The sequence below is a fragment of the Acinetobacter ursingii DSM 16037 = CIP 107286 genome (assembly GCF_000368825.1).
In the GTDB taxonomy this organism is placed as follows: Bacteria; Pseudomonadota; Gammaproteobacteria; order Pseudomonadales; family Moraxellaceae; genus Acinetobacter; species Acinetobacter ursingii.
The window spans coordinates 115,344-173,014 of the sequence record NZ_KB849715.1 but is presented as its reverse complement, the minus strand read 5'-3'; the positions used below and the strand labels follow the sequence as shown (position 1 = coordinate 173,014).

Here is a 57,671-nt window from a genome sequence, read left to right as displayed (position 1 = left end):
AAGCAGCAGATTCACGGATTTGAGAAACACCACCGGGGGCAGATTGTAAAGTTTCTGTATATAAGGTTTGAATGGAATCTAATATGGCAACGGCAGGGCGTTCCTGAGCCAAAATTTCACATATCCGTTCTACACAAGTTTCAGCCATGACTTTGAGTTTATCGGTCGGTAAGTCGAGCCTTTGGGCGCGTAATGCAACCTGAGATAAGGATTCTTCACCTGTTACATAGAGTGCAGAGCTATTACTACTCGCCATATAAGTTGCGGTTTGCAGCAAAATGGTCGATTTACCAATGCCGGGATCGCCCCCAATCAGCACCACTGAGCCAGTCACCAATCCACCACCGAGTACCCGATCAAACTCACCAATCCCTGTGGCAACTCTTGTTTCGTGCGACACAGAGATCTGATTTAAGATGGTGACTGCGGAAGTTTGACCTGCATAACCGCCTAATTTAGGTTTAGCACGATGTGAGGAAGCGGGTTCAACACGCACTTCAAGCAAACTATTCCATTCACCGCATTCTGAGCACTGACCTGACCACTTGGGATGATCTGTACCACATTGTTCACAGCGATAAACCGTTTTAACTTTGCTCATATTCAGTGCATCTTGGAATTAATAAATCAGTGAAATGTAACAATTGGGAACTTTAAACACAAATTTTGCAGGAAAATATCGCCAAAAAATACTTTGGCACGTAAACTGCAATCTCAGGGATAAGTTCAATTACAGCTTAAAAATGGAGTAAGTATGTCTAAAAAAACATCTTATAGGCGTTATTTATCAAAAAAATAAAACAATAAGTTAAAAAAACTTTTTTGTTTTAATGGTTTTAGGCTAATTTTAAAGTACAAAATTTGAGAGTTAAAAAAAACAATGTCAAATGAAAATTTTGGTTCACATTCTGGAGAAGGTGAACTCTCACGCAGCTTATCCAACCGTCATCTCCAATTAATTGCAATTGGTGGGGCGATTGGTACAGGGTTATTCATGGGGTCAGGTAAAACCATTAGTTTGGCTGGTCCTTCTATTCTCTTTATTTATGGCCTGATTGGTATCATGGTGTTTTTCGTCATGCGCGCGCTGGGCGAATTACTGTTATCCAATCTTAAATATAAGTCTTTTATTGATTTATCGACTGATTTGATCGGCCCATGGGCGGGTTATTTTGTCGGTTGGACGTATTGGCTGTGTTGGGTCACGATTGGGATCGCAGATTTATCCGCCATTATTTATTATCTGGAATTCTTCAATGGCGGTGAATCTTTCACGGCATTGGGTGGGTTGCTGATTAGTACCGTTGCCATTTTATTTGTACTTGGATTAAATCTGGTTACGGTAAAATTGTTCGGTGAAATGGAGTTCTGGTTTGCGATGGTAAAAATCACAGCAATTATTGTATTAATTGCTGTTGGTTTGTGGATGATTTTTACAGGCTTTACCAACTCTTCGGGTACGACCGCAAGTGTGAGTAATCTTTGGACTCATGGTGGCTTTTTTCCAAAAGGACTAGATGGCTTTTTAGCAGGTTTCCAGATTGCCATTTTTGCCTTTGTTGGGGTAGAGCTGGTCGGAACGACGGCTGCGGAGACACAGGATCCAAAACGTAACTTACCAAAAGCGATTAATTCGATTCCAATTCGTATTATTATTTTCTACGTATTGGCATTGTTTGTGGTGATGTGTGTGACTCCGTGGGATCAAATCAATCCTAAAGTCAGTCCATTTGTGAATATCTTCTCACAAGCAGGTATCGCCTCTGCTGCGATTATCATGAATCTGGTCGTACTGTCTTCTGTAATGTCATCCATGAATAGTGGCGTGTTTTCGACTAGCCGTATGTTGTTTGGTCTCTCAACAGATCAAAAAGCACCAAAACTCTTTGCCATGTTGTCTAAGTCAGCAGTTCCAGCAAAAGCGTTGATTTTCTCTTCTATTTGTATCTTCATTGGTGCGTTTGTCCAGTACATTTATAAAGTACAAACAGGCACAAATGATGAAGTCACCGCGTTTACATTAGCGACGACATTGTCGACCATTTTGTTTATCTGTGTGTGGATTATTATTATGTGGAGTTATATTAACTACCGTAAAAATAGACCTGAATTACATGAGCAATCGATCTTTAAATTACCTGGTGGTGTGTTTACTTGTTGGGTGGTGATCTTATTCTTCCTTGCAACCATCTATTTCCTTGCTTTGGATGAAACCACACTTGAATCATTAAAAGTTAGTCCAATCTGGTTTATTATTTTGGCTATAGGTTATTTCTTTGCTAAAAAGAAATAGGTCTGAATAAATCCATAGAACGCCAGTATAAACTGGCGTTTTTTTATGTTTAGACTTTAGCTGCTGAGATGATCACGCTATACTGCTCCGAATTGTAAAAGTTCGGTGTTCAGATGCTTAAAGTCATTTGCTCTATCAGTATATTACTGAGCGGTGCTGCGCTCACGGCATGCGGTCAATCAGGTGCATTACATTTACCTTCTGATCCAAATTATGACAAACGTGCCAAATATTTACTGTATTCATCTAAAGATGCTGAGCAACAAGCTCAGAAAAATGCAACTGAGGAAAAAGAAAAATCCTCAGCTTCAGAACCTACACCATCCCCTTAACGTCTCAAAGATAAGGATACATTCATGAGTTTCTCCCGCATTCAAGGGATATTGCATGCTGAGCAATGTTCACTGCTTCAGCTTGCTGAACGGTTTGGTACACCGTTATATGTTTATTCAAAAGCAGCTTTTGAAAAACATTATCTGGATATGGATCGTGCTTTTGATTTTATCGACCATCAAATCTGCTTTGCGGTGAAGTCAAACTCAAACCTTGCGGTGTTGAATGTATTAGCCAAGCTTGGGGCTGGTTTTGATATTGTGACTGGGGGTGAGCTTGCGCGCGTGTTGGCAGCAGGTGGTGATCCAGCCAAAATCGTATTTTCTGGTTTAGGCAAGTCAGAAGCAGATATTGAAAAAGCGCTGCAAGTCGGAATTGCCTGTTTCAATGTTGAGTCGTATGCAGAATTGGATCGCATTCAAAAAGTTGCAGAAAAACAGGGTAAAAAAGCCCCGATTTCCTTGCGTGTTAATCCAGATGTCGATGCCAAAACTCATCCTTATATTTCAACGGGATTAAAAGAAAATAAGTTTGGTATTCCTAGTGATACGGTTTATGAAACTTATCAATACGCGGCATCTTTATCCAATTTAGATGTTGTGGGAATTGATTGCCATATCGGTTCACAACTGACTGAGACCAAGCCTTTTGTGGATGCTTTGGATCGTGTCATGGTGATGATTGCTGAATTGAAAAAGCGTGGAATTGACCTCAAACATATTGATATTGGTGGTGGTCTAGGTGTTTGTTATAAAGATGAAACACCGCCAAGCGTTGAAGAGTATGCCAATGCGTTGAAACCCGCACTGCAAAAATTAGGCTTGAAAGTGTACATGGAGCCAGGGCGTAGTATTAGTGCCAATGCAGGCGTATTACTGACCAAAGTAGATCTGCTGAAACCGACCAATCATCGTAATTTTGCGATTATTGATGCTGCGATGAATGATTTGATTCGTCCATCTTTATATGAAGCGTGGATGGATATCCAATCGGTGGATGCCAATACAGACGTTAATGAAAAAGCTTGGGATGTTGTTGGTGCGATCTGTGAAACTGGCGACTTTCTAGGCAAAGATCGTAAGTTGGCACTAAAAGAAAATGATGTCTTGGCTGTACTGGGTGCAGGCGCTTATGGTTTTGTCATGAGTTCAAACTATAATAGTCGTGGTCGTGCTGCTGAAGTGATGGTGAATGCAGATCAAGCTCATTTGATTCGTGAGCGTGAAACGATTGAATCATTATGGGATAAAGAACGTTTATTACCTGAGGAGTAAAAAACATGTTGCTTGAATTTACAAAAATGCATGGCTTGGGTAATGATTTTGTTGTGGTTGATTTAATCAGCCAACGCGCGTATCTGGATACTACTACCATTCAGCGTATGGCTGATCGTCACTTTGGGATTGGTTTTGATCAACTTCTAATAGTTGAACCGCCCGATTTTCCAAGTGCAGATTTTAAATATCGTATTTTCAACGCAGATGGCTCTGAAGTTGAGCAATGTGGCAATGGCGTTCGTTGTTTTGCGCGTTTTGTACATGATCGCCAACTGACCAATAAAACCAAAATCAAGGTGCAAACCAAAGCGGGAATCGTTGAACCTGAATTGGGACCAAATGGTTTAGTTCGAGTCAATATGGGCTTTCCAAAATTTTCTCCAAATGAAATTCCATTTGTCACGGAAGAGTTTGAAGCACTTTATCATCTTGAGCTTGCCAATGATCAAAGCTTAAAAATTGATGTGGTCAATATGGGCAATCCCCATGCAGTTACGATTGTGCCAGATGTATTAACTGCGGATGTTGCAACCATTGGACCACAAGTTGAATCGCATGTACGTTTCCCGCAACGGGTCAATGCTGGGTTTATGCAAATTCTGGATGAAAAACATGTACGTTTGCGTGTTTTTGAGCGTGGCGTCGGCGAAACTTTAGCATGTGGAACAGGGGCATGTGCCGCAGCAGTCAGTGGAATGCGCCGTGGTTTACTCGCCAATGAGGTTGAAGTTGAACTGGCAGGCGGTAAGTTACAAATTGCTTGGCGTGAAGGTGACGTGGTTTGGATGACTGGACCAACGTCTACCGTCTATGAAGGCCGTTTGGATTTACGTTATTTTCAGAGTTAAATACAAGCGAACTGGTTCAAGGGAGTCAGTTCGTTTTAATTTTTAAATAAGACATATAATTTTAGCGTGATGATGTGTTCATTATTTTGAATAAATAACAAAACTTTAAAAGATTAGTTCATTTTGATGAGAGATTAGGTAAATATAAATGGATAAACAAGAAAAGTATTTAGAGGAACTTCTTCAAAAAGCAGCTAATGAGCCAGCGTATCGCCCTGTGTTTCTTGAAAAATTATTAAATGGTCATGTGTATTGTTTGGGAACTACTGATACTCAACAGCACAATCGTCATGGTTTAGTTGAGCTGCAACAAGGTGATCATATCTATTTAAGCAAATGGCAAAATCACGAGGGCAGATCAATTGTTCCTTTTTTCTTATCTGTAGATAGTTTAAGTAAAGCAATCGAGCAGCAAGAAAGCTACTTGCGTTTGAGCACTCGCGAGTTATTTGATATCACCCTCGGGGATCATTTGATGCTGAATCCAAATCTTCCTTATGGCAAAGAATTTATTCCAGAAGAAATAAAAAGTCTTTTACAGAAAGGTAGTGTTGGAGCCACAGAGCAATTTGTTGCTGAAGAAGATATACAAGTGTTACTAGGGCAACCGTCCCAATATCCTGATCAGATGGTCGAACAACTGAATAAATTTTTTCAACAGCATTCTGAGATTGAAAAAGCATATTTGGCTTTAATGCACAATCCTGCCCGAGATGAAAAACCGGTTCTAGTGGTGGGCGTATTGTTCAATGTAGCAGAGAGAAACCAAACTTTAATGAATCAAATTGGACAGGTGGCTTATGATAGCCTTGGAGAAATTGTTGATATCTTTATGATTGATCCTCAAGAATCTTCAGGTTTATCAGGCTACATGTTTGAAACTGAGCCTTTTTATCATCGTCAAATGAAAAAAAGAGGATTCTTTGCACAGTTTTTTTCTAAAAAATAATGCAAGATAATAGTTTGTAAAAATACTTAAAAATACATGGTTAGAATTTAAAAAATGAACATGCTAAAACATTTTATTTTTCTACCCGGCGCATCGGGCAGTACCGAATTTTGGTGTCCTCTCATTAAAAATTTACCCGAAGAAATGACGACACAAATCATTGCTTATCCTGCTTTTGCCAATGAACCTGCCCATCCAGACATTCATGGTTTTGAACAGTTACAGCAATATGTGCTCAATAAAATTGATCGCCCATGTATATTGGTCGCTCAATCTATGGGTGGCATTTTTGCAGTCGCAGCAGCTTTACAAAAGCCTGAATTGATACAGGGTTTGGTCTTGATTGCGACTTCAGGAGGGATTGACCTGAGCCAGTTTAACGTTGCGGATTGGCGACAAAGTTATGCCAAAGATTTTTTAAATTATCCTGACTGGTTCATGACCACTAAAATAAATTATGAAGCTCAATTGGCACAGATTCAGCAGAAAATTTTACTGATCTGGGGTGATCAAGATGAGGTAAGTCCAATTGCTGTCGGGCAATATCTGAAAGATCTTTTTCAGTATGCCGAGCTCAAGATCATTCAAGGTGGAGGACATGATCTCGCGAATCGCTATGCCGAACTAGTGGCGAAAGAAATTATGTTATATTTAAATCAAATTGATACCAACACTGAATATTAAACTAGGAGCAATGATGTGAATATTAATAATCATCAACTCCTCGACATGTGGCTCAAAGAGCGTACCATTCAAAATCAGTCTGAACACACCATTCATGCTTATCAACGCGATTTAACTGATTTTTTTATGTTTTGTGAAGTTAAAAAGCTAGATTTGATCGAGATAGAAGCATCAGATTTACGCGAATATCTGGCTTATAAAGTTGAACAATCCAACTTGAGTAGTAGTAGTATTCAGCGAATGTTGTCGGCGATTCGCCAATTTATGAAATGGGCGCAGCAAAGTAATTATCTCAATATGAATCCTACTGAGGATTTTAAACTTAAACGTAAAGCGCGTCCCTTACCGGGAATGATTGATATCGAAACGGTCAATCAAATACTGGATCAACCTGTACCTGAAAAAATCAAGGATCAACAGCTCTGGATACGCGATAAAGCCATGCTTGAATTGTTGTATTCCAGTGGTTTACGTTTGGCTGAATTGCAAAGTTTGAAAATGAATGATCTTGATTTTAAACGACAGCTTTTACGTGTAACTGGTAAAGGTAATAAAACGCGGGTGATTCCATTTGGCAGCAAAGCTAAACACAGCTTAATCGAGTGGTTAAAAATCTATACGATTTGGAAGGGTAAAGTATTACCAGTGAGTCCTGTTTTTGTTTCACAACATGGCGGCGCACTTACACCAAGGCAAATTGAATCCAGAGTTAAAATTCAGGCACATCGCGCAGGGGTAAATGTCGATTTGCATCCGCATCTACTACGCCATTGTTTTGCCAGTCATATGCTCAGTGCTAGTGGTGATTTAAGATCAGTACAGGAAATGTTAGGGCATACTAATTTGAGTACGACTCAAATTTATACGCATATTGATTTTGATCATTTAGCGCAAACTTACGATAAAGCGCATCCGAGAGCGTAATAATTTTGCGATAACCCGACCTATTATGTTTTATTGTTACATTTCGACATGTTTAAGTTTTTTTATAATTGTGGACTGACATTTTTGATCTGACGAGTCAGTATTGAATAAATTTGTACTTTTGTATAAAAGCTATGCAAAAAAAGTCGCCTATCAGTCAGACTGATGAAATAAATCAAAATAAAACATATTATAAATCAAATATTAATAAATCATAAAAACTGCTGCAATTTCATGGGGAAACAATCAATGAAAAAAACAATGAACTGACCATTTCAGCCTTTTTAGTGTTTTTTCGCATGGTTGGTGTAATTGTGACTTGACCGAAATGCCAAACACATTGCAAGATAAAGCACCTAAAAAATTCAATATGAAGCGTTAATATAACTCTTCTCAACATTTACTTGCTGAAACAGCCGAGGATTACATGAAGGCTCTTGTTGCTGTAAAACGTGTGGTTGATGCCAACGTTAAAGTTCGCGTTAAGCCGGACAATAGTGGGGTTGACCTTACTAACGTTAAAATGTCAATTAACCCATTCTGTGAAATCGCAGTGGAAGAAGCGGTTCGCCTAAAAGAAAAAGGAACAGTATCTGAAATCGTAGTGGTTTCTGTTGGACCTAAAGAAGCGCAAGAACAAATTCGTTCTGCAATGGCGCTCGGTGCGGATCGTGGTATCTTGGTTGAAACAACTGATGAAATTGGCGCTTTAGAAGTTGCTAAAATTCTTAAAGGTGTTGTAGATCAAGAGAAACCAGAACTTATTCTTCTAGGTAAACAAGCAATTGATGACGACTCAAACCAAGTCGGTCAAATGTTGGCTGCTTTGCTTGGCGCAGGTCAAGGTACTTTTGCTTCAGAAGTAAAAGTGGACGGCGGAAAAGTTCAAGTGACTCGTGAAATTGACGGTGGTTTACAAACTGTTGAGCTTACACTTCCTGCGATTATTACCACTGACTTACGTTTGAACGAGCCACGTTATGCGGCACTTCCAAACATTATGAAAGCGCGTAAAAAGCCGCTTGATACCAAATCACCTGCTGATTATGGTGTTGCTACAGGGACTAAACTTAAAACTGTTAAAGTTGAGCCACCTGCTGAGCGTAAAGCTGGCGTACAAGTGAAGTCTGTAGACGAACTTGTTGAAAAATTAAAAAATGAAGCGAAAGTGATCTAATACAGAAGGATAAAATCATGAGTATTTTAGTAATCGCTGAACACAATAACCAAGCACTTAACGGTGCGACGTTAAACGTTGTTGCAGCAGCTCAAAAAATCGGTGGTGATATTGCTGTATTGGTTGCTGGTTCAGGCGCTCAAGCCGTAGCGGATGCTGCTGCTAAAGTGGCTGGTGTCAGCAAAGTATTACTTGCAGACAATGCACTTTATGCCAACCAATTGGCTGAAAATGTAGCAAAACTGATTGCTGATGTTGTGAAAGAAGGTGGCTATAAATACGTTTTAGCAGCTTCAACTACAACAGGTAAAAACATTTTACCACGCGTTGCGGCATTGCTTGATGTCAGCATGATCACAGATATTATTTCTGTTGAATCTGCAAACACATTTAAGCGTCCAATCTACGCAGGTAATGCGATTGCAACGGTTCAATCTGATGAAGCTGTGATCATTGGTACTGTACGTGGTACAGCATTTGATCCAGTTGCTGCTGAAGGTGGTTCTGCTGCGGTTGAAACTGTGGGTGAAGCGGCTGACGCTGGTGTTTCTTCTTTCGTAAATGAAGAAATTGTAAAACTTGATCGTCCAGAATTAACTGCTGCGCGTATCGTTGTTTCTGGTGGTCGTGGTGTTGGTTCTGGTGAGAACTACCATAAAGTCCTAGACCCATTAGCGGACAAGCTTGGTGCTGCGCAAGGTGCGTCACGTGCTGCGGTTGATGCTGGTTTCGTACCAAACGACTTCCAAGTAGGTCAAACAGGTAAAATCGTTGCGCCAGATCTTTACATGGCAATCGGTATCTCTGGTGCGATTCAGCACTTGGCAGGTATGAAAGACTCTAAAGTGATCGTTGCGATCAACAAAGACGAAGAAGCACCAATCAACAGCGTTGCTGACTACTGGTTAGTGGGTGATTTGAACACTGTTGTACCAGAATTGGTATCTAAACTTTAATTCGTTATTGAGTTAAGTTGATAAAACGCTCTTGCGCGATTTATTGCGCAAGAGCGTTTTTTATTGAGAATGATAAAAAAATAATGTGGTTTTTCTGGTCTTTGACTGCTAAATATTTCACAAATTTTCTAAAACAATGTGCGCTAAGTATTTGATTTATTCTATTCCTAATGACAGTTTGGAACTGTCTGTTTTTTCAGCATAAATTTACTCAAATATTAAAGGCTAAGCTGTATTAATCCATCACAATCTCCACATGATTTATGCTATACTTTTTAGCTATGTTTTTTACTTTTAGTTCAGTTTTTTGAACTAAGTTTTGCGAGATTAATACATAAATTGTGGCTGGCTTTTGCTTTGCTGCATAGAAAGGAGTATGCATGAGCGTATCGGAAATCCGACCGATTGCCATTGAAGATGAGTTAAAAAACTCATATCTCGATTATGCAATGAGTGTAATTGTTTCACGTGCATTACCTGATGTGAGAGACGGCCTGAAACCAGTTCATCGTCGTGTACTTTATGCAATGCATGAGTTAGGCAACGATTATAATAAAGCTTATAAGAAGTCTGCTCGTGTGGTGGGTGATGTGATCGGTAAATATCACCCGCATGGTGATACGGCTGTTTACGACACCATTGTTCGTATGGCGCAGGATTTTAGTCTACGTTACCTGTTGGTCGACGGCCAAGGTAACTTTGGTTCGGTCGATGGCGATAGCGCTGCGGCGATGCGTTATACCGAAGTTCGTATGACCAAACTCACCCATGAGTTATTGGCCGATCTTGAAAAAGATACGGTAGACTGGGTGGATAACTATGATGGCTCAGAACGAATTCCTGATGTTTTACCAACACGTGTGCCTAATTTATTAGTCAACGGCGCAGCGGGCATTGCAGTGGGTATGGCGACCAACATGGCGCCACACAATTTGACTGAAGTGATTCACGCCTGTCTGGCCTATGCAGACAATCCGAATATTTCGATTGAAGGATTGATGGAACATATCTCAGGACCAGATTTTCCGACAGGCGGCATTATTTACGGTAAATCAGGCATTGTCGATGCTTACCGTACCGGTAAAGGCCGTTTGCATATTCGTGGTAAATATCACTTTGAAGAAGACGAGAAAACGAATCGTACCACCATCGTTTTCACTGAAATTCCATATCAGGTCAACAAAGCACGTGTGATTGAACGTATTGCTGAATTGGTCAAAGAGAAGAAACTCGAAGGGATTTCTGAGTTACGTGACGAATCTGACAAAGACGGTATGCGTATTGCGATTGACTTAAAGCGTGGCGAAAACGCTGAAGTCATTGTCAATAACCTGTTCCTCAATACTCAGCTTGAAAATTCTTTTAGTATCAATATGGTATGTCTAGATAACGGACAACCAAAATTGATGAATCTAAAAGACATCATTGCGGCATTTATCCGACATCGTCAGGAAGTGGTGACGCGCCGTACCATGTTCGAATTGCGTAAAGCACGTGAACGTGGTCATATTTTGGAAGGTCTCACCGTTGCCCTTGCCAATATTGATGAAATTATCGAAACCATCAAGACTTCTGCAAATCCAGCAGAAGCGCGTGAACGCTTACAGGCGGGCGAATGGGCGGGTGGTGGTGTTACTGCTTTGCTTGAAAAAGCAGGTGCAATTTCAGTACGTCCTGATGAAATCGAAGGCGAAGATCCAAATCGCCCATTTGGTTTGTCTGGTGATATTTATCGTTTATCCCCAACTCAAGTCGCTGCGATTTTAGAGCTTCGTTTACATCGTTTAACCGGCCTTGAGCAAGACAAGTTACATGCTGAATATACCGAGATTCTAGGTCAGATTGCTGAACTGACTGCCATTTTGAATGATTTCAATCTTCTGATGGGTGTGATTCGTGAAGAATTGGCACAAATCCTTCAACAATATGGCGATGCACGTCGTACAGATATTATTGAGTCACGTATCGATTTCTGTCGTGAAGATTTGATCCCAGAAGAGCAAGTGGTGTTGACCGTTTCTCAAACAGGTTATGCCAAAACACAACCATTGTCCGATTACCAAGCTCAGCGTCGTGGTGGTCGTGGTAAATCTGCAACCTCGATGAAAGATGACGATATTATTCAGCATCTTGTCGTGGCTTCCAACCATGCAACGGTCTTGTGCTTTACCAATGTGGGTAAAGTATATCGTTTGAAAGTGTTTGAAGTTCCTCAGGCTTCGCGTGGTGCAAAAGGTCGTCCAATGGTCAATTTATTGCCACTGGATGCCAATGAAACCATCACTGCGATTTTACCTTTGACTGAATTCCTTGAAAATCACTACGTCTTTATGGCAACAGCTTCGGGTACAGTCAAACGTGTTGAACTTGAGCAATTTGCCAATATTCGTGCGAATGGTTTACGTGCGATTGAACTGAACGAAGAAGATACCTTGATTGGTGTCGCGATTACTGATGGCAAGCAACAAATTATGTTGTTCTCCAACGAAGGCAAGGCGATTCGTTTTGCTGAAACCGATGTCCGTGCCATGGGGCGTACCGCCAAAGGTGTGCGTGGTATGCGTGTGGCGTTAGCTGCAACACTGGATAGCGAAGACGCAGACGTTGAGAATGATGACTCTGATGAGAGTGATGATTCAGATTCAAATGTGGTGAGCCGTATTGTCTCGTTGGTGGTTGTTCCAGAAACGGGTGAAGTGTTGTGTGCCAGTGCCAATGGTTATGGTAAGCGTACGCCAGTGAATGACTTCCCGACCAAGAAACGTGGCGGTAAGGGGGTGATTGCGATCAAGACTTCCGAACGTAATGGTGAGTTAGTTGGTGCAGTCTCAATTGATGAAAGCAAAGAACTGATGCTGATTTCAGATGGCGGTACTTTGGTACGTACTCGTGCGGCTGAAGTGGCAATGACAGGTCGTAATGCACAAGGTGTTCGCCTGATTCGTTTAAGCGATGATGAAACACTGGTGGGTGTGGTTTCGATTGAAGCGGTGGAAGAAGATGATGAAACTCTTGAAGTGATTGAAGGGGAAGCATCTGAATCTCAAGCTGAAGATATTGCTTCTCAAAATGATGAGATGAGTGAAGAATAATTCACCGAGCATCGTAAGATAAAAAAACCTGAGTTTTCGGACTCAGGTTTTTTTTATTTCTCAGCTTTTTTGAAAATGAATCATGGCAGGTCTGTTTACAGATTGCTCCTCTGTTTTAAATCTAGCAAAATAGGACAACAATCGGCTTGTGCCGATTTACACTCATCGATCCAACTGCTGAGACGCTGCTTTAAGCCTTCTAATTCCTGAATACGAAGATCAATTTTCTCAAGACGCTGTTCAATCACATGGCGAACTTGTTCGCGATCATTCAGTTGTAATTGGAGAAGTTCTTTAATCTCACTGAGCTGTAATCCTGCATCTTTGGCTTTTTGTATAAAACTTAAAGTTTCTATATCTTGATCATTATAATAACGATAGTGGCTGATGGTGTCTGGGGTACGCATGAGACCAATACGTTGATAATAACGAATCGTTTCAACATTTAAATTGGCCTGTTTAGCCAGTTTGCCAATGGTTAGCATGGCTAATTCCTCTTATTTGCCTCAATAAAAAGCTTGACTCCGTACCTAGGTACAGCATTTATCTTAGCACAATCATATAAGAATACGAGAACACCACCATGACTGAGCCAAAGCAAACTTCATGTTGTTCCAAAGCTACGGTTTCACCGAAAAAAATCGTGTCTATTGATCCTGTTTGTGGAATGACCGTAGCCGAAGACAGTCAATATCATATTGATCTGGATGGAACTCGTTATTTATTTTGTTCCGCCAGTTGTAAGCAAAAATTTGAACAACATCCTGAAAAATATCTAGTTAAAGAAACTGAATCTGCGTTATCCAGTCATTGCTCTAATCCAGCCGTAAAAATGCAACAGTCAGAGAAAAAATCAGAGAAAAGTTGTTGTGGAAATGAAAAAACCACAAGTCATGAGACAGGATCGGGGGGTGGATGTTCCCATCCAGCACCGCCTAAAGCCGTTTCAAGTGGTTGTGGTCACGATTCAAAACCGTTGGATCAAAAAAATGACGTGATCCAAGCGACTGCTATGTCGTCATGTTGTGGAGCAAAGTCTATTGAAGCGGCTGTATCTACTGAAAAGACTCAACCTCAAGCCAAAAGTTGTTGCAGCGGAGGTGAGCATCAGCATGCTGAGCATGAAAATTCTCAAACTGAAATAGACCCAGTGTGTGGCATGAAAGTCAGTAGCAGCAGTCCTTTGCATACACATTATCAGGGTAAAGAATATTATTTCTGTAATCCTTCCTGCTTAGATAGATTTAAAAATGATCCTGAAACGTATTTGATTCCATTGGATGAGCGTGCTGTACCTGAAGGTGCAATGGATATTGATTATACCTGTCCGATGGATCCTGAAATTGTACAAAAAGGCCCTGGAACCTGTCCGATTTGCGGGATGGCTTTGGAACCGATGCAACCGACGTTGGATGAAGGACCAAATCCAGAATTGGTGGATTTTAGTAAACGTTTCTGGACGACTTTACCTCTCACTTTATTGGTGGTGGTTTTGGCCATGGGTTCACATATCCATGCTTTTATTTCACCGCAGATCCAACCGTGGATTGAGTTGGTTTTGAGTATTCCTGTGGTGTTATGGGCGGGTTATCCATTTTTGCAAAGATGTTGGGTTTCTTATAAAACCCGTCACTTGAATATGTGGAGCCTGATTGGAGTTGGTGTACTTGCGGCGTTTATTTATAGCGTGATTGCGACCATTTTCCCATCACTGATTCCAATGGAAGCAAAAACAGGGCATGGCGTTGCGGTATATTATGAAGCGGCTTGTATGATTGTGTCTTTGAGCTTGCTTGGACAAATCATGGAGCTGAAAGCCCGAGCGCAAACAGCCGATTCCTTAAGAGCCTTATTACGTTTACAGCCACATACAGCCAAACGGGTTCGGGATGATGTGGTTGAGGAAGTCGACATCAGTCAGATTAAAGAAAATGATATTTTACAGATTTCTTCTGGTGAACAGATTCCTCTGGATGGCATCGTGATTGACGGGAAAACCTATGTCGATGAATCCATGATGACGGGTGAACCTGTACCTGTAAAAAAACAGTTGGAAGATAAAGTGATCGGGGGAACAGTCAATCAGCAAGGCAGTATTCGTATCCAAACCACGGCGGTGGGAACCAATACCACCTTATCAAAAATGATTCAGGCTGTCGCAGAAGCACAGCGTTCAAAAGCGCCCTTGCAACGGATTGCCGATATTGCAGCCAAATACTTTGTGATGGCAGTCCTCTCGATTAGTGTCATTACATTTATAGCGTGGATGCTGTTTGGGCATGCACAGTTTGATTTAGCTTTAATGTGTGCTGTCGCTGTTTTAATTATTGCTTGTCCATGTGCATTGGGTTTAGCAACGCCAATGTCGGTGATGGCAACCACTGGTCGTGCTGCCCAAAAAGGGGTACTGTTTAAAGATGCCGAAGCAATCGAGGCTTTAAGCAAAGTCAATGTTTTGATTATTGATAAAACAGGCACGTTGACAGAAGGAAAACCGAGCCTAAAACAAATCCAGTTATTGGATGATTCTCTAGAGCAAAAAACCGTAGAGCGTTATATTGCTTCAATTGAACAATATTCAACGCATCCGATTGCGCAAACATTAACAAAACTTGTGAAAACAGATGAGTTGTTAAAAGTTGATGATTTTGAAGATGTCACTGGTTTTGGGGTAAAAGGTCAATTTGAAGGGCAAACCTATTATGTGGGTAGCCAGAAATTGGTTGATCAACTTGGATTAAAACTGGATGCTACGCTTAGTGCCAAATTGGATCAACTGCGTGAACAGGGCGATGTGATTAGTTTTCTGCTGAATGACAAAGCCGTCATTGCTTATATTGTGATTCATGATGCGATTAAAGAAAATGCGAAAGCCGTCATTGACCAACTCCATCAAGATGGGATTGAAGTGATTATGGCAACAGGTGATCACCATAAATATGCCCAAATGGTTGCGCAGCAATTAGGGATTGAACATGCTTATGGCGATTTAGATCCTAAACAAAAATTGGAGATCGTGAAACGCTATCAATCACAAGGCAAAGTCGTGGCGATGGCTGGAGATGGCATCAATGATGCACCTGCTTTGGCACAAGCCGACGTGGGGATTGCCATGGGCACAGGCACTGATATTGCCAAACAAACTGCGCAGATTACTTTGGTCAAAGGCGACATACAAGGTGTTGCCCAAGCAGTACATCTGGCTAAACAAGGCGTGAAAAATATGAAACAGAATTTGGCGTTTTCGTTTCTCTATAATGGTTTGGGTGTACCTATTGCAGCAGGAATTTTTTATCCACTGACAGGTTGGCTACTCACTCCGATGTTTGCAGCGATTGCCATGTCCTTGAGTTCACTTTCCGTGGTATTAAATGCTTTAAGATTACGCAAACTTTAACAATATAAATCTATAAAAAACAGGAGCCTAAATTTGGCTCCTGTTTGATTTACGGAGTTTAATTTCTACTTGTGTTTATTTAAAAAGATCAGATACTGCTGCGCCAAAATTTGATCAGCCTCCATAATGGGCATATGTCCTACATCTTTTAAAATCAAAGGGGGTTCAGCATTTTTTAATAACTCTTTGAGTTCTTGAGCGGCTTCAACATTGATAATTTTATCTTTGTCTCCCCAGACAATATAAGTTGGTACATCGATAGATTTTGCCGCGATTGCAAAAGTCTCAGGCGTATATACTTTGGACATGGCAACGAGCTGATCGACCATGCGTTGAGTACTTTTAGACTGAGAAATCATGAGTTTTTCTTGTTCAGTCTTTAACTCAGTGGGAATAAAGGGCGGTGTTGCCGTGGCAAGCTGAAACAGTTTGTCAAAATCGCCAGACTTTTTTACGACTAGTTCGCTGAGTAAAGCAGGATTTTTTAAATAAGGCGTATTCGCCGTTTTAAATACACCTGCGCTATCGACCAAGAGTAAAGATTTTGTTTCAGTTGGATATTGTGCTGTATAGAGCAGGGCAATCGCGCCACCCATGCTGTGTCCTGCGATATTAGCCTCTTTTTCAAAATGTCCAGCTTCAGCAAAACGTCTTAACTTTTCAGTTAAATTAGGGATAGACAGATCAAAATCATCGGCGACTTTCGTATCGCCATGTGCAGGCAAATCAGGAATGATGACATGATAGTTAGGCGTTAAATAACGTGCTACACGATTCCAGTTATCCCGACTACCTGCTAACCCATGAATTAAAATAATAGTCGGTTTGGAGGACTGACCTCCTTCGCTATATACCCATTCAATATCACCTACTTTTAATTTTTTAGTTTGTAAACCTGCCCAAGCGCGTTCTTGTTGTAATACGTTCTGAATATTGATATTTGAGGCAGCTATCGCGGTGTTGGAATGAGTGATGATTGCGGTAGTTCCTAAGCTTAAACTGAGGGCCAAACATAGATTTGAGAATGTCCGTTTCATTTTAATTTACTCTAATTTTATTCATCCTTTATTTGAGTCTATCTAAAAGCTCCAAACAAAACATTTGCAGTAAATACGGCAACCAATAAATAAAAGCCAATTCAGACCAAAATTGATAAAGATGTAGAAAAAAATTAAATTGATGAAACTGCCCATCGGAAATGTCAGATGAGTCAATTTTATTTTTGGAGCACTCACCTAATGTTTAAATGATGAATAGGGAGTTTGATGATGGATCATTTAAAACAAAAACAGTATTTGATAAGCGTTGAGTTTAATCATGCAATTGATCATTTATGGATGAAATTATCTATATTGATCATATGTTTATTTCTATTAATTCCACATGGTCATGCTGAAAAACTAGACTTGTCTCTTTCTGAGCATTCCACTCAAAAAGTTAAAAAATTACTTAATGATCCAAAGACGTGGCAACAAATTCCCAAACAAGTCATCTTATGTGTTTACTCACCAAATGGCGAAAACAGCGAAGCTTTTCAGCAGGCAACCAGCTATATCAGCGAATTACCACGTATTACTCGGGTTGCCAAAGACTTTGGTGTGAATATGAATGTTACGCGACCTTCCAATTTACAAATCAAAATTGATATTGATTATCCTAAGTTAAAGAAAAAAGCTTCAACCATGGTTAAACTCAATGTTTATACCGATGAGCGTATTTTGACAGAGGATTTTAGAAGTAAAAAATGTGATGGTGCAGGAATTAGTAATTTAAGAGCCAAGCAGTTTAATCCGTTTGTCGGAAGTATTGATGCTTTGGGAGCAGTACAGACTTATAAACAACTTGCTTCAGTGATTCAGATTTTAGCAAAACCCGAATTCGATTCAAAAATGGTAAATAAAGATTATGAGGTGGTCGGTATTGTTCCAGTAGGTGCTGCTTATATTATGGTCAATGATCGAAATATTAATACCCTAGCAAAAGCCGCAGGACGTAAAGTCGCGGTATTTCAATTTGATCCCACCCAAAAGAAATTGGTTCAAAATGTAGGTGCACAACCTGTTTCAGTCGATCTTACGAGTGTTGGGGGGAAGTTTAATAATCGTGAGGTTGAAATCATTGCTGGACCAGCATTGTTATTTAAGCCGATGGAATTGAATAAAGGCATGATGGATAAAAATGGAAAAGTTGTTGGAGCAATCATTCGTTTCCCTTTGATTCAGGTTACAGGTACATTGATTATGCATCGTAATAAATTTCCAGCAGGCATGGGATCAATTGCGAGAGAAGTCATTGCCAAACAGCTTACGCCTGCATTTGAATTTGTAGATAAGATTGAAAACGAAATCCCTACAAAATATTGGATGGATGTGCCAGAGGGCGATAAAGCAGGCTATGTCAAAATTATGCGCGAAGCACGAATCCAGATGACCAAAGAAGGGTATTATGATAAAAGCATGATGCACTTGTTGAAACAGGTGCGTTGTGGGCAAAATCCAAGTAATTATGAATGTGCGTTAAATGATGAATAAACATGATTCAAATACTTGTTGGTTTTCTATTATACCGAAGGTAAATACATGCTTTAAATCAAATAAAGTATCTATTTACCTCGGTTTTCTCGTGATGTTGTACAGTAGATACTTAGAAATGGTAAGCCAAACTGAATGAAGTCACCAATGGATCAACATCAATATCGGCACGCATAAGGGCATCTCCCATAGCAAGTAAAGAACCTTTCGCTTGGGTATCAAACCAGACTTTTTTGACATCAATCACAGCACTCCATCGTGGATTGATCGGAATATCAAGGCCTATTTGAGCCACTGGTCCAATGGCATTTTTAATTTTTAAGTCTTTGACAAAGGCATCTTTGCTGTTAAACACAATCATCCAAGATGCACCAATTCCAATATAAGGACGAATGCTTGCATCTGCAAGTGGGCTAAGACGCACTGTAGCAACAGCTGTACCATAGGTCGCTTTACCTAAAACACCAGCACTCTCTAAAGTTCCTTTTCCTCTAATCGTAGTGGCGGGTAAAATATTATAGGGATCTGTAAAAAACCTGTAATTTTGATAAATATTTTAACTGGTTAAAATCTTACACATTCAAATAGTTAATTTATCCAAAATAAATCTAAACAATGCCCATTATAAAAGGGCATTGTAGGTCGAATTTTTAGAGCTTTTAAATAAAAATCATTTTTAAATAGCAGTATATCCACCGTCAATATTGTAATAACTTCCATTAATAAAAGTGGCTTCATCTGAACTTAAAAACAAAACTAATTTAGCCACTTCTTCGGCATTGCCTAATCTTCCAATCGGATGTAAAGAAACTAGGCCCTGTTTTTGTTCGGCAGGAAGCTCGTCTAATAATGGAGTATCGATGTAGCCTGGACCAACAGCATTGACCCGAATATTCTGGGAGGCGTATTCAACACCAAAATTACGTGTCAGACCTAGAACGCCATGTTTTGACGCTGCATATCCCACATGGCCTGCTACCGCTGTAATACTGTGAATCGAAGCAATATTGACAATTGCACCGCCGCCATTTTTCAACATTTGTTGGGTGGCATACTTACTGATCCTAGCCAAAATAATGGACAATGATTCCCTCTAAAGATAACGTAACATTAACTTTGGAGATGTAAAAATGGCTAAACGCTTTAGTCCAGAATTTAAACAACAAGCAATTGATTATGCACTTTCAAACTCGCACGAATCTGTGGCTGCTATCGCCCAGAAATTAGGTGTGGGTTATTCAACATTAGATAAATGGATTCGTGAGACCAACCCCACTGGTTCCAGCAAAAGACAGCTCTCGCCAGAACAACAGCGTATTCTCGATTTAGAAAAAGAAGTCAAACAACTCAGGGAAGCTAATGATATTTTAAAAAAGGCGCATGTGTACTTCCTGACAGATCATGCCAAGAAAAGTACACGGTAATCCAAGGCCTAGCTGTGACTGAAATTACGGTTTCTTCTGCCTGTAAATGCCTAGGTGTCAGCACTTCGGGCTACTATGCTTGGCGAAAGAGACAGATTTACGTCAATCAGAAGTACACTGATTTAAAAGCTGTATATTGGCAACACCATGCTCGCTTAGGAGCACCTTCATTGGTGCACGACATGCATGATTTAGGTTACTGCATGAGTGAACGTACAGTTGGAAGGATGCTGAAAAAGCTCAGTTTACGCAGCAAGATTGGACGTAAATATAAGCATACGACTGATTCAAATCATCATTTGCCGACGGCACCGAATTTATTAGATCGCCAGTTTACAGTCACTCTGCCAAATAAAGTTTGGACAACAGACATCACCTATATCCGAACCAAAGAAGGTTGGCTGTATTTATGTGTGATGCTAGATTTATTTAGTCGTCGTATTATAGGTTGGCAAACCAGCCATCGGATAGATCGTCAATTGGTATGTGATGCATTTAATTATGCAATGGCACGTCAGGGGTATCCAACAGGTGTCATGGTGCATTCGGACCAAGGCTCACAGTACTGTAGTCGTGATTTTAGAGCACTATTATTGGCGAATAACTGTATTCAAAGCATGTCACGTAGGGGGAATTGTTGGGATAATGCGGTGACTGAAAGCTTCTTTCATACATTGAAAGGTCATGTGATACATGGCAGTGTATTTGCCACTCGAAAAGAAGCCAATGCTGTCTTGTTTGAATATATTGAAGTTTACTACAATCGAATCAGACGACATTCTGCAAACGGCTGGTTAAGTCCTGAAACCTTTGAACATAAATATTTTAAGAATTTAGAGGGATATGTTGTCCACGATACTGTCTAGGATCAAAACCTTGCCAATCTGCTTTTAGATATTCAATCACCTCTGTTTTGTATAAACCGTTTACCGTTTACCGTTTACCGTTTACCGTTTCAGCTAAAGCATTATAGTATGAGTCCCTGTCCACTCATAATGTTCTCTCCTATGCAAAAAGATGGACTGCTCCCAGTATCCTAGACATGAGACAGCTTCATTTTGAAGCTGCCTCAAATGCTTCTGGGCTCATCCCATCGAGATGCGAATGACGCCTGATTCGATTGTAAAACATCTCGATATAATCAAACACATCTGCACGAGCCATTTCTCGTGTTTTATAGATTCGCTTTTTAATTCTTTCCTTCTTTAAGCTGCTAAAAAAGGATTCAGCAACAGCATTATCCCAACAGTTTCCCCTCCGGCTCATACTTGGAACCAAATTATGCTTCTGACAGAATTTCTGCCAGTCTCCGCTGCTGTATTGTGAGCCTTGGTCTGAGTGTATGATCACAGGTTCATTGGGTCTGCGTCGCCATACTGCCATAAGAATTGCATCTAAAACGATATCCTTGGCAAGCGTAGGTTTCATTGACCAACCGATGACTTTCCTTGAATATAAATCGAGAACCACAGCCAAATATAACCAGCCTTGCCAAGTGCGGATGTAGGTAATATCAGTCACCCACGAGGTATCAGGTGTGTTTACAACAAACTCTCGATTTAAATGGTTAGGTGGCACAATCTGCGGACGACCACGACCATAGCTTTTATGCTTCTTATATCCTCGAACAGCGGCAATGGCATTGTTCTTCATGATCTTCAGCACACGATTAGGCCCACAGTTTTCACCTAGCTCTTTAAGATCCAGTGTGATGCGACGATAACCGTAGATACCATAACTGGCATCATAAGAAGAACGGATGAGCTGTAATAAGCGCTTATCTTCAATAGTCCTGCCTGATTCAGGTTCATGCAACCAGGCGTAATAGCCAGCACGAGCAATCTTCAGAACCCGACACATCGTTTTAATCTTAAATTGATGGCTGTATTCAAGGATAAATTGATACTTTACTCGGGCAGGCTTGCAAAGTACCTTGCGGCCTTTTTTAAGATATCCCGTTCCTCTTCAGTTTGTTTGAGCTGACTTTTAAGGCGTAGAATTTCTTTCTTTGCTTCGAGCAGTTCATGTTCATCAGAGTTATTATGTAAAGGCTGTACTGCCTTTAGCCATTTATAAATGCTGTGCTGTGATACACCTAAACGTTCTGCAACATCGGTGACAGAATATCCACGTTCAGTAATCAATTTGACAGCTTCATCTTTAAATTCTGGGGTGTATCGTTGTCCACTCATAAGGTTCTCTCCTATGCAAAAAGAATAGACGATATTTGTCTAGGAGAATGGTGGCAGTCCAAGAATAGACGATATTTGTCTAGGAGAATGGTGGCAGTCCAAGAATAGACGATATTTGTCTAGGAGAGTGGTGGCAGTCCAATAATAGATTGAGTCGTTTGATAAAGGTCTTCTATCCTTGTAAAGTATATAAGCTTCAGCAACTGTTGGAATTAACCTAGATAGTTCCTGATTAGAAAGATAATCAACGCGAACCTGCTTTTTTTGTTGAACTGGATCTACTCCTTCATCCATTAAAATAAGTAGACGCTTAGCTTCAGCTCTGGCTTGCTCAAGTGTATAAACGCCGTGCTTTCCTATCACTTTGCGCTTTGATTTGGCATCTTCTTTTCTGCAAAATAGCTTTTTGTCTTACCGACGCACAAACCAAATCCTATTGTCGCAGTATCTCGATAGAAAACTTGTTTATCCTGACAAAGTGGGATTGAATCTATTGCTGATTTTTTAAATTTAATATGATTGGCCATTTCAGTTATAGCAGTGATAAGCAATTTCTAACGATACAACACAATAATTATGAAGTCTATTAAGGGTCTATTTTTGAAGAGAATATGGGTGGTTTTGAGATGAGGTCTTTATCTAAATTATTGTTATATAAAATTAAAAATGCCTCCGAAGATGCCGCTGCAATGTCTTTACCCTTGAACCCTTAAGTTCAAGGTGGAAGCGACGCGTACTTGCTGGGTTTCCTGCACAGGACAGGCATACGCTCTAAATACGCAGAACGCTATCCTAAAAAGATAGTATCGGCTCAGGGGAATCAGACGCGCTGGCGAACATCCCAGAGACAGTTTAAGTATAACCGATCTTTGGTCGATGACAATCCATTGCAGCAATCGTTATGTAAAGTTAGTTTTCAAATGGTGAAGCTTTGCTCGATACCACTGTATTGTTTATACAATTTGTTCGACATCGTTTAATATTGTTTCAAGTAAACGCTCACAGTGCGCATATTCCTGAAGTGATTTGTTCATACTCAGCACATCCTGCATCAGTTGTAATGCCACCATAATCACTAATTTATTGTGTTCAACACGCGGTGCATTGCGACGCATTTCATTAAATTTCTCATTGAGCATTTGCCCTGCGCGTTCAAGTTCTTCTTTTTCAGAGGCCGTTGTAGCTAAACGAAAAGTTTGTTCAATTAGACGCAATTCAACCATTACCTGTTCACTCATGATTGAATCTCCTCTTGGTTATCTACACTATTTTCAACACTAGGATCAGCCAATTGTTGAATTTCCTGCGCATGTTGATCTTGTTCTGTACCTAAAATAGCCAAACGCTGAATAATCGCCTCGACCTTAGATTTGGCGAGTTCATTTTTTTGAAGTAGACGTTCGCGATCTTGTTGGATGTCGTGTAATTCTTGCTGAGAGTGCTTTTGTTGTAACTGCAATTTTTCTTTAGTCACACGTAAATCATTACGTTCTGCCAAAATTTCCTGAAAACGATTTTTAAGATCAGTACAACTTTTTTCCAAACGACTATAACGATCAGCAAGGGCTGTGGCATCGATATTGAGTTGCTGAAATTGATTTTGTAACTGGGAAAGTTGTTCAGTCAGGTGTTCAACTTCTTCCTGTTTGGAGGTGATGATCCCATTTTTTTGCACAATTTGAGCATGATGCTGCTCTTCATCTTGTTGCTTTTTTTGAGTCAGTGACTCATTTTCACTTTCAAGGTGATGTAAACGCGTTTTCAAAACGCCAATATGCGCCTGTAGACGCTGTAATTGTTCTAACATAACGTAGTCGCACAGAATTGCAATCAAAGGTAATATATACGAAGTATAGAGATTGGATAAGCGAATGCAAGACGATATTTCAGGTTGGAATGAATGGTTCACAAATTTTAACGGAATTGAGGAGATTTCAAGCCCAAGTGAGCTTCATGGCTTACTAACGGGCATCGTTTGTGTCACCGAAGCACCAAGTCGTGATGAATGGTTACAAATTTTAAATACACTTAATGTCCCTCAATTAAGTGATGAAGCACTTGCACTGCTTAGTGATGAAGCAGAAGATGTTGCACATGCCTTATCCGAAGATGAACTGGATTATTTACCCATGCTTCCAGATGATGAGCATTCTTTGCAAGAACGTGTTCAAGCCTTAGCAGACTGGAGCGCGGGTGTGGTACTTGGCTTTGGATTGGCATCAGGTCATATTCGCAGTGATGAAATGGAATTGATTGAGCATTTACAGGATGTTGCTGCCGTTGAGTTTGAAGACTCAGATGATGACGAAGAAGGTGAAAATAGTTACGAAGAACTGTATGAATTTGTTCGTTTAATTCCTGTAAGCCTTTCAATGGGACGTAAAAAAATTCCAGTAGAAGAAAGTTCATTACTCAAAAACTTTCATGCCAAGAGCCAAAACGATCCTGCACGAAAAGATAACCAAAGCATTGTTGAAATGTTTACACCGCATCGTCCAAGCTAATTGGGCGATGTGAGCGTTTAAATTTTTTACCACTTGATAATTAAAGACTTATAGCCTCATGAAATTGACTCAAGCAGATTTTGAACTTCGTCGAGACCGCCTCGCTCAACACATGGGGCCAAACAGTATTGCCATTATTGAAACCAGTCCTGTTGCCTATCGTAACCGTGATGCAGACTACAAATTCCGTGCCGATAGCAGTTTTTTCTATCTAACAGGCTTCGCTGAACCTGAAGCTGTGGCGGTCATTGAAACTTTCGATACGGTGGATGATTACACCTATAGTTTGTTTTGTCGTGAACGTAACCGTGAAATGGAAATCTGGAATGGTTATCGGGCGGGGATTGATGGCGCAATTGAAGACTATGATGCAGATGAAGCCTATGCGATTGATCTGCTTGATGAAGAGATTGCGGAAAAACTATTAAATAAAGAGCGACTTTATTATCGCATTGGTCATCGTGCTGAGTTTGATGCACGTGTGAGTCAGTGGATTAAACACGCCGATGCTCAGCAACGTCGTGGCAATGGTGCGCCATCGCAAATTCTGCAATTGGATCGTATCATCGACGAAATGCGTTTGATTAAATCCAAGCAAGAAATTGAACTGATGCAAATTGCATCGGATATCAGTGCTGCTGCGCATACTCGTGCCATGCAAAAAGTTCGACCTGAAATGATGGAATATGCGTTAGAAGCTGAACTAAATTATATCTTTGGACAGCATGGTTGTGTGCCATCGTACAATAGTATTGTTGGGGGTGGAGCAAATGGTTGTATCTTGCATTATGTCGAAAATGACAAAGCACTGAAAGATGGTGATTTGGTTCTGATCGATGCTGCTTGTGAATATCAATGTTATGCATCCGATATTACTCGAACTTTTCCTGTGAATGGTCAATTTAGTCCTGAACAAAAAGCACTTTATGAGGTGGTGTTAAAAGCTCAGTATGCTGCCATTGATACGGTTCGTGTGGGCAATTCTTATCGTGAACCGCATGAAGTAGCGGTGCGTATTTTAACGCAAGGACTACTTGATTTAGGCTTGCTCAAAGGTGAGCTGGATGAGTTAATTGAAAATGAAGCATTTCGCCAGTTTTATATGCATGGCACAGGGCATTGGCTGGGGATGGACGTGCATGATGTGGGCAATTATAAAAAAGAAAATGAATGGCGCCCATACGAAGAAGGTATGGTGGTGACCGTTGAGCCAGGACTTTATATCGCACCTGATGATGAAACAGTCGATGAAAAATGGCGTGGTATTGGGATTCGTATTGAAGATGATGTGGTCGCTACTGCGCAAGGCCCGCTGGTTTTAACGGGCGCTGTAGTTAAAGAAATTGAAGAAATTGAGCAACTCATGGCACAAGCCAAACTATAACGATAAACGTATTGAGGAGTTTTACCGTGCAAAAAGTCATTATTGTCGGTGGGGGAATGGTCGGTTTAAGTCTAGCGCTAATGCTGGCCAAACAAAATATTGCGGTTCAATTGTTGGAAGCAATTCGTTATCCAAATTATGAAGATGATCAACTTGCACCGTATCATTCAAGTTTCGATGCTCGAAATACCGCATTGTCACGACGTAGTGTCATGATTTACCAGCAGCTTGGTTTGTGGGACGCTTTACAGCAGCATGCGACCCCAATTTTACAAGTGCATATCACAGAGCAAGGCAGTTTTGGTAAAGCTCGTTTAGTGGCAGAGCAGGAAAAAGTCGAAAGCTTTGGTCAGGTGATTGAAAATGCATGGCTAGGTCGAGTGTTGTTGACTCAAGTGCGTCAGCAAGCATTGATTGAACTGATTGATGGTGTGGAAGTCACTTCACTTGAACAAGATCAGCAACAAGTTACGATCCATGCTCTACGCGATCAAGAAAATTTAGAGCTTCAAACCCAATTATTGATTGCTGCTGATGGTCGTGATTCTTTCTGTCGTCAGGCGATTGGTGTTGGCGTTGATGTGCATGATTATGACCAAGTGGCGATTGTCACCGCTGTACAAACATCAAAACCGCATCAACATGTCGGATTTGAGCGTTTTAGTGCACTGGGTCCATTAGCCTTGCTACCTTTGCCGGGCGAATATCGTCGCTCTGTGGTTTGGCCTGTTAAAAAAGGCACAGAAGCTGAATGGTTAGGTGAAGAAAACGATCAGCATTTCCTCGATGCTTTGCAACAAACCTATGGGGATCGTGCTGGAAAGTTTGAAAAGACGGGTAAACGTTTTAGTTATCCTTTGTCACAAGTGCTGGCGCATAAACAAGCTGTGGGTCGTGTGGTATTGATGGGAAATGCTGCACACACCATTCATCCCGTTGCTGGGCAAGGTTTTAATTTGTGTCTACGTGATGCGGATGTATTAGTGCGTTTTCTCACTCAACATTTAACGCAATCTGAAGATATCGGTGATCCTGAAAATTTACTGGCTTATGAACAGTCGCGTTTAAAAGACCAACAACGAGTGATTAAATTTTGCGATTCAGTTGTTCGTGGTTTTAGTAATCAAAATCCCGTTTTAAAATTACTGCGTAATACAGGTTTGGTTGCGTTTGACGTTGTTCCAGGGATTAAACCACTCGTTGCCAACTATGCGATGGGGTTAAAAGCATGAGTGAAATTCTTGATGTAGTGATCGTGGGTGGTGGTCTGGTCGGTGGTTTGACCGCCTTACTATTGGCCAAAGGTGGTGTGCAAGCGACCGTATTAGATGCTGCACCTGTGCTCGATCCTGAACAGGTTAAAAATATTCTAAATCCACGGGTATTGGCACTGAGTCAGGCAACGATTCATTTATTAAAAACCGTAGATGTTTGGAATGATTTACCCAGACAGATGCCTTATACGGGCATGCATGTCTGGAATAAAAATGGCTATGGTGAAATTGAATTTGGTCAGGCATCAGCCGCTTTTCCGACACCTGATCAGGCTTTGGGTTCTATGGTTGAACCCAGTTTACTTAATTTGGTCATTCAACAAAAAATGCTACAACAGATTCAGGACTATCGTACTCAGGTAAAAGTCGTTCGTGTTGAACAGCAGGTGCAAGGTTGGATTGTTGAACTGGCAGATGGTCAAGTGTTAAAAACAAAATTAGTCATTGGGGCGGATGGTGCAAACTCTTTTGTACGTGATCAGGCTTATATTGAATTAGATGTTTTAGACTATCGTCAAGCTGCGATTAGCTGTGCCATTAAAACCACAAAACCACACCAATATGTGGCACGACAAATCTTTTTACCCACAGGGCCGTTAGCCTTTTTACCAATGGCGAGTCTGGATGAGCAGGAAAATGGATATTGGCAATCGATTGTCTGGACATTGCCTGATGATTACGCCGAGGAATATTCAGATTTAAACGATGCTGAATTTTTACAACTTTTAACTCGCGAAAGTCAGCATATGTTAGGTGAAGTTATCGAGGTTCGCTCCCGTGCGAAATTCCCGCTTAAAGCGCGTTCAGCACAGCATTATGTGAAGGCTGGTCTGGCGTTAATTGGGGATGCTGCTCATGTGATTCATCCTTTAGCAGGACAGGGCGTGAATATTGGCTGCTTAGATGCCGCAGTGCTATGTGATGTCTTGCTGCATGATCTGCAACGTGGTGTGTGGGCGCATGAACAGACTTTAGCGCGTTATGAACATGAGCGTAAGGGACAAAATCTAGCCATGATGCATAGTATGTCTACCATCGGATGGCTAGAAACGACAGAATTAAGACCACTGATTTTTGCACGAAATTTGGGCTTAAATCAGGTCAATCATTCTCCTTTATTGAAAGATGCCTTTATGCAACAAGCCAGTGGTTTACCGAGTTTAAAGAACACGCGTTATGCAATTTGACAAGAGAGTAGATATTTTTTAAACAATCATTTATATATTATTACCAATATGGTTAAAAAAGATACGAATATGGAGTAAAAGCCTCTTTGCGAATGCCAAAGAGATTGCTACATTTCTTCGTAATTTATGATGAGTCTCATAAACCATTTACTGATCATGATGGGGAGCAAAAATGACAGATACAAATGATTATGATGAAGCTGAAGATTCAGCTGTCGATGAAGATGAAGCCAAAGCGGCTGAACGCGGTGCCAGTGATAGCGAAGAAGGCGGAAATTTAAGTGACGCTGATCTTGCTGAGGCTGAAAGCCTCACCGTAACTGCAAAGCAAAAGCAACGTCAGGCACTTGAAGATGAGATTGCAGCCTTTCTCGCAAAAGGTGGAAAAATTACTGAAGTACCTGCTGACGAAGAAGCAAGACATTAACCCTAAGCATCACTTCGGTGATGCTTTGTTTTTGAAGTGATTTAATCCGTCTGATCTTGATTCAGCTCTAGTGCGCGTTGATACGCCACTTTCTTTTTTACGCCTGTTAAATCGGCTGCCAGTTGAGATGCCGCTTTAACTGATAAATCTTGCAATAACCGTGTGAGCAATTGATCCATTTTTTCCTGATCGAGATCTTTGTGTTCGGGATTACCACCGACCACCAACACAATTTCACCCTTTTGTTGATGATGATCCTTTTCAATAAATGTCACTAACTCTTTTAAGGTCATTTTTTTAATGGTTTCAAAGGTCTTGGTAATCTCACGGGCGAAACCTACTGGACGATCTTCACCAAAAATTGCGACCATATCTTTGACGCAATCTAAAATACGATGCGGCGCTTCATAGAAAATCAATGTTTGAGTTTCATCTTTGAGTTTTTCGAGTTGACCGATTCGCTGTGATGACTTAGAAGATAAAAAACCTTCAAAACTAAAACGATCGCTTGGCAGTCCGACTGCACTCAATGCTGCTATTGCAGCACATGCACCAGGTACAGGCGTGACACGGATACCATGTTCCTGAGCAGCACGAACCAATTTAAAACCGGGATCACTGATTAAAGGTGTGCCTGCATCACTAATCAGTGCGACATTTTTGCCTGATTGAAGCGTCTCGATCAGTTGTTCAATTTTGTTACTTTCATTGTGATCATGGCATGCGGTGAGGGGTGTTGATATATTATAATGCTTAAATAACTGCGCAGATTGGCGGGTATCTTCTGCTGCTACAATAGAAACTGATTTAAGAATATCAATAGCCCTAAAGGTCATGTCATCCAAGTGCCCAATTGGGGTTGCTACAACAAATAACTGAGCACTCATAAGGTTTACTCCATGTTGAATAATAAAAAAAAATGGCTGCTGGTCGGTTTTGCAGCTTTTATATCTCAAGCGCAGGCTGAAGTGTTGGTCATTCTACCTGAATCGGGTCCTATGGCGCGAGCGACAAGCAGCATTAAGTCTGGTTTTATGAGTGCGTATGCATTGTCTGAAGATAAAGTACCGCTTAAATTTATCAATTCTGATAAAAAAACGATCAAAACCATTCTGGCTAAACATCTTAATAAGAAAACCCAGTTGATTGTTGGGCCATTGGCTAAAAATGAAGTAGAGCAAATTGTCGCGATTAATCCTAAAGTCCGAATTTTGGCTTTAAATGAAGTTGAAACGCAATCACCTAACGTGATCCAGTTTAGTTTGTCCAAGCAAGATGATGCTTATGCCTTGAAACAGATTATGCAAAAAGACAAAGTTTCACAGTTGCTTGTATTGCGCCAAACAGGTCGAGAGCAGGACAGTGAGTTGTATCTGATGTCGATTATGTCGCAGTTTGGTCAATCTGTGGAAGTGGTTGAAGAGATACCTAAAAAGCTTAAAAAAGGGCAGGGATTATTACTTTTGGGAGATGATGCGTGGATGAATCAGCTTTCTCATCTACCTAAAAATAATGTTTATGCTCAACCAACTGCTATTGAGGAAAATCAGCCGATTCCAAATGGGCTAAAATTTTGTGATGTTCCTGCTTTATACGAACATCAGTGGGATGATGTTGCACAGGCTTATTTGCAGCAGCCTGTCAGTATGCCGTATCAACGCCTGATTGCTTTTGGAGCGGATGCATGGATGCTCGCGGAACTTTATTTAAAAACCCCAAAAATTCAAAATTTCACATTACAAGGGCGTACGGGCGATCTGGATGTGAATGCGCAACGAGTGACACGAATTCCGCATTGTTATCAAAAACAAAAAAATAACATTTTACAACTCCAATAACGAAGTGTATCCATGACAACCAATCACCAACATGCACTCGGTCAATGGGCGGAACAGCAAGCACTGGTCATTTTACAACAACAGGGCTTTCGACTGGTGACGCAAAATTTTCATTCTCGATTTGGAGAGGTGGATTTAATTGTAGAGCGAGGTCAGGAACTTGTTTTTGTTGAGGTTAAAGCACGTTCATTGGGTGGCTATGGACATGCCAATGAGATGATTCGTCTTACTCAACAACGTAAAATTATTCGTACTGCTGAATATTTTTTGATATGTCATCCAGCCTATGATGAGTTTTATTGTCGTTTTGATGTAATTTGTTTTGATTTTCCACAGAAAATTGCAAAAACAGTACAGCAAGATTTTTCTAAACTTCGATATGATCAGCAATGGATTGAAAATGCATTTACTTTGTAACCAGAGTTCATTACTCTTGAGCGAGATGCAAACATGATTTCAAAACAGTTTTCAGGGAGCTTTGCTGAGTGTTTAAACGTATTGCAATAACGGCGTTGTGTGTCGCGAGTTTATCTGGCTGTGCCAGCTTTATTTCTGGTGGAACTGGCTCTGCGCCAGTAGGTACAGAAAGTGGTGCACGTAGTTTGGGTCAGGTGTTTATTGATTCTTCTATTAAACGTACTGCAAGTATCAATTTATATAAACTTGATCCGCGTTTTAAACAGTCACGTGTCAACATTGAAAGCTTTCATAGCAATGTTTTATTGACAGGGCAGGTTCCTGATGAGCATCTTCGTCAATTGGCTGAAGACAATGTTAAGTCAATGAGTGATGTAAAAACAGTACATAATTATATTACTGTAGGTCCTCAAGTCAGTTACTCCACCATCATGCAAGATTCTGCTGTAACTGCAAATACACGGGGTTTGTTGGTCCGTGCACCAGTGGTTTCTGACACCAAAGTGTTGGTGCATACCGAAGATGGTGTGTTGTATGTCATGGGGCGCTTAAATACGGCTGAAATTAATGATTTGAACGATGTCCTGCAAAAAGTCGGTAACGTGACAAAAATTGTGACCTTGATTGATAATATTGACCAGCCAAATGCAGGTACCACCGCGAGTTCACTAGTTGCAAGTCCGATGGTGGGCAATGCAACAGCGCAACCAGAGGTGCAAACACCTGTCGCTATTGATCCTGATCAAGGTGAGCCTGTGAATGCTCAATAATCCAAACGAGATCTTGAAACAATTACAACAGCGATTTGAGCAAGTCAAACATCACTATCATGAGTTTCGATTATATGATTTGGGAAGCTATGCGCTTAATTTTCTAACACCCAAATCGACTTATATCGCGCAAAAAAATATTGCTTATGGGCTTAAAGCACGGCAGCGTCTGGATTTATATCGCGCAAAAAAACCATTAAAGCAACAGCCCCTGATAGTATTTATTCATGGCGGCGCTTGGCAGCATGGCGATAAAAAAGATTATGGCTTTATAGGGGAAAGTTTTGCTCGCGAGGGATATGATGTCGCTGTGATTAATTATCATCTTGCGCCTGAATATATTTTTCCAAGCTATATTGATGATTTGGCATTGGCGCTAAATTTTCTGGATCAACATCAAACTAAACTGAAAATTTCAACTGAAAATGTAATTTTGATGGGGCATTCTGCTGGGGCATTTAATGTCATGTCAGTGGTGTATCATCCACACCCCAATTTAGTCCATTGTCGGGACAATATTAAGGCAATTATTGGAATTGCGGGACCTTATCACTTTGATTATAAGGGTGATCCTTTGGCACAGGATGCATTTGATCAGGAGATTCCGTATCAACAAGTAATGCCTTATTATTTTGTCGACTCTAATCAAATTCGGCATTATTTATTAATGGCGGAAAATGATCAAATTGTTGCAGCAAAAAATACGATCGATTTTGATCATATTTTGAGACAACATGGCAATCATAGCCACATTGCGATTATTCCAAAAACAGGGCATATCTCCATTATTGGTACCTTATCGAGTTTATTTAGTCGATATTTTAAGACCAAACGTACTATTTTGAGTTTTCTAAAAGAGAGTCTGGAAACCTAAAATACAGCTTCCAGATTTATCTTGCTTCGACCAGCGTTATGAGCTTTTCATCAAGCTTGATGATGCATGACTTGCATAATCATGGCATGCGCAATACTTCCTTTAAAGGGAATTTCAGGCAGTTGATCAAATTTAAAAAATTTCGCATCGCTAATTTCCTCTTCCTGAAGCTTGATCTCGCCTGAATCGTATTCAGCCTGAAATGCAATCATGAGATTACTTGGAAAAGGCCATGGCTGACTGGACATGTAACGAATATTTTTAAGTTTTAAACCGACTTCTTCCAGCGTTTCACGTTGTACCGCTTCTTCAAGTGTTTCACCCACTTCAACAAAGCCCGCAATCAGTCCATACATATTACTTTTATTATGTGCATTTTTAGCCAGTAAAACTTCATCCTGACCTTTGGTAATAATCGTAATGATACAAGGCTGTACACGTGGATATTGGTGATAGCGACAGGCAGGGCAAACCATGGCATATTCGGTAGGGTGAATCTGGGTTTCATGGCCGCAGTGACTACAAAATCTATGATTACGTCGCCATTCGAGCAATTGAACTGCACGGCTGGCTTTTTGAAACTCATCGACAGACCATAAAGTAATGAGTTGTCGAATCGGGATCAGTTGTAGGCCTGCTGGGATAGGTTCATGCTCTAGTAAATCACGGGCAATGACTTCATCACCCGCTTTAAACTTTAAATCACTTGCCAGTGTTGCAACTTTGGGAAGTTGGTAATTTTCATCGACAAGCAGTTGTTGATTATGAAAAATATAGGCAAGTGAAAGTTGTGACATTAGGCCGCCGCTGTTTGTAATTTCTGACTATTTTCCAATGCTACATCAAACATTGACTGTAAAACAGGTTGTTTGTTTTTTAAATTGTCAATCAGCATATCCAGACTTGCTAACACGTTTAAAATCAGACAAATTTGTTCAAGATTCAGGGTTTGTTGTTGTTCGTTTCTGCTATGCACAAATTCCGCAGTGTTTAACAATGCAAGTTGTTGTTCTTTACTTCCCAGAAATAAGGCTGCGCCTGACAATTCTTTTAGATGAACACATAAAGGTTCAAGCAATGCTGCTTCTGGTTGTTGCTCATACTGTAATAGCATTTGAATGACCATTTCAATCAAGGCTTTACTTTCTGTAAGTAATACTTGATGAGCTTCATCCAGACGATCTAATGAAATATTCATATTGTTGACACGAAGCTGTAAACGGCTAGATAAGTAATTACGCTCCAAAATGCCAATCGAATTCATCGCTGCCAATATACTTTTCATCAACTGCTGAGCATAATTTTCATCGTTAAGAATTGTCGGTTGATTCAATGCTTCAGACTGACGATATAGCTCTTGATAGGCTTCATTGAGATTTAAGACTTTAAACACGTTGGCCAGATTTTTTAAACTTGTCTGTAACTCCTGAATTTTTTCTGTCGACATATTTTGATAGTTATATTCAATGTCGTGGCGAATTTGAGTCATGGCATCGGTAATCAGTTTACTGGCACTATGAATGGTGGTGTAATCTGGACCATACAAATGACGACTTAAAACTTCAAGTTGAGTATCCGAAAGTTGCTCATCACCCATATTGAGTTGTTGGCGAATGTGTTCGGAAATCTCGTCTTCCTGACTGATGCACAGACTCAAAATATCGGCAAGATCTGCGCTAGTTGCAGTAAAACTCTCGGGGTGTTGAAGAAACTGTCCTATATTGGTTTCTAACTGAATAAAAACACGTAAGCGCGCCTGATTTAAAATGAGATGATCAAGATAACCCAGTGCAATATTGACTAATTCCCAGTATTGCTGACTAGGCGTATTTCGCGCAAATGATGCAAGGTAAACGCCAACAATTTTAATTGCCTGAAAATCCAATGATTGCGCAGTATGTTGAAGTAGTTTATGCAAGCTTAGCTTATAAAGTTGATGCACATAAGCTGATTTTTCTAACTCAGGTGTCGCTGCTAAATTAAAATTAGGCTGGAAACAATCCAGTAACGGTAAAATCTGTGCGCCTTCTCGTGTTTGTGGTTTACCGAGAGCGAGTTCAAGCCGATTAAGAGTGTCGATTAAAAATTGGGGAACTCTGACTTCACGTAAGCAAATAAATTCGATGTAGCGTTTCAGCATTGTGGTGCCTTCACTTAAGGCAATCACATCTTGAGTCCGAATATTTTGCGGTTCAGACATAATTTTGCGCATCAATGACGCTGAGTAATCTATAATGAGTGCCAAGCGTGGCATATCAATCATGGCTAAAATACGAGCGCATTGTTCAAATTGATTGAGTGCATCATCAATACCAAAAGGCAGCGTTTGTTCTTCTGCCAATGTACTCACTGCGTTTTCAACCAGTTTGATTGAATTATCAATTTCATTTTTTATTATCAATAATGCAGTTGGGTCGAAGTGAATAGAGCTTTGATAAGACATGTAAGCTGCACCTTTCCTATGTTATTGGTGTCAAATTGCCTGACAGACCAGATTAAATCCCAGATCACCAAACATACACATGCATCCCCACACATGCTGTCGTACGTTATTGATTGCTAAGTTCAGGGTGACTTGGGTGATCGATTCTGATCATCAGCACTTTATTTATCAACTAATATAACTGAACTTTTAAGGCTTGGAATACTAAAACCCAAGCTTGCTACGAATTTTATTTGGCAAAAAAGCAAGGCTTACCCTGTTTTTCCTCAAATTGTTTGACCCAAGTCTCATGTCTTGCTAATTCTTCGGGTTCAGGCAAAATCACAGGGAGATCAATCTGCACACGCTGTCTACTATTTTGCTGTCCATGATTTTCATGTTGTGATAGGACATCCATATCAAATGACACTTGTCCGCCAGTCATGGCCAGATAGACATCTGACAAAATTTCGGCATCTAGCAACGCGCCATGGAAGGTACGATCACGCGCAGGAATGTCGTAGCGTCTGACCAATGCATCTAATGAGTTTTTTTGTCCTGGATGCTTACTCTTGGCCAGTGCCAAGGTGTCGGTAACAGCACACACTTCTGAAAGGGCAACTAAACCAGCGCGTTTGAACTCGGTATCCAAAAAGTTCATATCGAAGGTGGCATTATGCGCAATGATTTCTGCACCTTTGAGATAATCAAAGAGTACGTCCGCAATTTCTGCATATTTAGGTTTGTCTTTGAGAAAATCGTCACTGATGCCGTGAATATTTTCGGATTCACCAACGGGCTTTTCTGGATTGATATAAATATGAATAGAACTGCCTGTTAACTTACGATTGATCATTTCAATCGCGCCGACCTCAATAATGCGATCACCATCCTGAAAATAAAAACCTGTGGTTTCTGTATCTAAAATAAGTTGGCGTGGCCCTTGAACATTTAAGGTCGCTGGCGTGGTGACAATATGTGGATGCGTTTTGCTTTGATCGATAGGGTTATTAATTAATTGGGTTGCTGTTTGTTCATTTTCATCCGCTGACTCAACTATCTTTTCATCTTCTATTTCTACCAACGCTTCATCGTCTGTAGAGGCGATAGGATATTCATTGATGGTTAAATCGTCGCTATCAAGGTCATGATTATCAAAAGCATCCTCGGGAACATCTAGTCCAAACGGATCGTCGAGCAGCCAGTCATTTTCAGATTTTTTTTTTGCCTCGGTCTTCATTTTTGCATCTAGTTGAGCCAGTTGGTGTCCAATCCATTCAGCTTCAGGCACGACCACATGCTGCTTTTCAGGATGCTGCACGCCTAAATTGGCCAGTTGATCTGCCATTTCATTGCCTGCATGTCCTGCATGTCCTTTAATCCAGTTCCATTCGATGTCCCGCCCAGCACAGACTTGATCCAGTTGTTGCCAAAGCTCAGGATTTTTGACATCTTTCCAGTTTTTCTTTTTCCAACCGTGAATCCATTCAGTAATGCCTTGTTTGACATAATTGGAATCTGTCCAGATGATGAGTTTTGCGTCCTTTGGACAAAAAGAAACACCTTCAATGGCAGCGGTCAGTTCCATGCGATTGTTGGTGGTTTCGGCTTCACCACCAAAAAGTTTATGTTCAGCATCTTGGCTAATAATATAAGCACCCCAACCACCTAAGCCAGGATTACCCTTGCAGGCACCATCAACATAGAGCGTGATTGTTTGTGAGATCATATCAAACCTAAAACTAAAAAAATTAACTTAACGTCCCGTATTGTATATGCAAATCGTGCTTTTCGAGCCGTAGATTCACTGTTTTTTTTAATTTCTTGTAACATTTCCACGCAATTCACGTTAAATTATTGCCTTGTCTAAGCGACATGCTTCACTACAATGGCATATCAAAGAATTAAACTTTACGCGAGTTGTTTGGAACATTTTATGTATAAACCGACCAATATGGTGTGGCAATTTCCCGCAGCATCACTTTTTAAAATTACGATATTGGCTTCTGCTTTGGCAGCATTGGGTCTCACCACTGGCTGTTCCTCAACTCCACAGACTGCAAAAACAAATACAACAAAACAAGTTGGTGGTTCAGGATACCTGGATGCCAGCAGTCTGGATTCACTTGAAGATTTGCTTTCTGCAACAGATATGCGTGCGGTTGAAGGTGATCGCTTACAGATTTTAAAACACGGTGATGTCTGGAAGCGCATGACCGTTGGTTTTAAAATGGACTTGAATCATTGGGATCCACGTATTGAAGCACAACGTAGCTGGTTTATTTCACGCCAGCCGTATCTGGATCGTTTAAGCGCACGTGCCAGCCGCTATTTATATCACACGGTGAAAGAGGCAGAACGTCGCGGCATTCCAACTGAATTGGCATTACTGCCTGTAATTGAAAGTTCATACGATCCTGCAGCGACCAGTAGCGCAGCCGCAGCAGGATTGTGGCAGTTTATTCCAAGTACAGGTCGTATTTATGGTTTAAAACAAACCAGCCAGTATGATGGACGCCGTGATGTCGTGGAATCAACTCGTGCAGCCTATGAGTTTTTAGGAAGCTTATATAATCAGTTCGGCTCGTGGGAGTTAGCTTTGGCAGCTTATAATGCTGGACCAGGACGTATTCAGCAGGCGATCAATCGAAACCAAGCCGCGGGTTTACCAACGGATTATTGGTCACTCAAATTGCCACAGGAAACCATGAACTATGTACCGCGTTTTCTGGCAGTTGCTCAAATTATTAAAAATCCTAAAGCCTATAATGTAAACTTACCACCGATTGCCAATCGTCCTCACTTTCGTGAAGTCATGCTCAATGCACCTGTTGATTTAAATCAAATTGCGTCTTTGACAGGGTTAAGCCGTGCTGAACTTTATGCATTGAATCCGGGTTATCGTGGTGAACGTATTGACCCAGAAAGTCCAATGCGTATTTTGATTCCGTCAGATGTCAATCCATCAGTGGATGCTAAGCTCAAAGCTTTAAAATCATCCTCTGGATTCTGGGCAAGCAATAATATAGCAGCTACGCCTAATGCCAATGTGACTGTCAACACATCCACGCGCGGTTCTACTCAAACTGTAACGCCAAGTCGTACAACACCACCCGTCATGACCGCGAGTAGTATCAGTCGACCTTCGACCAGCAGTACGGTTGTTTCATCGATCACTCGACCTTTGAAAACCACGCCGCGTAGTGCAGATGAGCTGGCTGCATTTGCGGCCAGTGCGGATATTCCGAGTGCACCCCGTATTCCTGTTGCAGTGACGCCTGCCAGTAATGTGAAAGCCTTAAGTGCCGAACCACCAATTTCCAAGTCTGAACGCGAACAAATTGTGGCATTGGTGAAGCAAGAAGGAGTCAAGGAAACAGTGACTCAGGCTTTAGAACCACAACCGACGCAGGCTGAAAAAGATCAGGTGGTTGCAGAACTCAAAGCGATTGCACCTAAAGGCACCGAAATTGTAGATCCTTATGATGGCAAAATCAGATTAACTGCGATTCAGACCAGTCAGTCAGTTGCCGATACTGAAGGTAAGGAAGTGACCAAAGGCTTTGCTTATCCTAAAGCTGTGGCTGCAACTGTTAATGCAGATAGTTATGAGGCACAAAATAATAAAGATAAGCCTTATATTAAAACGGATACTGATATTGTCGTGGTACAGCCTTCAGGCAAACGTTCAACTTATACCGTTCAGCCAGGCGATACTTTAGCCATTATTGCGGCTAAGAATGGGGTGAGCTGGCGTGATATCGCAAAATGGAACCAGATTGATCCGAATAATACTTTGTTTGTTGGGGCGACTTTGTATCTGTATGATGCCAAACCGCAAGCGATTGATCGACCAGTTCCTGTTAAAGCCGAGTCCAAACCTGAAAGTTATACGGTAAAAGCCAACGACAGTCTGACAGGTGTTGCTGATCAATTTGGTCTCACAGTCAAACAATTGGCTGACTATAATAATTTGTCTGTGACCAGCGGTTTATTTGTTGGGCAAAAACTTTCTCTTAAAGACAACGGTACAACACATAATGCAGGGTCAAATCGAAATACAGAAGCGAAAAGTGATGCAAAGACGACACGTGTTGCAACTAAATCCTATACAGTGAAGCGTGGTGAATATCTCAAACTGATTGCAGATCGTTATGCTTTATCAAATCAGGAGTTGGCTGATTTAACCTCAGGATTAACCGTAAGCAGTAGCTTATACGTGGGGCAAAAAATTAACGTGCCTTTGCGTGAAGTGACTGTGCGTGATGATGACAAAGCAGATCCAAAGGAAACACGTAACAGCAAATTAGCCAATCAAGTTAAAACTGAAAATTATCAGGTACAACGTGGCGATACTTTATCCAGTATTGCAGCAAAATCAAAAATGACGTTGGCTGAACTTGCAAGTTTGAATAATATTGCAGCTAATAGCGGTGTCCGAGTTGGACAGACCTTAAAAATTCCTGCGGGTTCTAGCATTCCTGAGCAATACACCGTTCAGTCAGGAGATAGTTTAAATAGTGTCGCCAATAAGTTTGATCTGGAGCTTTCTGATCTTGCGGAGCTCAATGGTTTAAGTCGTAGCGCAGGTTTACGTGTTGGACAAAAATTAAAACTAACGGGTGACATTCCAGCTTCGGCAAAGGTTGAGGTACAAGAAACTTCACCAGATACGCATACAGTCAAATCAGGTGAAACGCTGGCGAGTATCGCAAGCCGCTATCATCTTCAGTTGAATTATTTGGCTGCTTTAAATGGTCTAAGTCGTAACGCTAATGTACGCGTAGGGCAAAAATTAAAATTGGAAGGTGATCTACCAAAAACTGAAACCGCCAAAGATGACAGCCCAAAAAGCAAATCAAAAGGCAAAACAGCTGCAAATACTGAATCTTATACCGTAAAATCAGGTGAATCACTTAACAGTATTGCCAGTCGTTTAGGTATGAGTGCAAAAGATTTGGCAGATCTAAATAATCTCAATGCACGTACATCGTTACAGCGCGGACAATCACTGCAAATTCCAAAAACCATTACTGAATACACAGTTAAACGGGGCGATACGCTAATTGGTTTAGCCAGTAAGTTTGGTATGGCAATTACCGAGTTGGCAGATCTGAATGACCTGAAACAAAATGCACAGCTTCGTATTGGTGATGTCATTAAAGTTCCAAACTTATAAGTTGTAACGGATGATGGATTTGATTTCAGGACGAGGCTTGCATAGCGCCCATCATCCAATGATGGGTCAGCTGATCAAAAGTACTATTTTGGCAGTGATTTTTTATGGCGGTACTGTCAATGCTGCGGTACAGACCACGCCTTATATCGCGATTCATAGTAAAGCCAAATATAGTGGATTGAGTCATATGCCTTATGCCAATCCACAGGCGCCCAAAGGTGGCATACTGAGTGAATATAGCAATGGTACTTTTGATAACCTGAATAGTATGAATGGCAAAGGCAGTTCTACAGACGGTATAAATTTTATATTTGACAGCCTGATGTCACCTTCGCTTGATGAGCCTGCGGTGATGTATCCAATTTTGGCGAAGACTGCTACTTTTGATCCTGAACATACCCATTTTGTTATTTTTGATTTAAATCCGAAAGCAAAGTTCAGCAATGGTCAGCCTTTGACAGCAGAAGATGTTAAATTCAGTTTTGATACCTATCAAAGCAAAGCCAATCCGGGTTTGCAAATGTATATTGCAGATTTGGCAAAAACCGAGGTGTTGTCTAAATATCAGGTCAAGTTTAGTTTTAAATCCGAAAATAATGCTGAAATGCCCATGATTTTGGCAAGTCTTCCTATTTACTCCAAGCAAGACTGGAAAAATAAAGATTTTAGCCGCATCACCATGGAGCCGATTTTAGGTTCAGGCCCCTATCTGATCGAACGCATTGATGCAGGACGCAGTATTACTTACAAGCGCAATCCAGATTATTGGGGCAAAGATTTAGCCGTGAATCGTGGACGGTATAACTTTGATCGCCTGAAATATGTGTACTATCGCAACATGGATATTGCGTTTGAAGGATTTAAGTCTGGGCAATATACATGGCAAGAAGAGTTTACTGCGAGAAAGTGGGTCACTGCCTATAATTTTCCTGCAATAAATAACAAGATGGTCAAAAAATTTGAGTTTAAACATCGTAATCCGATGACCATGCAAAGTATTGTGATGAATACCCGTCGTGCGCCACTCAATGATATTCAGTTTAGGCGTGCTGTCAGTTATGCCTATGATTTTGAATGGCAAAATAAAGCCCTGTTTTATGGCAAATATCGGCGTTTACAAAGCCATTTTGATAATAGCGAATTGACAGCGACTGGGAAACCTTCAGCAGCAGAACTTAAAGTTTTACAGCCGTACCTATCCAAATTAAATCCGATTGTGAAACAGGGTGTACTTGCAGACTGGAAATATCCCGTGAGTGACGGCAGTGGTTTTAATCGTCAAAATTTGCTGACCGCAAGACAGCTATTGATTGATGCGGGTTATAGCGTTAAAGCAGGGCAATTGCGAGACCATCAGGGTAAACCCATTCAGTTTGAATTGTTAATCTATCAGGATGGTTTACAACGTACCCTAATGCCGTTGGTGCGAAATCTTAAACGTCTCGGGATTACAGTATCGATTCGACAGGTGGATGTACCACAGTATTTAGAGCGTATGCGCCGTAATGATTTTGATTTAACCACCTTGGCGATGCCGCAGTCTTTAACACCGGGAAATGAACAATTTCAATTCTGGAGTAGTTCTGCCGCAGATCAGGTGGGTAACTATAATTTTTCAGGTATTAAAGACCCTGTGATTGATGCAGTGATCCAAAAACTGGTGAAATCTTCTAGTCGAGAGGAACTGATCACCCATACCAAAGTGCTAGATCGTTTGTTACGTGCAGGTTATTATCAAATTTTAACCTATGGAAAGGGGGAGAACTGGTATGCCTATTGGGATATGTATGAACATCCTCAAACCTTGCCGACACTTTCGGTAGGGCTGGATTACTGGTGGTCGAATCCTAAAAAAGCGCAAGCGGTTGCAAATTATTTGCGCCGACAATAAATCATCAAAAGACGCCAAAGGAACCAAAACATGGGCACCTATATTATTAAGCGACTTTTACTCATTGTTCCGACCTTATTTCTGATTTTACTGATTAATTTTTTAGTGGTTCAAATTGCGCCAGGTGGCCCTGTTGAGCAGGCAATTCATCAAGCTGAAAATTTTCAGGGGATTAATCAAAGTGGTGGCGGTGAAACAGTCAATGTCTCGTCTGATCGATCTTATCAGGGAGCTAGAGGTTTAAGTCCTGAAATGATTGAGCAGATAAAAGCCCAATATGGTTTCGATAAATCTGCGCCTGAACGTTTTTGGTTGATGTTAAAAGGTTATTTAACCTTAGATTTCGGCACCAGTTTTTTTAAGGATAAACCCGTTACCCAACTGTTATATGAAAAAATGCCAGTGACCATATCACTTGGGCTCTGGAGTACTTTGTTGATTTATTTAGTATCGATCCCCCTTGGGATTCGTAAAGCTAAACAACATGGTTTATTTTTTGATAAAGCAACATCGATCCTGCTGGCTGTTGGCTATGCTGTACCGACTTTTGTATTTGGTGTATTACTGATTGTATTTTTTGCAGGCGGTTCATATTTTCACTGGTTCCCATTACAGGGTTTAGTCTCTGAAAATTTTCAACAACTTAGCTTTTTTGAGCAAGTTAAAGACTACTTTTGGCATATGACCTTGCCTTTGTTGACGATGGTGTTGGGCGGTTTTGCAGGCTTAACTTATTTGACCAAATATTCTTTTATGGAAGAACTGAATAAACAATATGTACTGGCAGCACGTTCAAAAGGATTAAGCGAAAATCGGGTTCTTTATGGTCATGTTTTCCGTAATGCTATGCTGATTGTGATTGCAGGTTTACCCGAAGCCCTCATTGGCATTTTCTTTGTGGGTAATTTATTTATCGAAATTATTTTTAATCTGGATGGCGTAGGCTTACTCGGCTTTGAGGCAATTACTCAACGTGATTATCCTGTGATTTTTGGTACTTTATTTTTATTTACCTTGCTTGGTTTGGTTTTGAGATTGATCAGTGATGTGTTATATCAGGTGATCGATCCACGAATTAACTTTGAATCACGGGGAGCAAAATAATGTCCCCAATGATGCAGGCGCGTTTTAAACGTTTTAAACACAATCGGCTGGGCTTTACTTGTTTCATTCTGTTCGTATTGATTTTTATTTTGTCGTTGGGTGCAGAGTTTATAGCCAATGATAAACCGATTTTAGTCAAATACGATCAGTCTTATTATTTTCCAGTGATGAAATCCTACCCTGAAACGACCTTTGGTGGTGTGTTTCAAACCGAAGCAGATTATAAAGATCCAGCAGTTCAAAAAATGATTGATGATAAGGGGTGGGCAGTATGGCCGTTAATTCCATTTTCTTATCAAACTCCAAATCTGGATTTAGCAGTGCCTGTACCTTCACCACCAAGCCAGCAAAACTGGCTCGGAACAGATGATCAGGGGCGCGATGTATTGGCACGGATTCTTTATGGCTTACGTGTATCTTTAATCTTTGGTTTTGCATTAACTTTTTTTGCCGCAGTGATCGGAATCATAGTTGGCGCGATACAGGGATATTATGGTGGATGGATTGATCTGATTGGCCAACGTATTCTTGAAGTATGGGGTGGTTTACCTATGCTGTTTATGGTGATGATTTTGGTCAGTATGTTTACCCCAAGTGTGTATTGGTTGTTTCTGATTATGCTGTTGTTTGGCTGGCCCGCACTGGTTGGACTGGTTCGGGCAGAGTTTTTACGGGCAAGAAATTTTGATTATGTCCGTGCCGCGCGTGCTTTAGGGGTAAAAGATCGAACCATTATGTTTCGTCATATTTTACCCAATGCCATGAGTTCGAGTTTATCGCAGCTTCCTTTTATGCTCACCGCCAATATTACGGCACTTACCGCACTGGACTTTTTGGGCTATGGCTTACCGCCTGATGCTGCTTCATTGGGTGAATTATTATTACAAGGTAAAAATAATTTAACCGCGCCGTGGTTAGCGCTCTCAGGTTTTTTTTGTTTGGCTGTGGTGTTATCTCTTCTTATCTATGTTGGGGAGGCGACGCGTGATGCATTCGATCCAAGACGACAATAATCAAATGCAGCAAATGACTTGCCTGAAAGTAAGTGGCTTACATATTGAAAATGAAGCGGGTCAAGTATTGGTTCAACAACTGGATTTTGAACTGAAACAGGGTGAAACCCTAGCAATCGTGGGTGAAAGCGGTTCAGGTAAATCAATCAGCAGTCTCGCCTTACTGGGACTACTCCCTCAGCATTTAAAGATTGATGGCAAAGCTTTATTTGAAAATCAAGATCTATTGCACCTCAATCAAGCGCAGTATCGACAGATTCGCGGTCAAAAAATTGCCATGATTTTTCAGGAACCGATGACGGCCTTAAATCCGTTGCATCGGGTGGAAAAAATCGTCGGTGAAACATTGCTGCTAAAAGGATGGTCAAAGCAGCAAGTTCGAACCCGCGTACTGGAATTGTTGCATGATGTTGGAATCCCTGAGCCTGAAACTAAACTGAGACGTTATCCGCATGAATTATCGGGTGGTCAGCGTCAACGGGTCATGATTGCGATGGCGTTGGCGCAAGAGCCTGAGATTTTAATTGCTGACGAACCCACCACTGCACTGGATGTCACGTTGCAGGCACAGATTTTAAATCTGCTTAAAACGTTGCAGCAAAAACGCAATATGGCCATGATTTTGATTAGTCACGATTTAAATCTGGTCAAACGCTATGCAGACCAAGTCATTGTCATGAACAAAGGTGGTGTTGAGGAGCAAGGGCGGGTCAATGATGTCTTTAATCACCCAAAAACCAGTTATACCCAACATTTGCTTAATCATGATTTCGGTCATGCATTAAAACTCCAGTCTGGACAACCATTACTTGAGCTGCAACAGCTTGAGGTCAAATTTCCAATTAAACAAGGGTTACTCAATCGGGTTAAGGATTATGTGGTTGCTTTAGAACCGATGGATTTAATCCTGTCTCAGGGAGAGTCGATTGGGATTGTAGGGGAAAGTGGTTCGGGTAAAACCACACTTGCACTGGCAGTAACTCGATTGATTGAGTGCGATGGGAAAATCATTTTATTGGGCAAAGATTTAAATCATTTAAAAGAAAATCAACTTCGCCCGTTACGTACAGATTTTCAGATTGTATTTCAGGACCCATTTAGCAGTTTAAATCCACGAATGACAGTGGCACAAATTATTGGTGAGGGACTCGTTCTCAAACACATTAAAGCGGATGAAATGGAAGATCTGATCGACGATGCACTATTGAAAGTGGAATTGCCGATTGAATTTAAACAGCGTTATCCTCATGAGTTATCTGGTGGACAAAGGCAACGTATTGCTTTGGCACGCGCATTAATTTTGAAGCCTAAGTTGATTATCTTGGATGAGCCTACATCGGCATTGGATCGTACGACACAGCGTTCAATCGTCCAGTTATTACGACGCTTACAGCAACAACAGCAGTTGAGCTATTTATTTATTAGTCATGACTTACAAGTCGTCCGCGCCTTATGTCAGAAAGTTTTGGTATTGCGACATGCAAAAGTTATTGAATATCAAGATACTGAGCAACTTTTTTTAAAACCGCAATCTGAATATACCCGTCAGCTCATTGCCGCAAGCCAATATTAAACTTTTGCATATAATTGACATGTGGTATTGTCAATTTGTAAATACAGGATGACTTTAACTTCAATTTTTAATTCAAATTGGAAGAATAACTCCGATTTTTTAAAAGAGAAAAACATGACACAGATTGCCGATTCAATTCAAATCAGAAATACCACATTTAAAAATCGCTTAATTAAGGGAGCGATGAGTGAAGCATTGGCAAATGATGCAGGACAGCCCAATCAACTACATCTTGGGCTTTATGAAGCATGGGCGATAGGAGGGCTGGGTTGTGCCATTACAGGCAATGTGATGGTCGATATTCGTGCTAAAAATGAGCCTGGCGTTGTTGTCGCTGAAAGTGAACGTGATCTGGTTGAACTAAAAAAATGGGCGGATATTGGCAAGCAGTACGGAATGGTACAGTTAATCCAGTTATCTCATCCGGGGCGTCAGTGTCCGAAAGGATTGAATAAAGAAACGGTTGCACCTTCTGCCGTGCCATTTAGCCCTATGCTTGCCACCATGTTTGGAACGCCTCGTGAGCTTCGAGAAGATGAGATCCTGGATATTATTCAGCGTTTTGCGAAAGCCGCAAGTATTTGTGAAAAAGCGGGTTTCGAGGGTGTACAGCTACACGGTGCACATGGTTATTTGATTAGTCAGTTTTTATCGCCATTGACCAATAAACGTCAGGATCAATGGGGCGGTTCGATTGAAAATCGTATGCGGTTCCTGCTTGAGATTTATAAAGCAGTACGTGAAGCGACTTCAGAAAACTTTATCATTTCAGTCAAACTTAACTCGGCTGACTTTCAACGTGGTGGCATTACTGAAGAAGATGTAATTACAGTATTTAAAGCCATTGATGCCGTTGGAATCGATTTAATTGAAATCTCTGGCGGAACCTATGAAGCCCCTGCGATGGCAGGTGCGAAATCAGAAAAACGTAAAGCCAGCACCATTGCGCGAGAAGCCTACTTTTTAGACTTTGCAGAAAAAATTCGTCAACAAGTCACATGTAAGCTGATGGTTACAGGTGGTTTTCGTACAGTGGCAGGCATGAATGCTGCTTTGCAAAGTGGTGCTTGTGATTTTATTGGTATTGCACGTCCATTTGCAGTTGAAACGGACTTAGCAAATCGTTTGATTGCAGGGCAGGATGTCAAATATGCAGTCAAACCAATTAAAACAGGATTACCATTTGTCGACAAAATGGCGATTATGGAAATTATTTGGTATGCGGCGCAATTTAGAAGTATTGGAAAAGGCAAAAAGCCAAATCCGAAATTATCGCCACTTCTTGTATTTCTGAATTATGCGAAGGGCAATATCAAGGCTGTGATTAAAGGTCAGGTCAATTCACGCAAGTCTGCATAAATATATTCAATGCAAATAGGGATTCGTCAGAGTCTCTATTTCTTCATGATCGATTTGATAGAAATAAAAAAGCCACTCGCATTATGCAGTGGCTTTTTTGGAATTTGGCGTCCCTACGGGGATTCGAACCCCGGTTACCGCCGTGAAAGGGCGATGTCCTAGGCCTCTAGACGATAGGGACTTATATGAGGCTGTATCTGAAATTGGCGTCCCTACGGGGATTCGAACCCCGGTTACCGCCGTGAAAGGGCGATGTCCTAGGCCTCTAGACGATAGGGACGTTTCAGAGGTGGGCGTATAGTAGGGTGATTTGAGGAGGGTGTCAAACGATTTTAATGATAAAAACAATAAAATAAGATTAAGCGTTTAAAATTAAATCAATGAGATGTAAATTTCAGCAGTTTTATCGATTTAGATCAAATGGATCACTCATGCCTATAAATGATGTGGGAAACAATCTCTCCATTTTAATAGGTAAAAGATTGCACCCACTCAAATCATCATCAGCTATTTCACATTAATGATCATTAATTTCCACGATAGGTTGAATAGCCATAAGGGCTGATTAAGAGCGGAATATGATAATGATCTACAGCTCCATCAATCACAAATACAACGGGCACTTCAGGAAAAAATGAACGTTGATTATGTTCGCGAAACCAATCCCCAGTTTTGAATGTCACCCGATAAGTTCCTTTAGCTAAAGTTTTTTCATCTGGATAAAGTGCAGTGATACGTCCATTTTCATCGGTTTTACCCTGATTAATTTGCACCCACTTTTCACCTTGTTGAGCTTCCAGAACAACATTGACATCAGCAGATGGCAGACCATTTTCAAGATTAAGTACATGCACACTCAATGGATTTTGAGCAAATACGAGACTCGAAGCGCTCAGGCTGAGTGCAAAAAGTGTTGTTTTATACACAGTTTTTCTCATAGAAATAACAAAGAATTTTATTTTATCGATTTATTTATCTCATTTTGATAGAAAATATGTAAAATTAACTCAAAAAAATAAGGCTATCTTCATTGAAATATAGGGATTTGACCTCATGTAAGACCTGTATTGAGGTACAACGGTTTATTTAAACGAAAAAAATAATAAATTTGACGAATATTGCTGAGAAGATTTACTTTTACTATTTTCTGGCGAAATGTCGTTATCACTAGATATTACGTTGACTGAAATGCAATGAGAGTCGATACTCTCAGGGTTTTATTTAAGCAAATCGGTTCGTAGGAGAGGGTCACAAGCTCATTCCTCACAACGCAATCCAAAGCAGGAGATATATATGGCTGGTGGAAAGTCAACAATCATTTACACACTGACCGACGAGGCGCCACTTTTAGCGACCTACTCACTGCTTCCAATCATTGAGACTTTTACCAAGCCAGCTGGCATTGAGATCGACAAAAGCGATATCTCTGTGTCTGCACGCGTACTCGCAGAGTTCTCTGAATATTTAAAAGATGAGCAGAAAGTACCTAACAATCTTGCAGAACTTGGTCGTCTTACCCAAGATCCAGATACCAACATTATCAAGTTACCAAATATTAGTGCTTCAGTGGGTCAATTAACTGCATGTATTAAAGAATTGCAGTCAAAAGGTTACGCAATTCCTGATTATCCTGAAAACCCAACCACAGACGAAGAAAAAGCGATCAAGGCACGTTATAGCAAATGTTTAGGTTCTGCGGTAAACCCTGTATTACGTGAGGGTAACTCTGACCGTCGTGCACCTGCTGCGGTAAAAAACTACGCGAAAAAACATCCTCATTCAATGAGCGAATGGAAGCAATGGTCTCAAACGCATGTTTCACATATGGAAGAGGGCGACTTCTATCATGGTGAAAAATCATTGACACTGGACCGTGCGCGTAAAGTGAAAATGGAATTAATCACCAAAAGCGGTCAAAGCATTGTACTTAAACCTGAAGTCGCTTTGCTTGATGGTGAAATCATTGACTCTATGTTTATGAGCAAAAAAGCACTTTGCGACTTTTATGAGAAACAACTTGAAGACTGTCGTGAAGCGGGCATTTTGTTCTCATTACACGTGAAAGCGACCATGATGAAGGTGTCACATCCAATCGTATTTGGTCACTGCGTTAAAATTTATTATAAAGATGCATTTGAAAAACACGGTAAGTTATTTGACGAATTAGGTATTAACGTCAATAACGGTATGGCAGGTCTTTACGAAAAAATCGAAACTTTGCCGACCTCATTACGTGAAGAAATTATTGAAGATTTACATGCATGTCAGGAACACCGTCCTGCACTTGCAATGGTAGACTCAGCCAAAGGCATCACCAACTTCCATTCACCAAACGATATTATTGTTGATGCTTCTATGCCTGCCATGATTCGTGCTGGTGGTAAAATGTGGGGTGCAGATGGTAAGCAGTATGATGCTAAAGCGGTGATGCCAGAATCAACTTTCGCGCGTATTTATCAGGAAATGATTAATTTCTGTAAATGGCATGGTAACTTCGACCCACGTACCATGGGTACAGTGCCAAACGTAGGTTTGATGGCACAAAAAGCGGAAGAATACGGTTCTCACGATAAAACCTTTGAAATTCCTGAAGCGGGTGTTGCCAATATTACTGACCTTGAAACAGGTGAAGTTTTACTGTCTCAAAATGTTGAAGAAGGCGATATCTGGCGCATGTGTCAGGTTAAAGATGCACCGATTCGTGATTGGGTAAAACTTGCTGTTACTCGTGCGCGTAACTCGGGTATGCCTGCTATTTTTTGGCTTGACCCATACCGTCCACACGAAAATGAATTGATCAAAAAAGTTGAAAAATACTTAAAAGATCATGATACAGCAGGTCTTGATATCGAGATTATGTCGCAAGTCCGAGCAATGCGTTACACGCTTGAACGTGTGGCACGTGGTTTGGATACGATTTCTGTAACAGGTAATATTTTACGTGATTACTTAACAGACCTATTCCCAATTATGGAACTGGGTACTTCTGCGAAAATGCTGTCTATCGTTCCGTTAATGGCGGGCGGTGGTATGTACGAAACTGGTGCGGGTGGTTCAGCACCAAAACACGTACAGCAGTTGGTTGAAGAAAATCACTTGCGTTGGGATTCTTTAGGTGAGTTCCTTGCGCTTGCTGTTTCTCTTGAAGAGTTAGGTATCAAGGAAAACAACGAACGTGCCAAGTTACTGGCTAAAACTTTAGATCAAGCAACGGGTCAATTACTGGACAACGATAAGTCTCCATCACGTCGTACTGGCGAGATTGATAACCGTGGCAGCCATTTCTATTTAGCATTGTACTGGGCTCAAGCACTTGCTGCTCAAGATGACGATGCTGAGTTAAAAGCCAAGTTTGCACCACTTGCGAAAGCTTTGGCTGATAACGAAGATAAGATCGTTGCAGAGCTCGCAGCAGTTCAAGGTAAACCTGCTGATATCGGTGGTTACTATGCGGTTGATCCAGCGAAAGTAGAAGCAGTAATGCGTCCAAGTTCTACATTGAATGCCGCGCTAGAAACGATTTAAGTCAAAATAATATGGGTTATTTTACCCGTATTGTGAAAAAAAGCCGATGCAAAAGCATCGGTTTTTTTATCGTTTTTGGTTTTGTATGGGGATATAAAAAAAGCCCACTTTCGTGAGCTTTTATTCATAACTAAACCTCAACGACCATTACGGTTACGACCACGCGGCGCTTTGGTATTTGGGCGAGTGGTACCATTGGTCTTACGACGCGGCTTCTCATTTTCATCCATCTGCCAGATACGCTTAGTTCCTGACTTTTTCTTATTCGGATCTTTTTTATCTGCATCTTTATGCTTATGCTGCATCGGTTTACCGCCAGTGCCACCCGGTTTTTTAACATAAGAGCGCGAACGATAAGGTTTATCCTCTGGCACATCCTTAAAGTCAGGATAAAGTAGTGGTTCAATCTCAGTTTGTTCACCGGGTTGCAAACCTAGTCGAACCAAATCAATCGAACCAATTTTGGTACGAATCAAGCGTAAAGTAGGAAAGCCAACAGTAGCCGTCATACGACGTACCTGACGGTTGCGTCCTTCACAAATTGAAATTTCAACCCAAGAGGTTGGAATATTGGCACGAAAGCGTACAGGCGGGTTACGTTCCCATAGCCAATCTGGCTCTGAGACTTTAATTGCAGTGGCAGGTAAGGTGAGACCATCAGCCAGCTCTACGCCTTTACGTAATTGTTGCAATGCTTCTTCAGTGATATCTCCATCCACCTGAACCAGATAAGTTTTATATTTTTTATTACTTGGATGAGTAATGAACTGATTTAAACCACCATGATCAGTTAAAAACATTAAACCTTCTGAATCTAAATCCAAACGTCCTGCAATACGTAATTCAGGATCATGAATAAAACTTGAAACAGTTAAATGCGCACTATCCTCCCGAAACTGGGATAAGACATCATAAGGCTTATTAAAAACAACAATTTTCATATCAATAAACTACTTTGGTTATTGGTCATCACCGTTAATAAAAGGTTTTTATTTAATGGAGAAATGTAGTTATTCAACCTTAAAATCTCAAAAAAACCTGTTTTGGATTAGACTATTAGCGATTAAAAAATAAACTTTAACGTATGTCCTTAGGGGCACACGTGATTCGCCAGTTTAAAAAGGGAGAACCTAGACAATGGGTTATCAAAAGATCGTGGTTCCAGCGGATGGTGACAAAATCACAGTCAATGCAGACTTATCACTCAATGTTCCAAACCATCCAATCATTCCTTTCATTGAGGGGGACGGTATTGGTGTGGATATTACACCAGCTATGAGAGCAGTGGTAGATGCTGCTGTGCTAAAAGCGTATGGTGGCAAGCGTTCAATCGAATGGATGGAAGTATACTGCGGCGAGAAAGCAAATACTATTTATGGCACGTATATGCCCGAAGAAACTTTTGAAGCATTACGTGAATATGTCGTTTCTATCAAAGGTCCGCTCACGACGCCAGTGGGTGGGGGTATTCGTTCACTGAATGTCGCTTTGCGTCAGGAATTGGATTTGTATGTCTGTATCCGACCTGTTCGCTGGTTTAAAGGAGTTCCGAGTCCTGTTCAACATCCCGAACAGACCAATATGGTGATCTTTCGTGAAAATTCAGAAGATATCTATGCAGGGATTGAATGGAAAGCAGACTCACCTGAAGCTAAAAAAATAATTAAGTTTCTTGAAGAAGAAATGGGCGTGACCAAAATTCGTTTCCCTGAAAGTTGCGGTATTGGGGTCAAACCTGTATCTAAAGAAGGTACACAGCGTCTCGTGCGCAAAGCGATTCAGTTTGCGATTGATCATGACAAGCCAAATGTGACTTTGGTACACAAAGGCAACATCATGAAATATACCGAAGGTGCATTTAAAGAATGGGGCTATGAACTCGCCATTGAGCGCTTTGGTGGTGAACTCATTGATGGCGGACCTTGGGTAAAAATTAAAAATCCTAAAACTGGCAAAGACATTATTATTAAAGACGTGATAGCCGATGCTTTTCTGCAACAAATTTTGTTACGTCCTAGCGATTATTCTGTGATTGCAACCTTAAATCTAAATGGCGATTATATTTCCGATGCCTTAGCTGCTGAAGTGGGTGGGATTGGAATTGCGCCAGGTGCAAATATTGGCGGAGCTGTTGCGGTTTATGAAGCAACGCATGGCACAGCGCCGAAATATGCAGGTCAGGATAAAGTCAATCCGGGTTCGATTATTCTTTCGGCTGAAATGATGTTACGTGATATGGGTTGGACAGAAGCTGCGGATTTAATTATCAAAGGGATTTCTGCTGCAATTGCTGCAAAAACCGTAACCTATGATTTTGAACGACTCATGCAAGGCGCAACACTATTGCGTTGTTCTGAATTTGCAAATGCGATTATCCAGCATATGGATGATGAATAGTTTGAAAATAACCTCTCATCCTAGAGAGGTTAATTTTTTGGACTTCATCATGTGTTGAAATAGTAGACTTCTTTCATCATTGTTTAACCCCCCCCTTTATTTTCCTCCCATAGGGCAAATTAAAAGGGAAGAATGAAAGAAGTTGAGTATTGGATGCTAAATAAATCAGTCATGTTATATTTTAACAAATTCATTTAAATAAAATGCTTAGAAGTAAAAACTATAAACATAGGCGTTACTGTCTAACCAATTAAATCATGAGGGGCTAGTTTCGTAACAGCTATCTATGCTCCAATATTACCAACGATTTTTGTCAACTTTCAGGTGTCTGAATGAACTGGCCCTTGCTGATCAATATTATTATTTTTATTGGATTAATTATTTTACAGACGCGGACGCATAAAACTCACTGGAGTTTGTCAAAAAAAGTCCTCGCAGGTTTGTTGCTGGGGGTGTTGTTTGGATTGGGTCTACAACTGGTGTACGGTGAGTCGAGTCCAGTGATTAGCGCATCCATGCAATGGTTTAATATCGTGGGTAATGGCTACGTCAAACTGTTGCAAATGGTAGTGATGCCCTTGGTTTTTATCTCGATTTTAGGCGCTGTGGCTAAACTGCATAATGCCAGTTCGTTGGGCAAAATTAGTTTTTATACCATTGGGATTTTGTTGTTTACTACGGCAATAGCCGCTTTTGTCGGTGTCGGCGTAACTCATTTATTTGGCTTAACAGCTGATGGTTTGGTGCAAGGCACACAGGAAACAGCCCGATTATCAGCACTGCATAGTGATTATATCGCTAAAGTCACGGATTTAAATGTACCACAGTTATTGTTGTCATTTATTCCTACCAATCCCTTTGCAGATTTAACCGGTGCAAATCCGACATCCATTATTAGTGTAGTGATCTTTGCTGCTTTCTTAGGGGTGGCCGCATTAAAGCTGCTAAAAGACGAGCCAGAAAAGGGACAACGTGTATTACGCGGAATCGAATCTTTACAAGGTTGGATCATGAAGCTTGTGCGTTTGGTCATGACTTTAACCCCTTATGGTGTATTTGCGTTAATGACCAAAGTCGTTGCAGGCTCAAATATGGCGGACATTTTAAAGCTGGGTGGATTTTTGATTGCGTCTTATCTGGGTTTAGCGATTATGTTTGCAGTGCACGGCATTTTATTATCGCTATCAGGGATTAATCCACTCCGCTTCTTTAAAAAAGTCTGGCCAGTTTTAACCTTTGCATTTACTAGTCGTTCCAGTGCGGCAAGTATTCCTTTAAATATTGAAGCACAAACGCAGCGTTTAGGTGTACCTGAGTCAATTGCCAGTTTTTCAGCATCTTTTGGTGCGACCATAGGTCAAAATGGTTGTGCAGGTTTGTATCCTGCGATGCTGGCAACGATGGTTGCCCCAACTTTAGGAATTAATACTTTTGATCCTTTATGGATTGCAACGCTGATTTTGGTTGTCACTTTAAGTTCGATTGGAGTCGCTGGTGTGGGTGGCGGTGCAACGTTCGCGGCATTGATTGTATTGCCTGCCATGGGTTTGCCCGTGACTTTGGTTGCACTTTTGATCTCGATTGAACCGTTAATTGATATGGGACGTACCGCATTAAATGTGAATGGTTCAATGACCGCAGGTACCATCACCAGTCAATTGATGCATCAAACCAATAAAGATATTTTAAACAGTGACGATGATTCTGAGCTGAGTCATGGTTAAACTCAAAATTTAAAACAAGGAAAAATCTAGAATGAAAATGTATCAGGTCGATGCTTTTACCCAGCAATTATTCAAAGGAAATCCTGCTGCGGTTTTGGTGGTAGAAGCTTGGCCTGATGAAGCACTGATGCAATCGATTGCTTTTGAAAATAATCTATCTGAAACGGCGTTTGTAAAAAAACTTGATGATGAAAACTATGCAATTCGTTGGTTTTCACCGATGGATGAAGTGGCTTTTTGTGGTCATGCAACCCTTGCAAGTGCATTTGTACTATTTAGAAATTATACTCAGGCAACAACGCTACAATTCCATGTTAAAGATTTAGACATTTTTATCGTGACTCAAGCGGAAGATGGCAAAATCTTGATGAATTTTCCAATTCGCCGTGCTGAAAAGTTAAGTGAGTATCCAGCTATTTTAGATGAAGCATTGTCAAAACCATTTAAAGCGGTATATGCCAATCCGCAAGCTTATATTGTGCAGTACGAAAGCGTACAGGATGTCTTGGATGAACAACCTGATTTAGTCAAGCTCAAGACATTGGGTAAAATGCGTACTGCAATTACAAGTTCAACATTGGATGTTGCGATCACCGCATCGGATAGTATCGAATATGACTGTGTATCACGTTATTTTGCACCTGCGATTGGTATCGATGAAGATCCAGTCACAGGTTCAATTCATACTGCAATTGTCCCTTTGTGGGCAGATCAATTGAATAAAACTGAGCTGATTGCTTATCAAGCTTCAAAACGAGGTGGTGTGTTATATAGTCGTCTTTTAGAAAATGATCGAATTGAAATAGCGGGATATGCGGTGTTATATATGCAAAGTGAGATCGAAGTTCATGCATTATAAAAATACATTCTTTTTTCAAGTGGAATAAATTGCTGCCACGCGTTAAGCTTATTTTCATGTCGTCAAATCATAATAGCGATATATTTCCACTTTAATACAATAGCTATAGACGCAAGTATTTATGAAAGTTTTCCCGTCCTCTGAGTACACACAGATCATTCGTTACACAGCGTACTGGGTGGTTGCTTCTGTGATGATTGGGTTAATTTCAGGCTTGTCATCCAGTCTTATTTTTGTCTGCTTTGATCTTGCCAATCAAACTCGAATCAGTTATCCATGGTTGGTCTATTTCTTACCGTTTATTGGCTTATTGATTGGATATTTGTTTTATTACTATGGGACGCCGATTGAGAAGGGAACTCATTTGCTGATTGATGAAATTCATCACCCTCGGGCTTTTATTCCCAAACGAATGACACCTCTGGTTTTTTTTACAGCAATCTTGACGCAAATTTTTGGCGGTTCTGCTGGACGCGAAGCGCCTGCGGTACAACTATCGGGTGCATTGACCGATCATATTACCCAAGCGTTTAGAGTGCCTGGAGATAACCGAAAAATATTTCTGATTGCCAGTATTGGTTCAGGTTTTGCTGCTATTTTTGGGCTGCCATTGGCTGGGGCAATCTATGGTTTAGAAATTACTGCATTAGGCAAATTGCGTTATTCTGCGGTGTTTCCTTGTTTTGTTTCTGCACTGGTTGCCTCGCAGATTCCTGAATTATTTCATATTAGTCATCCTCATCAGTATTATGTTGTTTCGAGTTTCCCAGATTTTAATTTCACCACCATCTCAAGCCTGATTGTCGCGGGATTATTATTTGGATTTGTGGCTCGTATTTTTATTGCTTCTATTTTATTCGTCAGTAAACAACTCAATCATTACGTGCGCTTTATGCCATTTAGACCGATGGTGGGCGGTATTTTAATTATGTTGATGACGATTATCGTGGGGCATCAAAAATTTAATGGTCTAGGTGTTGGTAGTATTATCTCCTCATTTTATATCGATTTACCTGTAACTGATTTTCTTGGAAAAATCATTTTTACCGCAACCACCCTCGGTTCAGGTTTTAAAGGTGGGGAGATTACGCCACTATTTTTTGTTGGTACAACTTTTGGCAACGCCTTAGGTCAGTTTTTACCTCTACCGATTTCATTGCTTGCAGGTTTGGGATTAGTGAGTTTATTTGCTGGTGCAAGTAAAGCACCACTGACGTCTATCGTATTGGCAATTGAGTTGTTTGGAGCAGATATCGCGCAGTACGCAGTCATTACCTGTTTGTTGGCTTATTTGTTTTCTGGAAATTGTGGTCTATATATCCAGCAGAATTTAAAATTACGTGGTGAAGAGTAGCCGCGTTTTCAAAACTTCACTATAAAAATATTGTGGATTTTCATACTATAACGGCGTTCAAATAATTCATATGACTTAATTAATTTTTGGAATTTTTATGTTAATGCGGTTTAAACAACTTACTCTTTCGTTGTGTTTTCTTGGTTTAAGCGCAACTGCTTGGTCACAAACCGTATTGGTCAAAAGCGAAAAGAATATCGAAGAATATAAGCTGGATAATGGTTTTCGGGTCGTTCTTGCCCCAAACAATAAAGAAAATAAAGTCTTTGTAAACACCATTTATTTTACAGGTTCTTTAAATGATCCAAAAGGCAAGGGAGGACTGGCACATCTTTTGGAGCATTTGGCATTTAAGGGCACGCAGGATGTAAAAGGGGATGAGTTTCAACGTAGGCTTGATCAGTACACACTCATGACCAATGCCAGTACAGAATATTATTCTACACGTTATACCAATATTGTACGTCCCGAGCCACAAGCCTTAAATGAAATTCTATATTTAGAATCGCAACGAATGGA

General features: G+C 40.7%; 48 protein-coding genes, 2 tRNA genes, 1 other RNA gene and 1 pseudogene (2 of these 52 cut by a window edge). 34 read left to right on the top strand and 18 right to left on the bottom strand.

The window, feature by feature from the left end; translation table 11 throughout:
- Positions 1-601, bottom strand: partial view of a DNA repair protein RadA gene (radA, locus tag F944_RS03895; RefSeq protein WP_004987144.1) — the 5' portion only. It extends 788 nt beyond the left edge of the window; 601 of the gene's 1,389 nt are visible here — the first part of the coding sequence; its start codon is at positions 599-601; its stop codon lies off the left edge, out of view.
- A gap of 279 nt (positions 602-880) precedes the next feature.
- Here radA and F944_RS03890 point away from each other — a divergent pair, with 279 nt between their 5' ends.
- The 10 genes from F944_RS03890 (at position 881) to gyrA (ending at position 12,533) form a co-directional block, all read left to right on the top strand.
- Positions 881-2,293, top strand: coding sequence for an amino acid permease (locus F944_RS03890; RefSeq protein ID WP_004987143.1), 1,413 nt, complete (start codon positions 881-883; stop codon positions 2,291-2,293).
- Positions 2,294-2,406: 113 nt separating this feature from the next.
- Positions 2,407-2,625 carry an LPS translocon maturation chaperone LptM gene (lptM, locus tag F944_RS03885; RefSeq protein ID WP_004987140.1) on the top strand — a complete coding sequence of 73 codons (219 nt, stop codon included), beginning with the start codon at positions 2,407-2,409 and terminating at the stop codon, positions 2,623-2,625.
- Between the two features lie 24 nt (positions 2,626-2,649).
- Entirely contained in the window at positions 2,650-3,900 is a 1,251-nt protein-coding gene (lysA, locus tag F944_RS03880; RefSeq protein WP_004987137.1) for a diaminopimelate decarboxylase, read from the top strand.
- A gap of 5 nt (positions 3,901-3,905) precedes the next feature.
- On the top strand, positions 3,906-4,751 hold the full coding sequence (gene dapF / locus F944_RS03875; protein ID WP_004987135.1) for a diaminopimelate epimerase: 846 nt from the start codon (positions 3,906-3,908) through the stop codon (positions 4,749-4,751).
- A 148-nt stretch (positions 4,752-4,899) separates the two neighbouring features.
- Positions 4,900-5,700 (top strand): enhanced serine sensitivity protein SseB C-terminal domain-containing protein, encoded by an 801-nt coding sequence (locus F944_RS03870; protein ID WP_004987132.1) that lies wholly within the window; start codon positions 4,900-4,902, stop codon positions 5,698-5,700.
- Positions 5,701-5,754: 54 nt separating this feature from the next.
- Positions 5,755-6,384: an alpha/beta fold hydrolase gene (locus F944_RS03865; protein WP_010589004.1), complete on the top strand. Its 630-nt coding sequence runs from the start codon at positions 5,755-5,757 to the stop codon at positions 6,382-6,384.
- A gap of 45 nt (positions 6,385-6,429) precedes the next feature.
- Complete coding sequence (gene xerA / locus F944_RS03860; RefSeq protein WP_051003655.1) at positions 6,430-7,308, top strand: site-specific tyrosine recombinase/integron integrase; 879 nt, start codon at positions 6,430-6,432, stop codon at positions 7,306-7,308.
- Positions 7,309-7,735: 427 nt separating this feature from the next.
- Positions 7,736-8,485 carry an electron transfer flavoprotein subunit beta/FixA family protein gene (locus F944_RS03855; protein ID WP_004987127.1) on the top strand — a complete coding sequence of 250 codons (750 nt, stop codon included), beginning with the start codon at positions 7,736-7,738 and terminating at the stop codon, positions 8,483-8,485.
- Between the two features lie 17 nt (positions 8,486-8,502).
- Complete coding sequence (locus tag F944_RS03850) at positions 8,503-9,441, top strand: FAD-binding protein (protein ID WP_004987124.1); 939 nt, start codon at positions 8,503-8,505, stop codon at positions 9,439-9,441.
- 380 nt (positions 9,442-9,821) lie between these two features.
- Positions 9,822-12,533, top strand: coding sequence for a DNA gyrase subunit A (gene gyrA, locus F944_RS03845; RefSeq protein ID WP_004987121.1), 2,712 nt, complete (start codon positions 9,822-9,824; stop codon positions 12,531-12,533).
- A gap of 95 nt (positions 12,534-12,628) precedes the next feature.
- On the opposite strand, the gene F944_RS03840 is transcribed toward gyrA, so the two are convergent.
- Positions 12,629-13,018, bottom strand: coding sequence for a MerR family transcriptional regulator (locus tag F944_RS03840; protein ID WP_004987118.1), 390 nt, complete (start codon positions 13,016-13,018; stop codon positions 12,629-12,631).
- A gap of 98 nt (positions 13,019-13,116) precedes the next feature.
- Between F944_RS03840 and F944_RS03835 the strand changes: the two genes are divergently transcribed.
- On the top strand, positions 13,117-15,930 hold the full coding sequence (locus F944_RS03835) for a heavy metal translocating P-type ATPase (RefSeq protein ID WP_004987116.1): 2,814 nt from the start codon (positions 13,117-13,119) through the stop codon (positions 15,928-15,930).
- Between the two features lie 65 nt (positions 15,931-15,995).
- On the opposite strand, the gene F944_RS03830 is transcribed toward F944_RS03835, so the two are convergent.
- Entirely contained in the window at positions 15,996-16,967 is a 972-nt protein-coding gene (locus tag F944_RS03830) for an alpha/beta fold hydrolase (protein ID WP_004987114.1), read from the bottom strand.
- A 300-nt stretch (positions 16,968-17,267) separates the two neighbouring features.
- On the opposite strand from F944_RS03830, the gene F944_RS03825 reads away from it, so the two are divergent.
- Positions 17,268-18,461: a putative solute-binding protein gene (locus tag F944_RS03825; RefSeq protein WP_227546663.1), complete on the top strand. Its 1,194-nt coding sequence runs from the start codon at positions 17,268-17,270 to the stop codon at positions 18,459-18,461.
- A 112-nt stretch (positions 18,462-18,573) separates the two neighbouring features.
- Here F944_RS03825 and F944_RS03820 read toward each other — a convergent pair whose 3' ends face one another.
- Together F944_RS03820 and F944_RS03815 are read right to left on the bottom strand one after the other, a co-directional pair.
- Positions 18,574-18,957 carry an OmpW/AlkL family protein gene (locus tag F944_RS03820; protein WP_080633046.1) on the bottom strand — a complete coding sequence of 128 codons (384 nt, stop codon included), beginning with the start codon at positions 18,955-18,957 and terminating at the stop codon, positions 18,574-18,576.
- A 180-nt stretch (positions 18,958-19,137) separates the two neighbouring features.
- Entirely contained in the window at positions 19,138-19,545 is a 408-nt protein-coding gene (locus tag F944_RS03815; protein WP_004987111.1) for an SDR family NAD(P)-dependent oxidoreductase, read from the bottom strand.
- Positions 19,546-19,591: 46 nt separating this feature from the next.
- Between F944_RS03815 and F944_RS03805 the strand changes: the two genes are divergently transcribed.
- Positions 19,592-20,751, top strand: a protein-coding gene (locus F944_RS03805) for an IS3 family transposase (protein WP_104794772.1) whose coding sequence is annotated in 2 segments (ribosomal slippage) — positions 19,592-19,838 and positions 19,838-20,751 — 1,161 coding nt in all. Because the reading frame shifts where the segments join, the coding sequence is not laid out codon by codon here.
- A gap of 187 nt (positions 20,752-20,938) precedes the next feature.
- Here the strand turns inward: F944_RS03805 and F944_RS03800 are convergent.
- The 5 genes and pseudogenes from F944_RS03800 to F944_RS03780 form a co-directional block, all read right to left on the bottom strand.
- A protein-coding gene (locus F944_RS03800; RefSeq protein ID WP_104794622.1) for an IS3 family transposase occupies positions 20,939-22,077 on the bottom strand; the annotation gives its coding sequence in 2 pieces (ribosomal slippage) (positions 20,939-21,819 and positions 21,819-22,077; 1,140 coding nt in all).
- 147 nt (positions 22,078-22,224) lie between these two features.
- A pseudogene (locus F944_RS03790) lies at positions 22,225-22,604 on the bottom strand (Arm DNA-binding domain-containing protein); the annotation flags it as partial.
- 138 nt (positions 22,605-22,742) lie between these two features.
- Positions 22,743-22,928: non-coding RNA, 6S RNA (ssrS, locus tag F944_RS16675), on the bottom strand.
- A 102-nt stretch (positions 22,929-23,030) separates the two neighbouring features.
- Positions 23,031-23,315, bottom strand: coding sequence for a cell division protein ZapA (locus tag F944_RS03785; RefSeq protein WP_004987106.1), 285 nt, complete (start codon positions 23,313-23,315; stop codon positions 23,031-23,033).
- On the bottom strand, positions 23,312-23,884 hold the full coding sequence (locus F944_RS03780; RefSeq protein ID WP_004987105.1) for a hypothetical protein: 573 nt from the start codon (positions 23,882-23,884) through the stop codon (positions 23,312-23,314). The genes F944_RS03785 and F944_RS03780 overlap by 4 nt, the downstream gene beginning before the upstream one ends.
- Before the next feature lie 64 nt (positions 23,885-23,948).
- On the opposite strand from F944_RS03780, the gene F944_RS03775 reads away from it, so the two are divergent.
- The 5 genes from F944_RS03775 to F944_RS03755 all read left to right on the top strand — a co-directional run bounded on the left by F944_RS03775 (position 23,949) and on the right by F944_RS03755 (position 28,853).
- Positions 23,949-24,581 (top strand): UPF0149 family protein, encoded by a 633-nt coding sequence (locus tag F944_RS03775; protein ID WP_004987104.1) that lies wholly within the window; start codon positions 23,949-23,951, stop codon positions 24,579-24,581.
- A 58-nt stretch (positions 24,582-24,639) separates the two neighbouring features.
- Positions 24,640-25,965, top strand: a complete 1,326-nt coding sequence (gene pepP, locus F944_RS03770; RefSeq protein WP_004987103.1) for a Xaa-Pro aminopeptidase — start codon at positions 24,640-24,642, stop codon at positions 25,963-25,965.
- Positions 25,966-25,991: 26 nt separating this feature from the next.
- Positions 25,992-27,197, top strand: a complete 1,206-nt coding sequence (ubiH, locus tag F944_RS03765; RefSeq protein ID WP_004987101.1) for a 2-octaprenyl-6-methoxyphenyl hydroxylase — start codon at positions 25,992-25,994, stop codon at positions 27,195-27,197.
- On the top strand, positions 27,194-28,426 hold the full coding sequence (locus F944_RS03760) for an FAD-dependent monooxygenase (protein WP_004987099.1): 1,233 nt from the start codon (positions 27,194-27,196) through the stop codon (positions 28,424-28,426). Before ubiH ends, F944_RS03760 begins: the two co-directional genes overlap by 4 nt.
- A 172-nt stretch (positions 28,427-28,598) precedes the next feature.
- Positions 28,599-28,853: a hypothetical protein gene (locus tag F944_RS03755; RefSeq protein ID WP_004987097.1), complete on the top strand. Its 255-nt coding sequence runs from the start codon at positions 28,599-28,601 to the stop codon at positions 28,851-28,853.
- A 41-nt stretch (positions 28,854-28,894) separates the two neighbouring features.
- Here F944_RS03755 and rsmI read toward each other — a convergent pair whose 3' ends face one another.
- Positions 28,895-29,740 carry a 16S rRNA (cytidine(1402)-2'-O)-methyltransferase gene (rsmI, locus tag F944_RS03750; RefSeq protein WP_004987093.1) on the bottom strand — a complete coding sequence of 282 codons (846 nt, stop codon included), beginning with the start codon at positions 29,738-29,740 and terminating at the stop codon, positions 28,895-28,897.
- A 12-nt stretch (positions 29,741-29,752) separates the two neighbouring features.
- Between rsmI and F944_RS03745 the strand changes: the two genes are divergently transcribed.
- The 4 genes from F944_RS03745 to F944_RS03730 all read left to right on the top strand — a co-directional run bounded on the left by F944_RS03745 (position 29,753) and on the right by F944_RS03730 (position 32,752).
- The gene (locus F944_RS03745) at positions 29,753-30,691 is read left to right on the top strand and encodes a penicillin-binding protein activator (protein ID WP_004987091.1); all 939 of its coding nucleotides are present in this window, start codon (positions 29,753-29,755) and stop codon (positions 30,689-30,691) included.
- Between the two features lie 12 nt (positions 30,692-30,703).
- Positions 30,704-31,108: a YraN family protein gene (locus F944_RS03740; RefSeq protein WP_004987089.1), complete on the top strand. Its 405-nt coding sequence runs from the start codon at positions 30,704-30,706 to the stop codon at positions 31,106-31,108.
- 68 nt (positions 31,109-31,176) lie between these two features.
- The gene (locus tag F944_RS03735; RefSeq protein WP_004987086.1) at positions 31,177-31,878 is read left to right on the top strand and encodes a BON domain-containing protein; all 702 of its coding nucleotides are present in this window, start codon (positions 31,177-31,179) and stop codon (positions 31,876-31,878) included.
- The gene (locus F944_RS03730) at positions 31,868-32,752 is read left to right on the top strand and encodes an alpha/beta hydrolase (RefSeq protein WP_004987083.1); all 885 of its coding nucleotides are present in this window, start codon (positions 31,868-31,870) and stop codon (positions 32,750-32,752) included. The genes F944_RS03735 and F944_RS03730 overlap by 11 nt, the downstream gene beginning before the upstream one ends.
- Positions 32,753-32,802: 50 nt before the next feature.
- Here the strand turns inward: F944_RS03730 and nudC are convergent, their stop codons facing one another.
- From nudC to dnaQ, 3 genes are all read right to left on the bottom strand, one after another.
- Positions 32,803-33,549, bottom strand: coding sequence for an NAD(+) diphosphatase (nudC, locus tag F944_RS03725; RefSeq protein WP_004987081.1), 747 nt, complete (start codon positions 33,547-33,549; stop codon positions 32,803-32,805).
- The gene (locus F944_RS03720) at positions 33,549-35,195 is read right to left on the bottom strand and encodes a hypothetical protein (RefSeq protein WP_004987079.1); all 1,647 of its coding nucleotides are present in this window, start codon (positions 35,193-35,195) and stop codon (positions 33,549-33,551) included. The genes nudC and F944_RS03720 overlap by 1 nt, the downstream gene beginning before the upstream one ends.
- 229 nt (positions 35,196-35,424) lie before the next feature.
- On the bottom strand, positions 35,425-36,900 hold the full coding sequence (dnaQ, locus tag F944_RS03715) for a DNA polymerase III subunit epsilon (protein ID WP_035245412.1): 1,476 nt from the start codon (positions 36,898-36,900) through the stop codon (positions 35,425-35,427).
- Positions 36,901-37,110: 210 nt separating this feature from the next.
- On the opposite strand from dnaQ, the gene F944_RS03710 reads away from it, so the two are divergent.
- The 6 genes from F944_RS03710 (at position 37,111) to F944_RS03685 (ending at position 47,293) form a co-directional block, all read left to right on the top strand.
- Positions 37,111-40,353: a LysM peptidoglycan-binding domain-containing protein gene (locus F944_RS03710; protein WP_004987076.1), complete on the top strand. Its 3,243-nt coding sequence runs from the start codon at positions 37,111-37,113 to the stop codon at positions 40,351-40,353.
- 61 nt (positions 40,354-40,414) lie between these two features.
- Complete coding sequence (locus tag F944_RS03705; protein WP_051003653.1) at positions 40,415-42,244, top strand: extracellular solute-binding protein; 1,830 nt, start codon at positions 40,415-40,417, stop codon at positions 42,242-42,244.
- 30 nt (positions 42,245-42,274) lie between these two features.
- On the top strand, positions 42,275-43,348 hold the full coding sequence (gene yejB / locus F944_RS03700) for a microcin C ABC transporter permease YejB (protein WP_004987074.1): 1,074 nt from the start codon (positions 42,275-42,277) through the stop codon (positions 43,346-43,348).
- On the top strand, positions 43,348-44,361 hold the full coding sequence (locus F944_RS03695; protein WP_004987073.1) for an ABC transporter permease: 1,014 nt from the start codon (positions 43,348-43,350) through the stop codon (positions 44,359-44,361). Before yejB ends, F944_RS03695 begins: the two co-directional genes overlap by 1 nt.
- Positions 44,336-45,934: an ABC transporter ATP-binding protein gene (locus F944_RS03690; protein ID WP_004987072.1), complete on the top strand. Its 1,599-nt coding sequence runs from the start codon at positions 44,336-44,338 to the stop codon at positions 45,932-45,934. Before F944_RS03695 ends, F944_RS03690 begins: the two co-directional genes overlap by 26 nt.
- A 114-nt stretch (positions 45,935-46,048) precedes the next feature.
- Positions 46,049-47,293 carry an NADH:flavin oxidoreductase/NADH oxidase family protein gene (locus F944_RS03685; RefSeq protein ID WP_004987071.1) on the top strand — a complete coding sequence of 415 codons (1,245 nt, stop codon included), beginning with the start codon at positions 46,049-46,051 and terminating at the stop codon, positions 47,291-47,293.
- Positions 47,294-47,398: 105 nt separating this feature from the next.
- Here the strand turns inward: F944_RS03685 and F944_RS03680 are convergent.
- From F944_RS03680 to uraH, 3 genes are all read right to left on the bottom strand, one after another.
- Positions 47,399-47,474, bottom strand: a tRNA-Glu gene (locus F944_RS03680).
- Between the two features lie 23 nt (positions 47,475-47,497).
- A tRNA-Glu gene (locus tag F944_RS03675) sits at positions 47,498-47,573 on the bottom strand.
- Between the two features lie 247 nt (positions 47,574-47,820).
- Positions 47,821-48,231, bottom strand: coding sequence for a hydroxyisourate hydrolase (gene uraH / locus F944_RS03670; protein ID WP_004987069.1), 411 nt, complete (start codon positions 48,229-48,231; stop codon positions 47,821-47,823).
- A gap of 355 nt (positions 48,232-48,586) precedes the next feature.
- On the opposite strand from uraH, the gene F944_RS03665 reads away from it, so the two are divergent.
- A complete protein-coding gene (locus tag F944_RS03665; protein ID WP_004987064.1) occupies positions 48,587-50,818 on the top strand; it encodes an NADP-dependent isocitrate dehydrogenase in 2,232 nt (743 codons plus the stop codon).
- A gap of 137 nt (positions 50,819-50,955) precedes the next feature.
- On the opposite strand, the gene F944_RS03660 is transcribed toward F944_RS03665, so the two are convergent.
- Entirely contained in the window at positions 50,956-51,759 is an 804-nt protein-coding gene (locus F944_RS03660; protein WP_004987060.1) for an rRNA large subunit pseudouridine synthase E, read from the bottom strand.
- Between the two features lie 196 nt (positions 51,760-51,955).
- Between F944_RS03660 and icd the strand changes: the two genes are divergently transcribed.
- The 5 genes from icd to F944_RS03635 all read left to right on the top strand — a co-directional run.
- Positions 51,956-53,215: an NADP-dependent isocitrate dehydrogenase gene (gene icd, locus F944_RS03655; RefSeq protein ID WP_004987058.1), complete on the top strand. Its 1,260-nt coding sequence runs from the start codon at positions 51,956-51,958 to the stop codon at positions 53,213-53,215.
- A gap of 332 nt (positions 53,216-53,547) precedes the next feature.
- Positions 53,548-54,939 carry an L-cystine transporter gene (locus tag F944_RS03650; protein WP_004987057.1) on the top strand — a complete coding sequence of 464 codons (1,392 nt, stop codon included), beginning with the start codon at positions 53,548-53,550 and terminating at the stop codon, positions 54,937-54,939.
- 31 nt (positions 54,940-54,970) lie between these two features.
- Positions 54,971-55,798, top strand: a complete 828-nt coding sequence (locus F944_RS03645) for a PhzF family phenazine biosynthesis protein (RefSeq protein WP_004987055.1) — start codon at positions 54,971-54,973, stop codon at positions 55,796-55,798.
- 121 nt (positions 55,799-55,919) lie between these two features.
- Positions 55,920-57,152, top strand: coding sequence for a voltage-gated chloride channel family protein (locus F944_RS03640; protein ID WP_004987052.1), 1,233 nt, complete (start codon positions 55,920-55,922; stop codon positions 57,150-57,152).
- Between the two features lie 97 nt (positions 57,153-57,249).
- Positions 57,250-57,671, top strand: the start of a protein-coding gene (locus F944_RS03635) for a M16 family metallopeptidase (RefSeq protein ID WP_004987045.1). Its footprint extends 2,350 nt past the window's final position; the window shows 422 of its 2,772 coding nt (coding positions 1-422); its start codon is at positions 57,250-57,252; its stop codon lies beyond the right edge, outside the window.

Coding starts and splice junctions, on each gene's coding strand:
- F944_RS03890 (WP_004987143.1), top strand. CDS start 881: ATGTCAAATGAAAATTTTGGTTCACATTCTGGAGAAGGTGAACTCTCA.
- lptM (WP_004987140.1), top strand. CDS start 2,407: ATGCTTAAAGTCATTTGCTCTATCAGTATATTACTGAGCGGTGCTGCG.
- lysA (WP_004987137.1), top strand. CDS start 2,650: ATGAGTTTCTCCCGCATTCAAGGGATATTGCATGCTGAGCAATGTTCA.
- dapF (WP_004987135.1), top strand. CDS start 3,906: ATGTTGCTTGAATTTACAAAAATGCATGGCTTGGGTAATGATTTTGTT.
- F944_RS03870 (WP_004987132.1), top strand. CDS start 4,900: ATGGATAAACAAGAAAAGTATTTAGAGGAACTTCTTCAAAAAGCAGCT.
- F944_RS03865 (WP_010589004.1), top strand. CDS start 5,755: ATGAACATGCTAAAACATTTTATTTTTCTACCCGGCGCATCGGGCAGT.
- xerA (WP_051003655.1), top strand. CDS start 6,430: ATGTGGCTCAAAGAGCGTACCATTCAAAATCAGTCTGAACACACCATT.
- F944_RS03855 (WP_004987127.1), top strand. CDS start 7,736: ATGAAGGCTCTTGTTGCTGTAAAACGTGTGGTTGATGCCAACGTTAAA.
- F944_RS03850 (WP_004987124.1), top strand. CDS start 8,503: ATGAGTATTTTAGTAATCGCTGAACACAATAACCAAGCACTTAACGGT.
- gyrA (WP_004987121.1), top strand. CDS start 9,822: ATGAGCGTATCGGAAATCCGACCGATTGCCATTGAAGATGAGTTAAAA.
- F944_RS03840 (WP_004987118.1), bottom strand. CDS start 13,018: ATGCTAACCATTGGCAAACTGGCTAAACAGGCCAATTTAAATGTTGAA.
- F944_RS03835 (WP_004987116.1), top strand. CDS start 13,117: ATGACTGAGCCAAAGCAAACTTCATGTTGTTCCAAAGCTACGGTTTCA.
- F944_RS03830 (WP_004987114.1), bottom strand. CDS start 16,967: ATGAAACGGACATTCTCAAATCTATGTTTGGCCCTCAGTTTAAGCTTA.
- F944_RS03825 (WP_227546663.1), top strand. CDS start 17,268: ATGAAATTATCTATATTGATCATATGTTTATTTCTATTAATTCCACAT.
- F944_RS03785 (WP_004987106.1), bottom strand. CDS start 23,315: ATGAGTGAACAGGTAATGGTTGAATTGCGTCTAATTGAACAAACTTTT.
- F944_RS03780 (WP_004987105.1), bottom strand. CDS start 23,884: ATGTTAGAACAATTACAGCGTCTACAGGCGCATATTGGCGTTTTGAAA.
- F944_RS03775 (WP_004987104.1), top strand. CDS start 23,949: ATGCAAGACGATATTTCAGGTTGGAATGAATGGTTCACAAATTTTAAC.
- pepP (WP_004987103.1), top strand. CDS start 24,640: ATGAAATTGACTCAAGCAGATTTTGAACTTCGTCGAGACCGCCTCGCT.
- F944_RS03760 (WP_004987099.1), top strand. CDS start 27,194: ATGAGTGAAATTCTTGATGTAGTGATCGTGGGTGGTGGTCTGGTCGGT.
- F944_RS03755 (WP_004987097.1), top strand. CDS start 28,599: ATGACAGATACAAATGATTATGATGAAGCTGAAGATTCAGCTGTCGAT.
- rsmI (WP_004987093.1), bottom strand. CDS start 29,740: ATGAGTGCTCAGTTATTTGTTGTAGCAACCCCAATTGGGCACTTGGAT.
- F944_RS03745 (WP_004987091.1), top strand. CDS start 29,753: ATGTTGAATAATAAAAAAAAATGGCTGCTGGTCGGTTTTGCAGCTTTT.
- F944_RS03740 (WP_004987089.1), top strand. CDS start 30,704: ATGACAACCAATCACCAACATGCACTCGGTCAATGGGCGGAACAGCAA.
- F944_RS03730 (WP_004987083.1), top strand. CDS start 31,868: ATGCTCAATAATCCAAACGAGATCTTGAAACAATTACAACAGCGATTT.
- nudC (WP_004987081.1), bottom strand. CDS start 33,549: ATGTCACAACTTTCACTTGCCTATATTTTTCATAATCAACAACTGCTT.
- F944_RS03720 (WP_004987079.1), bottom strand. CDS start 35,195: ATGTCTTATCAAAGCTCTATTCACTTCGACCCAACTGCATTATTGATA.
- F944_RS03710 (WP_004987076.1), top strand. CDS start 37,111: ATGTATAAACCGACCAATATGGTGTGGCAATTTCCCGCAGCATCACTT.
- F944_RS03705 (WP_051003653.1), top strand. CDS start 40,415: ATGGGTCAGCTGATCAAAAGTACTATTTTGGCAGTGATTTTTTATGGC.
- yejB (WP_004987074.1), top strand. CDS start 42,275: ATGGGCACCTATATTATTAAGCGACTTTTACTCATTGTTCCGACCTTA.
- F944_RS03695 (WP_004987073.1), top strand. CDS start 43,348: ATGTCCCCAATGATGCAGGCGCGTTTTAAACGTTTTAAACACAATCGG.
- F944_RS03690 (WP_004987072.1), top strand. CDS start 44,336: ATGCATTCGATCCAAGACGACAATAATCAAATGCAGCAAATGACTTGC.
- F944_RS03685 (WP_004987071.1), top strand. CDS start 46,049: ATGACACAGATTGCCGATTCAATTCAAATCAGAAATACCACATTTAAA.
- uraH (WP_004987069.1), bottom strand. CDS start 48,231: ATGAGAAAAACTGTGTATAAAACAACACTTTTTGCACTCAGCCTGAGC.
- F944_RS03665 (WP_004987064.1), top strand. CDS start 48,587: ATGGCTGGTGGAAAGTCAACAATCATTTACACACTGACCGACGAGGCG.
- F944_RS03660 (WP_004987060.1), bottom strand. CDS start 51,759: ATGAAAATTGTTGTTTTTAATAAGCCTTATGATGTCTTATCCCAGTTT.
- icd (WP_004987058.1), top strand. CDS start 51,956: ATGGGTTATCAAAAGATCGTGGTTCCAGCGGATGGTGACAAAATCACA.
- F944_RS03650 (WP_004987057.1), top strand. CDS start 53,548: ATGAACTGGCCCTTGCTGATCAATATTATTATTTTTATTGGATTAATT.
- F944_RS03645 (WP_004987055.1), top strand. CDS start 54,971: ATGAAAATGTATCAGGTCGATGCTTTTACCCAGCAATTATTCAAAGGA.
- F944_RS03640 (WP_004987052.1), top strand. CDS start 55,920: ATGAAAGTTTTCCCGTCCTCTGAGTACACACAGATCATTCGTTACACA.